Source organism: Rhizobium sp. CB3060 (genome assembly GCF_025200735.1).
Classification (GTDB): Bacteria; Pseudomonadota; Alphaproteobacteria; order Rhizobiales; family Rhizobiaceae; genus Rhizobium.
On the sequence record NZ_CP104158.1, the window covers coordinates 3,186,561 to 3,240,964 of the forward strand.

The following is a 54,404-nucleotide window of genomic DNA, read 5'->3' on the forward strand; positions in this document are numbered from 1 at the left end:
CCCGACCAGCGTCACCTGGCTCTTGCCGGTCAAGGCGATGACGGAGGCGAGCGCCGTGCCGAAGGCGCCGGCGCCAACCACTGCGATGCGTTCACTATCGCTCATGCCTTCGCTCCTCGTTTGCCATGCCCCAAGAGAGTTTCCGCCTTCTGATCGAGCGGCCAGCGCGAGCGCGGCTGCACATCGAGGCCGTCGGGTGCCGCACCTGTCGCCATGCGCTCCAGCCCCGCCCAGGCGATCATCACCGCATTGTCGGTGCAGAGGTGCAGTGGCGGCGCGATGAAGCGGAAACCGTTGAGATCGCAAAGCTCCTGCAGCGTGCGGCGCAGCTCGAGATTGGCGGCGACACCGCCAGCGACGACCAGCGCCGGCTTGTCCGCCCTGTTTGGAAACTCCTTTTTGAAGCGCTGCAAGCCACGCCCGATCCGGTCCTTCAAGGTGCGTGAGATCGCCTTCTGGAAGGAGGCGCAGATATCGGCGATATCCCGCGCGTTCACCGGCGCGATCGCCGTCGCCGCCTGTCGCACTGCAGTCTTGAGGCCGGAAAAGGAAAAGTCCAGCCGCGTCTCGCCGACCAGCGGCCGAGGGAAGTCGAATCGGTCCGCATTGCCGTTCTGCGCCGCCGCTTCGACCGCCGGGCCGCCGGGATAGGGCAGACCGAGCAGCTTCGCCGTCTTGTCGAAGGCTTCGCCCAGCGCATCGTCGATGGTCGTGCCCCAGCGCTCATATTCGCCGACGCCGCGCACCAAAATCAGTTGCGTGTGGCCGCCGGAGACGAGCAGCATGAGATAGGGAAAGGTGAGGCCATCCGTCAGCCTTGCCGTCAATGCATGGCCCTCTAAATGATTGATGGCATAGAGCGGCTTGCCGGTCGCCCTCGAAATCGCCTTGCCGGTCATTAGCCCGACCAACAGGCCGCCGATCAGACCGGGGCCGGATGTGGCCGCGATGGCGTCGACATCGGACAGCGACACATTGGCGCGCTTCAGGGCCTCGTCGATCAACGTATCCAGCGCCTCGACATGGGCCCGCGCGGCAATTTCCGGCACGACGCCGCCATAGGCGCTATGCTCGTCCAACTGGCTCAAAACCACGTCGGAGGCAATCGTGGCCGTGCCATCTTCCCGGCGCTCGACAATGGCCGCGGCGGTTTCGTCGCAGCTTGTTTCGATGCCGAGAATGCGAAGAAAGGACGCCATGGAAGCTGTTCGTTGCCTGTTGGTCGATTGCGATGAAGCGGAAATATGGTTACGGGAACTGTCGGTAACAACGGATCAAAGCGGATGCAAACAAAACCTTTCCGGATCGGCACGCGCGGCAGCCCGCTTGCGCTGGCGCAGGCACACGAGGCCCGCGACCGCCTGATGGCGGCGCATGGCTTGCCGGAGGAGATGTTCGAGATCGTCGTTCTGAGCACCAAGGGCGACCGCATTACCGACCGTTCGCTGGCGCTGATCGGCGGCAAAGGCCTGTTCACGGAAGAGCTGGAACAGAAACTGACCAAAGGCGAGCTCGACTTTGCCGTACACTCGGCAAAGGACATGGCGACAAAGCTGCCGGAAGGGCTGGCGCTATCGGCCTATCTGCCGCGCGAGGATATCCGCGATTCCTTTATCGGCCGCACCGCGCCGAAGCTGATCGACCTGCCGCATGGCGCAACCGTCGGCTCCGCCTCGCTGCGCCGCCAGGCGCTGATCCGGCGCCTGCGCCCAGATATCAACGTCATAACCTTTCGCGGCGCCGTCGAAACGCGTCTGCGCAAGCTGGAGGAAGGCCAAGCGGACGCGACATTGTTGGCTCTCGCCGGCCTGAAACGGCTCGGCAAGGTGAATGTGATCACTGACATTCTCGACCCAGATGAATTCCCGCCGGCGCCAGCGCAAGGTGCGATCTGTATCGAAAGCCGCGTCAGCGACGACAGGACGAACGACCTGCTCGCCGCCATCAACGACGCACCGACCTTTGACACCGTTTCCTGCGAACGCGGCTTCCTGGCGGCACTGGACGGCTCCTGCCGCACGCCGATCGCCGGCTATGCCGTCTGCGAGGGCGACCATATCAGGTTCTTCGGCATGATCCTGACGCCCGATGGCCAGCAAGTGCACACCACCACCATCGAAGGTCATCGCCGGGACGCCGAGGCGCTCGGCACCAATGCCGGCCAGGCGATCCGCACTGAAGCCGGCAGCACCTTCTTCGAAGACTGGACCTGATATCCGATGCGTGTCGTCGTCACCCGTCCGGAACATTCGGGTGAACGCACCGCCCGACGGCTTGCGGAGATGGGGCATGAGGCGATCCTCTTGCCGCTGACAAAGCCCGTGCATGATGCCGAGGCGGCTCTAAAGGGGCTTGAGGAAACAAGCGGTGCCATCGCCGTCACCAGCACCGAAATCATACGTGTCTTGGAACATGTGAAGCCGTCATTGCGGTCGATTATCCATCGGCCGCTTTTTGCGGTCGGCAACGCGACCGCGCAGGCTGCCCGGGAGATCGGCTTCAAGAGTGCCGTGGGCGTGGGCGGCGGCAACGGAGCCCAGCTAGCGGAGCTGATCAGCCAGCAAAGCGCCGAATTCGGAGATTTGCCACTGCTCTATCTGGCAGGCTCCCCGCGCGCAGCCGGCTTCGAAGCGCGGTTGGCGCAGCTCGGGATCGCGTTCCGAACGGTCGAATGCTACCGCATGGAGGACGTCATGCCCGACATCGGCACGCTGGCCCGCGTCCTTGTCGATACTCCCGCGGATGCGATCCTCTTCTATTCCCGCGAGACCGCCCGCCGCTTTTTCGCCCTGCCTTTTCTGCGCGTGCACTCTGACACCCTCGCTCAAACGCGAATGCTCTGTCTCAGCGGAGCAGTTGCCGAGGTGGTGCCGGCGGCGCTGCAATCACTTGTGGAAATCGCCGCCGTGCCGGACGAAGACAGCCTTCTGGCGCTTCTGGCAGCGAAGTGAGGTCGCAATTTTGATCTAACCTCTTTCCATAATCGATCTGTCTGTCTACTTTCGCTGCAGCGCATGAAAAGAGGACCTCATGGTATCGGGAAATCCGCCAAACCATTCGAAGCCCAACGACGAGCCGATCACGATCGATCTGGAAGCTGAGGAAACCGCTCGAACCGCGGTTTCCGAGGAGATGACGGAGCGCAATCACAGCGACCCCGGCAGTTCGTCCGCCAATGAGGTGGAAATACCGCCGGAAATGGAAAAGGAACCGGTGGCGGAAGAGGCCGACGAACCGGTCGCGGAGCCTGCGGCAGAAGATCCTAAAGCCGCAACCGCGGGGGAACCGGAACCTCCCCGCTCCGATGCCGAGCAACCTTCTGCGCCCCAGCGGCAGCAAGGGGCAACGTCTGGCCTGATCGCCGCGGGCATCGTCGGCGGGCTGATCTCCCTCATCTGCGTCGGCGCCATCCAATATGCCGGCCTCCTGCCCGGCGGCCGGCCGGCAAAAGACCATTCCGCCGATATTGCCGCGCTCACAGACGAAATCGACGGGCTGAAGCAGACCGTGTCCAATCTCGCTGCCAACTCCGCCGCAACATCGGACACCACCCTTGCAGCCCGCGTCGCAGCCCTTGAGACAGCGGCCGCCAATAACACGGGCGCAAGCGGATCATCCGGTACAAGCAGCGGCGATGCGGACCAGAAGATCGCAGCGCTCAGCGCCGAAGTGGATCAATTGAAGGCGAGCCTTGCTCAGGCGACGCAAAGTCAGGCCTCATCCGACGCCGATGTCAGCAAACGCCTTGATGACGCTGAAAAGAAGCTGAACGCGCCGAGCCAGGAAAGCGCTGTCGCCCGCGCCATTGCGGCTGCGGCCCTGAAGGCGGCGATCGATCGCGGCGGTCCCTTTCAGCCTGAACTCGATACCTACGCCAATGTCGCACCTGATGACCCTGCGGTTGCCGATCTGAAGGCGTTCGCCCAGACGGGCATTCCCTCGCGCGCCGATCTCATTCGCCGTGTCTCCGATGTTGCGACGGCGATCGTCAGTTCGACGCAGCAGGACGATCCGAACCAGAGCTGGAGCGACCGGCTGCTGAGCAGCGCCAAATCCCTGGTGCAGGTGCGCCCGGTCGGCAACGTCACCGGCGATAGCGTCGAGGCCATTACCGCCCGCTTCGAGGACAAGGTGAAGAACGGCGATCTGCCCGGAGCGATCACCGAATGGAACAGCCTGCCGGACGCCGCCAAATCGGCCTCCGCCGCCTTCAAGCAATCATTGGAAGCTCGCATCCGGGTCGAAGACCTAGTCAGCGACGCGCTGTCGAAGGCGATCGCCGACACCGGAAAACAAAGCTGAGGCGGGGAAGAGAATGATCAGACTGCTTATTTTCGCCGTTCTCGTCCTGCTGCTTGGCTATGGCTTTTCCTGGCTTGCGGATCGCCCTGGCGATCTTTCCCTGGTCTGGGGTGGCGAACTCTATCAGACCAAGCTCATCGTCGCTGCCGGCATCCTGATTGCGCTGATCGCCGTCGTCATGGTGGTCTGGTGGTTTATCCGCCTCATCTGGACCTCGCCGCATTCCGTCACCCGCTATTTTCGCGCCCGCAAGCGCGACCGCGGCTATCAGGCCTTGTCCACGGGGCTGATCGCCGCCGGTGCCGGCAACGCGCTGCTTGCCCGCAAGATGGCGGCGCGCACCCGCGGTCTGATCCGCGCCGACCAGGAGCCGCTGATCAACCTGCTGGAAGCACAGGCCGCGCTAATCGAAGGCAAGCATGACGAGGCCCGCCAAAAATTCGAGCTGATGGCCAACGACCCGGAAACCCGCGAACTGGGTCTGCGCGGCCTTTATCTCGAAGCCAAACGGCTTGGCGCGCACGAGGCGGCGCGGCACTATGCCGAAAAGGCTGCCGACCAGGCGCCCTATCTGCCATGGGCAGCGCAGGCGACGCTGGAATACCGCAGCCAGGCCGGCCATTGGGACGACGCCATCAAGCTTCTCGACCAGCAGAAGATCGCCCGCGTCATCGATAAGGATACCGCCAACCGCCAGCGCGCCGTATTGCTGACCGCGCGCGCCAATGAAAAGCTCGAAGGCGATCCGTCCGGCGCCCGGGACGATGCGCTGGCTGCATTGAAGCTGTCCCCCGATTTCGTGCCGGCCGCGCTGACAGCCGCCAAGGCGTTGTTTCGCGAAGACAAGGTGCGCAAGGCCGCTTCCATTCTCGAACAGGTCTGGAAGGTGGAGCCGCATCCGGAGATCGGCAGGGCCTATGTCCGCGCCCGCAGCGGCGATTCCGTCTCCGATCGCCTGAAGCGTGCCGAACGGCTGGAAGCGACGCGCCCGAACAATGTCGAAGCGCTGCTGATCACGGCAAAGGCGGCACTCGACGCCCGCGACTTCGCCAAAGCCCGCTCCAAGGCGGAAGCCGCGGCTCGCATCGATGCCCGCGAAGGCGCCTTCCTGCTGCTGGCCGATATAGAAGAGGCCGAGACCGGAGACCAGGGGCGCATCCGCCATTGGATGGCGCAGGCATTGCGCGCGCCGCGCGATCCGGCCTGGCTCGCCGATGGTTTCGTCTCCGACAAATGGCTGCCGCTGTCGCCGATCACCGGCCGCCTCGACGCCTTCGAATGGAAGGCACCCTTCGGCCAACTCGAAGGGCCGGTGGAAGAGGGCACGACCGTCTCGGTCGATGCCGCGCTGAGGTCGCTGCCGCCGGTGCGCGAGACCGCTCCGCCCGCAACTGCTGCGACAAAACCCGCTTCACCAACAGTTGCTTCGCCGGCTGCCGGCACCTCTGTTATAGAATTGGAGCCGATCGCCAAAAAGCCGGCGCCCGTACCCGCCGCCAAAACCGAGCCGGCGAAGGAGCCGGAACCAAAGCCCTTCTTCGGCGGCGCGCCGGACGATCCGGGCGTAAAAGATCTCAAGCTTGAACCGGAACCCAAGACACGGCTGAAGCTCTTCTAAGAATGGAATCGAATGTTCGAACGCTTTCAGGAATTCTTTCAGAATCTGACCAAGGAACACCCTAAATCCGGCTTTGCTCCCGACGATCCGCGTATCGCGGTTGCGGCGCTCTGTTTCCAGGTGATGGAAGCGGACGGCAAGATCGAGGAAAGCGAGAAGAAGCGGCTTCGCAAGCTGCTGAAGAGCCAATACGGTCTCGATGGCCGTCAGCTCGACGCTCTGATCGCCGCCGGCCAGGAGGCCGAGAGCGAGGCGGTCGATTATTATCGCTTCACCTCCGATCTGAAGCGCCATCTCAACAGCGAACAGCGCCTCGAGCTTCTCGGCATCCTCTGGGACATCGTCTATGCCGATGGCGAACGCAGCGAGATGGAGGATCATGCGATCTGGCGCATTGCCGACCTCATGGGCATCTCCGACCGTGACCGCGTTGTCAAACGCCAAGAGGCAGCCGCCCGCGCCCCGGGTCACAGAAGGGAAAGTGCGGATGATGATTGAGGCGCCGCAGGGCGGTGGACATCGCCCTGTATTGATCATCCTGCACCAGGAACGCTCCAGCTCCGGCCGTGTCGGCCAGATGCTCTTGGACAAGGGTTACGATCTCGACATCCGCCGGCCGGTACTCGGTGACCGATTGCCGCCAACACTGGAGGGGCATGCCGGCGCAGTGGTCTTCGGCGGGCCGATGAGCGCCAATGATCCCGACGATTTCGTCAAGACTGAGATCAACTGGCTCGACGTGCCGCTGAAGGAAAATCGCCCCTATCTCGGCATCTGCCTCGGCGCACAGATGCTCGCCCGCCACCTCGGCGCCAAGGTGAAGGCCCGCGACGACGGCAAGACCGAAATCGGCTGGTATCCGCTGCAGCCGACGGAAAAGGGCCGGCTTTTGATGCGCCACTGGCCGCAAATGGTCTATCACTTTCACCGTGAAGGTTTCGACTTGCCGCATGGCGCCGATCTTCTGGCGACCGGCGAGACCTACCCTAACCAGGCCTATCGCTATGGCGCCAATGCCTGGGGCCTGCAATTCCACGCGGAACTCACCCGCGCCATGATGCAGCGCTGGGTCGTGCATGGCGAGCATCGCTTTTGCATGCCGAACGCCCAACAGGGTCGCGAGCATCTGGAGGGTCGCATGATCTTTGACCCCCCGCTCAGAGCCTGGCTGTCCGATTTCCTCGATCTCATTTTCGAGGGCAAGCAGGCGATGGCGGCTTGATCGGCTCACGATCATATCCCCCAAGCGTCACCCCTGCTTTTCTTCCCTCACGGATTGGGCGCCTATCGGCGGACCGAGCAACAGGTTGATAAGCACCAACAGTCCCATGGCTCCCATCATGCCGGCGATGCGATTCATGGCCGGCAGCAGACTGTCCGCGGGGCCGGTATCCTGCACGAGCGTCAGGATCAAAGCGATGGCCGCCTGCGAACCGACGCCGGCGATGCCGTACGGCCCGTTCTGAATCTGCATGGCGAGCCAGGTGCCTGCCATCAGCAGCAGAAGCCAGGGCACGAAGGACTGGCTGATCGGCAAGAATAGCACCATCGTGCCAAAACAGCCGCCCAGGATGCATCCGGCCACCCGTTGCAACATGCGCTGAGCAATCGCCGACTGGTCCTTCTCCGAGACCCCGGTGAGCGTGGGGACAGCCATGACCGCACCGATCGAAATCGCCATCTGGCTGAGGTTGGGCAATTCCAACTGCCGCCAGACCAGCGGCACGGCGGCAACCGCCATGCCTGTCCGCATGGCATGTGACAATACATGCCAGTTTCCACCCAGCAGACTATGCCAGCCGGGCGGTGGCGCCACGACCTCGCCTTCCGCAGGTGCCAGCAGCCATGTCACCAGCAAGGCCGTGGCGGTGCCGAGCACGATCTCGACGGCACGATAGAAGGCAATGGAAAGCGCCAGCGTCGGATCGTCCAACGAGCCGAGCGTGACTATCATCGCCGTGATCCCGCCAAGGAGCCAGGCATAGCCATGGGGGCTCAGCAACGCACCAAGGATGGCAAGCGTGCCGGTGGCGAAAAGAAGCAGCACCGTCGCCACGGGGTCATAGACGGCCCAAGGCACAAGGGCGAAGCTCAACACCGCGCCGACCAGCGTTCCCACGATCCTCAGCCCGCCCCTCTGCCACGATTGCGGATGGCTCGCCTGCACGCATATGAAGGCGCTGATGGCGGCCCACCAGGGATTGTTGAGCCTCAGGAGCAGAGCGAAAACGAGCGCGAGCCCGACCGCCAGCGCGGCGATATTGGCTTGCAGCAAGCGTGGACCGGAAAGGCTCAGCTCCGACAGCTCGCCGCGGATCGCATGGACGAGCTCTGCAAGAGCCCGCCTCATGGGAAGATCAGCGTGCTGGCATCCGATCCCATATAAAGGGTCAGGTCGGATGGAGGATCGACCAGCTTGAATGTTACCGGGAAGCGGCGCCTCAGCCTGATCCAATCGGTGGTGGGAGCGACATAAGGCAATATCCCATCCTCATCGGGACCTCTGCTGATGCCGCGCGAGACACCCTCGATGCGAGCGCGATAGAGGCGCCACGGGTGCGTGTCGAGCCACACCCATGCTGCTTTGCCGGGCTCAAGCTTCCTGATGTAGTTCTCCTTGTAGTTCGCGACGATGCGCCAGCCCGCCGCATCGACAATCCCGACCAGCGCCTTTCCGGCCGAGGCCGTATCGCCCACACTCAGGGAGAGATTGTTGACCGTGCCATCGACGGGCGCGCGGATCTCGGTCTGGCTGAGCTGCCATTCCGCCAAGGCCAGCGCGGCCTGCGCCTGCGCGGCAACGGCATCCTGGCTGGCGACAGACCGGGATGCCTTGTCGACCGCCTCGCGCGCCGCCGCCTGTTCCGTGGCCGCCCGCTGTTGAGCGGAAACCCCGTCGGCGGCAGTCAAGGCCACCTGCTTCTGATCAATGCCGGCCTGTTGTAATGCAGTCGTCGCCGCCGTCAGCCGATCCTGAGCCGCCTTCCGCTCATCGTCGGCAAGCTTGTGGTTCGCAGCCGCTTCCTGAACCGCTGCCTTGCGTTGATCGACGACGAGTTGGAACGGCAGCTTGTCGATGACAGCCAAAAGATCGCCGCGCCGTACCTCCCGGTCGTTGGCGATATCGACGCTCACGATGACGCCCGTCACCTGCGGCGCAACCGTCACGAAATTCGTGGTGACATAGGCATCGTCGGTATAGGCAACGAACGATGTCAAAACCTGCCAAACCGCCAAAAGCGCCAGCAGACTGGCTATGCCCACGACAAGCCGAAACGCACGCCGGCGCTCGGTTGGCACATCCGGCGGCGCAGATGGGTCTGGCTCGATCGGTTCGTTGCTCGTCGTGTTGCTCATGGCGACAACATGCGCGCGGAGTTACCAGCATGACAAGAAAATTGTGGCTCACGCCACCTGCGGCTCGCCCTCTCGGTCCGGCGCGTTCAGACTGTCGATCTTGCGTAGTTGCGGAAAGCCGGTTGCCCAGATGATCGCGACGGCCAGCGTACCGATGCCGCCGATGACGACGGCAGGGACGGCGCCGAAATAGCGCGCCATGGTGCCGGCTCGGAATTCGCCGAGCTCGTTCGACGCGCCGACAAAGACCATGTTCACGGCATTGACGCGGCCGCGCACATGATCCGGCGTCCAGAGCGTGATCAGAGTTTCGCGGACATAGACCGAGATCAGATCGGAGGCCCCCATGACGGCAAGGGCTGCGATCGATAGCCACGGCGTATGCGAAACGCCGAAAACCAGCGTTCCCACTCCAAACATTGCGACACCGATGAACATGCAAATCCCGGCCCGATGCCGGATGGGATAGGTCGCCAGAAACAGGCCCATGGCAATCGCGCCGAAGCTTGGAGCAGCGCGCAGCAGGCCGAGGCCCCAGGGACCGAGCGTTAGGATATCGCGCGCATAGACAGGCATCAGCGCCACGGCGCCGCCGAGCAGCACCGCAAAGAGATCGAGCGAGACGGCGCCAAGCACCACCTTTTCCGACCAGATAAAATGGAAACCGGCGAGGATCTCGTTCAAGCTCCTCGATTCATGTGCAACACGTTGCTGCGGTTTCGGAATGAGGAAGGTCAGCAGCGAACCGGCTGCGAAGAACAGGACGGCGACGGTATAGGAAACGCTCGGGCCGATACCGTAGAGCAGGCCGCCCGCGACGGGACCGAGAATGGCGGCCGCATCCCAGGACATAGAATTCCAGGTCACCGCGTTCGACAGATCTTCCGGCGGAATGAGATTGGGCGCCAGCGATTGCGTTGCCGGCGTCATGAAGGCGCGCTCGATACCGAAGACGGTGAGGATCAGGAAAACCGGAAGCGGCGCGAAGGTGCCGGAAACGGTGAGGAACAGCAATGCCGCGGCACAGATCGTGCCGACGAAAATGCAGATGGCCGCCACCATACGCCTGTTGTAGCGGTCGGCAACGGTGCCAGTCACTAGGATCAGAAGTAGGGAGGGAAGAAACTGCACCAGACCGATCAGGCCGAGATAGATCGGATTGCCGGTATGGTCATACATCTGCCAGCCGACGGAGACGCTGACCACCTGCGTGGCAAACGCCGTCAGAAAGCGGGCAAAGAAGAAATAGGTGTAGGCGACATGCCTGAACGCGGCAAACCGGTCTCCGCTGGAAACCAACGACATGAGATGAGGCTTTCCGGCCGGAGCTGCGCAGGAACCCTCGGCCTGTTAAACATGATTCAGCGTGCTTCAAAGCATGGGACTTGCCCGTTAAGTCGCCAATGTCTACATGTCTGTCAACCGCGAAATGGAGACGGACATGCTCGCCTTATTTCAAACCATTGATCTGGCTTTGAATCTTTATACTTGGGTGCTGATCGCCAGCGCTATTTTTTCATGGCTCTATGCATTCAATGTTATCAATTCGAGCAATCAGTTCGTCAACTCGGTCGGAAGTTTCCTCTATGCAGTCACGGAGCCGGCGCTTCGTCCGATCCGGCGCGTGCTGCCCGATCTCGGCGGCATCGACATTTCGCCGATCATCCTGCTGCTGATCATCTTCTTCTTCCGTTCCCTGATGTGGAACACGCTTTACCCGCTCGTCGGCCGGTGAGCGAAGCCTGGCAGATTTTTGCCGATCATGTGAGACTGTCCGTCCGGCTCACGCCCAATGGCGGGCGTGATGCAATCGACGGGTTCGAGACCGGCGCCGACGGCGAGGCCTATCTCAAGGCGAGGGTCTCCGCCGTGCCGGAAAAGGGCAAGGCCAACAAGGCGCTGATCGCGCTTCTCGCCAAGAGCTTCGGCATCCCCAAATCCTCGATCAGCCTCATTTCCGGCGACACCGCCCGTAAAAAAATCCTCCGGATCGATGGCGACCCGGAGGATTTGAGAGGCAAGCTGAACGCTATAGCGAAAAACTGATCACTTCGCCTTCTTGGCGCGCTCGATCGCTTCGAGAATGAGTTCGCCGGCTTCCTTCGAGCCCTTCCAGCCGTAGATCTTCACCCACTTGCCGGGCTCCAGATCCTTGTAGTGCTCGAAGAAATGCTCGATCTGCTTCACGGTAATTTCCGGCAGGTCGGTATATTCCCGGACCTTTTCGTAGCGCAGCGTCAGCTTCGGCGAAGGAACCGCGATGATCTTTTCGTCCTTGCCGGAATTGTCTTCCATCATCAGCACGCCGATCGGGCGCACGTTGATAACGCAGCCCGGAACCAGCGGACGGGTGCTGGCGATCAACACGTCGATCGGGTCGCCGTCTTCGGAGAGCGTGTGCGGAACGAAGCCGTAATTGCCCGGATAGGTCATCGGCGTGTAGAGGAAACGGTCGACAACCAGCGTGCCGGCATCCTTGTCCATTTCATACTTGATCGGATGACCGCCGACCGGAACTTCAACGATGACGTTGACGTCTTCGGGCGGGTTCTTGCCAATGGAAATCGCGTCGATGCGCATGCGTCTCCCCTAATAAGGATGGTTGCTGCAGCCAGATAATCGGAATCATGACGCAACGCAACAAGGCATTGGGACGATGCGGGATTTTAATGGATGATCGCAGCCGCCGCCTTAGGGCCAGACGAAGCCGATCTTCTTGAGCTGCTTGCGATCGAAGGTCTCGATGCCCTCGCAGAAATCGGCACCGCCCTGGCCGCGATAGAAGCGGTCCGCATTCTCGTTTTCCTCGAGGCACCAGACGACCAATCCCTTGCACCCCAGCGATTTCAGGAGCCGGCGCGCTTCACCGAAGAGAAGCCGGCCAAGGCCGATGCCCTGATATTCCGGGCGAAGATAGAGTTCGTAGATCTCGCCTTCCTGAGGCAACGCGCGGGCGCGGTTGAGGCCGAGCGTGGCGTAACCGGCGATCTCGCCGGCGACGTCGAGGACTAGAAGGGTTGCCGGCCCGCTGGTCGCCTTGCGCCACCAGGCTTCGCCCCGGCGCTCGATCATCTGGCTGAGCGCGCGATGCGGAATGATGCCCGTATAGGTGTACTGCCACGACTGGCGGTGCACCTCGGAAATGGCTCGGGCATCATGCGGTTCTGCCCGACGAACATCAATCGACAACGTCTTCATAACGTCTACTCTGGTCCCGCCAGCGAAAATTAACCATCCACAAATCATGCGGACAGACGATTTGTTCACAGTCTTTACCTGTGGACGACTGCTGAAAATTAACGCATTTTTAACCTTTGCGACAAGGGCTCAAAAATCGAACACACAAAATAAAACCCCGGCACAGGGGCCGGGGTCAATTCGTCCGAAGCGGTACAAGTCGCGCTATTATGCGTAGCGAGCCTTCTCGAAACGCTTACGCTCGTTCGGATCGAGGTACATTTTACGCAGGCGGATCGACTTCGGCGTGACTTCGACCAGCTCGTCGTCCTGGATCCAGGAGAGCGCGCGGTCGAGCGTCATGCGGATCGGCGGCGTCAGCTTCACGGCTTCATCCTTGCCGGCGGCGCGGATGTTGGTGAGCTTTTTGCCCTTCAGCACGTTGACTTCGAGGTCGTTGTCGCGGCTGTGAATGCCGATGATCATGCCGGCATAGACCTTCTCGCCGGCGTCGATGATCATCGGGCCGCGGTCTTCCAGGTTGAACAGGGCATAGGCCACGGCTTCGCCGGCTTCGTTGGCGAGCAGCACGCCGTTGACGCGGCCGCCGATTTCGCCCTTGTACGGCTGGTAGTCATGGAACAGACGGTTCATGACGGCGGTGCCGCGCGTGTCCGTCAGAAGCTCCGACTGATAGCCAATCAGGCCGCGGGTCGGTGCGAAGAATACGAGACGGACGCGATTGCCGCCGGAAGGCCGCAGCTCGGCCATCTCGGCCTTGCGCTCCGACATCTTCTGCACGACGATGCCGGAATGCTCTTCATCGACGTCGATGACGACTTCTTCGATCGGCTCGAGAAGCTGGCCGCTCTCGTCTTTGTGCATGACGACGCGCGGACGCGACACGGCAAGCTCGAAGCCTTCGCGGCGCATGGTTTCGATCAGAACTGCAAGCTGCAATTCGCCGCGGCCGGAAACGTAGAACGAGTCCTTGCCTTCGGCTTCTTCGATCTTCAGCGCAACGTTGCCTTCGGCTTCCTTGAACAGGCGATCGCGAATGACGCGCGAGGTGACCTTGTCGCCCTCGGTGCCGGCATAGGGGCTGTCGTTGACGATGAAGGACATCGTAACGGTCGGCGGGTCGATCGGCTGCGCGATCAGCGGCTCATTGACCTGCGGATCACAGAAGGTGTCGGCGACGGTGCCCTTGGAAAGGCCGGCAATGGCGACGATGTCACCTGCCTGCGCGTCTTCGATCGGCTGGCGCTCGATGCCGCGGAAAGCAAGGATCTTCGAGATACGGCCGGTTTCGATCAGGTTGCCGTCAGCGCCCAGAACCTTGACGGCCTGGTTCGGCTTGATCGAGCCGGAATGGATGCGGCCGGTGATGATGCGGCCGAGGAAGGGGTTGGCTTCTAGGATCGTGCCGATCATGCGGAAAGGACCTTCGCCGACGGTCGGCTCCGGAACGTGCTTGACGACGAGATCGAGCAGCGGCGCCAGACCTTCATCCTTCGGGCCTTCCGGCGAATAGTTCATCCAGCCGTTACGGCCGGAACCGTAAAGGATCGGGAAGTCGAGCTGCTCGTCGGTGGCGTCGAGATTGGCGAAGAGATCGAAGACTTCGTTGATGACTTCGTCGGCACGGGCATCCGGACGGTCGATCTTGTTGATCGCGACGATCGGGCGAAGACCGACCTTCAGCGCCTTGCCGACGACGAATTTGGTCTGCGGCATCGGGCCTTCGGCAGCATCGACGAGAACGATCGCGCCGTCCACCATCGACAGAATACGCTCGACTTCACCGCCGAAGTCGGCGTGGCCGGGGGTGTCGACGATGTTGATGCGGGTATCCTTCCAGACGACCGAGGTCGCCTTAGCGAGAATGGTGATGCCGCGTTCCTTTTCCAGATCGTTGGAATCCATGACGCGTTCGGCAACGCGCTGGTTCTCGCGGAAGGAGCCGGACTGCTTCAGAAGCTCGTCAACGAGGGTGGTTTTCCCATGGTCAACGTGCGCGATGATCGCGATGTTGCGAAGTGCCATAATCTTGTATCTCTGAGGCTGGGGCGCGGTATGAAGTGAACACGCCAATTACATTTGGCGCGCTCATACCCTTTTTTTCGCGTTTGCGAAAGGGGGGAGGCAAGAAAGCAACGGCAAGCTCGCCCCAGCGCGTCACGAATATGTCAACCTTGCGCCAACTGATGGCAAAAACCCTCGTTCTGCGATGTCGCCAATATCTGATGTAGGCAGCCGCCTTAGTCAGGATTCCTCCAACCTTTCAGGCGGCGCGTTTCAGCAGCCACGCCTCGTGATCCCTCAAGAATACCTTGAGACGATCGGGATAGTCTTGCATCACCGCCTCTCGCACACTTTGCCGCGAAGCCAATTCTGCGCGCCATGCCACGAGACGCGGTAATGCATCAAATATGCCGGTCGACGTGATGGTATCGAACACGTCAAAGTAACGGAAGATCGGTGCGAAGACCGCATCGACCAGGCTGAATGCTCGGCCGGCGAAAAACGGTCCATCATCCAATTCAGCCTCGACACGACCGAACTTGTCGATCAGCGCTTTGCGCTTCGTCTCATAGATCCCTTCGTCTTTGGCAGTCTCAAGCCCCCACAAATCCGAAAGGATGGAGGAGCCGAACTCGATCCAACCGCGATGCCGGGCACGCGCCAGCGGATCGGCCGGATGGAGTGGAGCGCCGGATTGGGTTTCCTCAAGATATTCGCAGATCACGGCGCTCTCGAACAAAACCGTTTCTGCCCCATCGCCCTGCCGCACGATAAGGAGGGGAACCTTGCCGAGGGGAGAAATGGCGAGAAACCAATCGGGCTTTGCCGACAGATCGACATAACGGAGCTCGAACGGCACGGCCTTCTCAGTAAGCGTGATGACGGCCCGCTGAACGTAGGGGCAAAGATGGTGACTGACGAGGATCAGCTTTGCGTCGGACATGATCAGATCTCCTATTGCCTGACCCGGCAAATGGGCCGGAAATATCTCCATCCAAAATAGATGTAACTGCATTTATATCCACACTTGCCAAATTGGTCAATATAGATGTAATTGCATCTATGTCGGATAAATCAGATTTCGAATCCCTAAAGCCCTCGCCCGCCATCACGCGAGCGTGGGTACGCCTCATGCGGACTCAGCAAATCGTCCTTGCTGCGATCGAGCAGGATCTGAAGGCGGCAGACCTGCCACCGCTTGGTTGGTATGACGTACTGCTGGAGCTGGCGCGGGCCACGGGCGGCAGGTTGCGACCCTATGAGATTGAGGAGCGCACGCTGCTGGCACAACATAATCTGTCTCGCCTTCTCGACCGGATGGAAAAGGCTGGTTTTGTCCACCGCGAGATATTTTCCGAGGACGGCCGAGGCCGCTGGGTCGTTATCACCGAGGCAGGAAGTGCCATGCAGAGCCGCATGTGGGCCGTCTATGCATCGGCCCTTCAGCGCCACCTCGGCGATAAGCTAGATGACGCCCAGGCCGATCAACTAGCCGAGTTGTTAGCTGTGCTTTCGCGCGCATCCTGATTGACCAGACAAAATCAATCCAAACCAAACGCCGCCGCATAAATCGGTGGCAAAAGTTGACCTTTCGCGACCGATTTTTGCTGCATACCCAAGGCCAGAATCAAGCCGCCAATCCCTTTTTGCGTAGCATCGCATCCGGGCTCGGCAGCTTGCCACGGAAGGCCTTATAGGCCTCTTCCGGATCGATCGAGCCACCGACGGAATAGATATTGGCCTTCAGTTTCCCGGCCATATCCGGATCGAAGGCATCGCCGGTTTCCTCGAAGGCGGCGAAGGCGTCGGCGTCCAGCACTTCCGACCACATGTAGGAATAATAGCCGGCAGAATAGCCATCGCCGGAAAACACATGCTGGAAGTGAGGCGTGGCGTGGCGCATGACGATCGAATTCGGCATGCCGATTTCCGAGAGCACTTCCGCCTGCACCACCATCGGGTCCTCGACGGCGCCGCGGGTATGGAAGGCCATATCGACCAGCGCCGAGGAGGTGAACTCCACCGTGTTGAAGCCAGCATTGAAGGTGCGGGCGGCCAGAACCTTGTCGAGCAGAGCTTGCGGCATCGGCGCGCCGGTCTCGTAATGGATGGCATATTCCCTGAGGATGGCCGGCACGGTCAGCCAGTGTTCGTAGAGCTGCGACGGCAGCTCGACGAAATCGCGGGAAACGCCGGTGCCGGATACCGAAGGATAGGTGACGTTGGAGAGCATGCCGTGCAGAGCATGGCCGAATTCGTGAAACAGCGTGCGGGCATCGTCGAGCGACAGCAGCGCCGGCTTGCCTTCGGCCGGCTTGGCGAAATTGCAGACGTTATAGATGATCGGCAGTTCGCCGACATGACCGTTCTTCAGCGGCAGTTTGTGCTGCGACTGGAACGAGCTCATCCAGGCGCCCGAGCGCTTGGAATTGCGGGCGAAATAATCCCCGAGGAAGAGCGCCACCAGCCTGTCGGAGCGATCGCGGATTTCGAAGACGCGCACATCAGGATGATAGGCGGGAACGCCCTTCTGCTCCACGGCGCGGATGCCGAAAAGGCGGCCGGCGACATCGAAGCAGGCTGCGATGATCTTTTCGAGCTGCAGATAGGGCTTCAATTCCGTCTCGGAAAAATCGAACTTCCGCGTCCGGATCTTCTCGGCATAATGCCGCCAATCCCAGGGCATGACCTCATGATTGCGGCCCTCCTCCGCGATCAGCGCGGCGATATCGCCCTCTTCCTCGCGAGCGCGCTCCGCCGCCTTCGCCCAGACCGCCCTTAAAAGTTCATTCACCGCCTCCGGCGTTTTCGCCATGGTGTTGTCGAGCTTCAGTTCGGCAAAGTTGCCATAGCCGAGCAGCTCGGCCTTCTCTGCCCTCAGCGCCAGCGTCTCCTTGATGATCTTGCCATTGTCAGTCTCGCCGCCATTGGCGCCGCGCGCTACCCATGCCTTGAAAGCCTGTTCGCGCAGATCGCGACGCTCAGACGATGTCAGGAACGGCTCTATGATCGAGCGCGACAGAGTGACGGCAAATTTGCCTTCTTCGCCATGCTCGCGCGCCGCCGCGGCCATCGCGTCCCTCAGGAAATCGGGAAGACCAGCGAGGTCAGCTTCTTCGGAGAGGATCAGCGCCCAGCCCTTTTCGTCGGCAAGCACATTCTGCCCGAACTGCGCGCCGAGGCCCGCCAATTTCTCGTTGATCGCGGCGAGCCGTTCCTGCTCCGGCTTGGCGAGCTTGGCGCCCGACTTCACGAAACCCTTCCAATGCCGTTCCAGCACGCGGGTCTCTTCCACGGTCAGGCCAAGCTCCTCACGCGCTTCCCATAGCGCATCGATGCGGGCAAATAGTGCGGCATTCATGCCGATCTTCGAATAATGCCGCGACATCTTCGGCGCGATCTCTCGCTCCAGGGCCTGGATCACCTCATTGGTATGTGCCCCAGCCCGATTCCAGAATGGAGAGGAGACCCGCGACAGCTCGTCACCGGCGGTTTCGAGCGCAGTGACGGTGTTGGCAAAGGTCGGCGCCTCGCTGTTATCAGCGATCGCATCGATTTCCGCCTCATGAGCCGCAAGCGCTGCGTCAAAGGCAGGCGCAAAATCGGCGTCTTTCACGGCATCGAACCGCGGCAGACCCTGATGTCCGGTCCATTCGACGAGCGCTGGGTTGACGGCGGTTTGGGAAGACATGCAAGGCATCCTTTCGGCAGGCGTCTGATCGAAGCACGATATAAGACCCTCTCCGCCAAATTGGTATGGCGAGGGCGGAACAAATAATGAGGAATGATGGTCAGGCCTTACGCCAGCCGAGCAAGCCGGGCGTCGCATGCCACAAAGCCTGCGCCGCAAAACCCATAAACAGCACGCCGGAGCAGCGTACGATCAGCCGCTCGTGAGCGCGGTAGAACCGCCGGACCGCGCCCGCGCCGATGATGCCGATGAGAATAAGGTCGGCGGTGACGAAGCCGACGAAAGAAACGGTGAGCAGCAGCGGCAGCGCGCTGAACGTCAATGCGCCGGCCGAACCCGCCACCAGCGCGGTAAAGGTTGCCAGCGCCACGGGATATCCTTTCGGATTGGTGACGCCGAAGATCAGGCCACGGCGGAAGGGACGGTCGACATTGAGCAAGGCCTTGCCATCCTTCTTCGGCTTGGCGGTGACGGCACTCCAGCCGATCCAGGCAAGATAGAAACCGCAGAGCAATCCGAGCAGATCGAATACGACGGTGCCGATAGTTTTTGCTCCCACGATTGCAACCAAGGCGAGCGACGACCAAATGATGTCCCCGACGAGATGACCACTCATGAAGAAGGCGCCGGCCTTGCGCCCCTGCCCCGCGCCGATGCCGAGGAGAGCCAGGAAAGCCGGTCCGGGAATAAGCACATAGAACAGCGCCGCCAGGAAGGCGCCGACGATAAGTGATTGCGTCATATTGGAAGTTCCCGCTGATTATCAGCACAGATTAGCAACGCATCTAACCGGGTCAAGTTAAACAAGTCCCTTGAAAGGGCAAGAATCCATTGAATTCGGGGGGCGAAATCAATAAAGATTGATCGGGGCCTAAAAACAAGCGTAAGTAGGGAAGCGCTTATGAGCAGCAGGATAGATACGGATTCGCTTGCCTTTCTTGTGGCGGATTGCGCCCGACTAATGCGAGCGGCCTTCGAGCGGCGCATCATGGTCGCGGGGCTAGGTCTGACGGCAGGGGAAGCACGCACGCTGATCCAGGTCGCCGCCGTCAACGGCAGCCGGCAACTCGATATTGCCACTCGCATGGGGTTGGAGCCGATGACGGTCAGCGCCTTCCTCGACAAGCTGCAGGCGCGCGGCCTGATCGAGCGTCAGCCCGATCCGCTCGACCGCCGCGCCAAGCGCATCGTGTTGTCGGAAACGGCCAGCGCCAAGCTGAAGCAGATCGGTTGCGAGATCTACGCGGTAGAGCAGGACGCGCTACAGGGCGTCGATCATTGCCTGCAGGACGAGCTCCATCATGCGCTCCGGACCTTCCGCAGCAATCTGCAGAATGCAGAGCTGCCGGCGGAGATGGAGCGCGAATTAAGGCCCGTGGAGTAAATCCAGCCCTGTGCGCGCGCAAGAAAAACCCGCCTCCGTCAACCGGAAGCGGGTTCGTATTTATTCGCAAAGCTGATTACTTCGACAGATTGCGCTTGGCGAGCGTGCGCAGGCGCAGCGCGTTGAGCTTGATGAAACCGGCAGCGTCCTTCTGATCGTAGGCGCCCTGATCGTCTTCGAACGTGACAAGCTTGTCGGAATAGAGCGACTTCGGGCTTTCGCGGCCGATGACCATGACGTTGCCCTTGTAAAGCTTCAGCGTCACTTCACCTTCGACATGCTCCTGGCTCTTGTCGATTAGCGCCTGCAGCATTTCGCGTTCCGGCGAGAACCAGAAGCCGTAGTAGATCAGCTCGGCATAACGGGGCATCAGCTCGTCCTTGAGGTGAGCTGCGCCGCGATCGAGCGTAATGGATTCGATGGCGCGGTGGGCGGCGAGCAGGATGGTGCCGCCGGGGGTTTCGTAGACGCCACGCGACTTCATGCCGACGTAGCGGTTCTCGACGAGGTCGAGGCGACCGATACCATTGTCACGACCGTAATTGTTGAGCGTTGCGAGCAGCGTCGCCGGGCTCATGCGCTGCCCGTTGATCGAGACGGCATCGCCCTTTTCGAAGCCGACCTTGATGACGGTTGCCTTGTCGGGAGCGGACTCGGGTGAAATCGTGCGCATGTGCACATATTCCGGCGCTTCCTGCGACGGATCTTCCAGAACCTTGCCCTCGGACGAGGAGTGCAGCAGGTTGGCATCGACCGAGAACGGCGCCTCGCCCTTCTTGTCCTTGGCAACCGGAATCTGATGCTTCTCGGCGAATTCGAGCAGGTCGGTGCGGCTCTTGAACGACCAGTCGCGCCACGGCGCGATGATCTTGATGTCCGGGTTCAGCGCGTAGGCCGAAAGCTCGAAGCGAACCTGGTCGTTGCCCTTGCCGGTCGCGCCATGGGCGATCGCATCGGCGCCGGTCTTGCGAGCAATATCGATCAGGTGCTTGGAGATCAGCGGACGAGCGATCGACGTGCCGAGCAGGTAGACGCCTTCATAGACGGCATTGGCACGGAACATCGGGAAGACGAAATCGCGCACGAATTCTTCGCGCACATCCTCGATGTAGATCTCCTTGATGCCGAGCATCTCAGCCTTCTTGCGCGCCGGCTCCAGCTCTTCGCCCTGACCGAGATCGGCGGTGAAAGTGACGACTTCTGCGCCAAGCTCCGTCTGCAGCCACTTCAGGATAATCGAGGTGTCGAGACCGCCGGAATAGGCGAGAACGACTTTCTTCACGTCTTTATGTGATGCCATGGTGATGAGGTCCGTTTCAATGCGAGCCTGCGGAAAGGCCCCGCAAACCCTGTATCGCGGCACTTTTAGCGAGATTATCGCGAGGCGCAAGGGGAAGTGCGGCAGAGTGGTACGGGAGCAGCGTCACAGGTGCGCGCCGATATTCATTCGCCGATGAAGGATGGGGACGATCGTGAGTGTCTGGACGCCGTCTTTGTAGATAATGAAGTGCGAGCCGTAGGCCAAAGCGAGGTAGTCCGATCTGATGCCGCCAACTTTGCGACCGCGCGCGGTGCCGTTGAGCAGGGCATGGCAACGATCGCGCATGGCGAAGACGTAATCCTCCGCTTGCTGGTAACCCCATTTTTCCTCGGTGTAGTCATAGATTTGATCGATATCGGACGCTGCCTTGGGCGAAAAGATCAATTTCTTCATCGCTGATTGCGCAACATTCGCTTTCTTTCGATAAAGCCGTTGAAATCAAATTCCTCCGGCTCTCCCGATGCCTCCCCCTCCGCGATGGCAGCCGCGATTGCTTCTATTTCCGCCCTACTACGCAACAGTTTCAGCGCGGCGTCGATGACTTCGCTCGGCGAATCGTAATTGCCGTGGCTGATCTGTTCGCCGATGAACGCATCCATCTGCTCGTCGATTTCTACGGACATATGTTTTGTCACGGACACGACCTCCAGCCGGTTTGACTTGGTTTCGGAAAATACCATATTCGGCTGCGAGCAAACAATGCCTGGGAGGGCGTCCGTCCGTGACCGATATTCAACAGATTTTCAAGAAATCCAATGTCGCCGTCATCACCGGCGGCGCGTCCGGTATTGGCTTTGCGGCCGCGAAATATTTCGCAAAGCTCGGCATGAGCGTCGCCATCGCCGATCTCGGCCGCGACCGGCTGGCCGCTGCACGCGCCGAGCTCGAAGCGATCGCCGGGGTGGACCAGATCATGGCCGTCGAGACCGACGTTGCCCATAAGGAACAGCTCGAAGCTCTCGAACGCGCCGTCCTGCAGCATTTCGGCCGGGTGCATGTGCTGATGAACAATGCCGGCATCGGGCCGGAAACCTCGATCTTCAGCCCGCAGGCCGGTTGGGACAACATTCTCGGCGTCAATCTCCTGGGTGTCATCAACGGCACGCGCGTCTTCGGACCCGGCATGCTGGCCCATGGAAAGCCCGGCCTGATCATTAACACCGGTTCGAAGCAGGGCATCACCACGCCGCCGGGCAATCCCGCCTATAACGTCTCCAAGGCCGGCGTAAAGGTCTTCACCGAGGCGCTGCAGCACGAGCTGCGCAACACCGCAGGCGCCAAGATATCGGCGCATCTCCTGATCCCCGGATTCGTCTTTACCGGCCTGACCAAGGGCGACCGCCAGGAAAAGCCTGAAGCAGCCTGGACGCCGGAGCAGACGGTCGATTTCATGGTGGAGAGCCTCGAGCGGGGCGATTTCTACATCCTCTGCCCGGACAATGATGTTGCTCGGTCGACGGACGAACGCCGCATGCTCTGGGCCGCAGGCGATATCATCGAAAACCGCCCGCCATTGTCCCGTTGGCATCCTGACTACGCCGACAAATTCAAGGCATTCCTGGAAAACAAGGATTGATTTGCAAATACTCGAAAGCCGAATAAGAAAGCGCTGATACTCTTTTCCGGCTTTCGGAGCATGTCATGGACTTCATACCCAGCCTGACGACCCTTCTGGCTTTTTCGGCGGCCAGCCTGCTGCTTGCGGCAACCCCCGGCCCCGATATGACCCTGTCGATCAGCCGTGCATTGGCGCAGGGCAAGAAGGCAGCGCTTTTCGTAGTCCTCGGCACCAGCTTCGGCATCGTCGTCCATACATTCCTGGTGGCTTTTGGCGTTTCGGCACTGATTACCGCCTCGCCGCTCGCCTTCACGATCCTGAAAACCGGTGGCGCCGGCTATCTGCTGTGGTTGGCGATCCAGGCGATCCGCTTCGGCTCCAGCCTGTCGGTCAAGAAGGTGGATATGGCAAAGGGCACTCCGCTCGCCAATATCTCCACCGGCTTCTGGGTCAATCTGCTGAACCCGAAGGTCATCATCTTCTTCATGACCTTCCTGCCGCAGTTCGTCACTGCGGGCGATCCGGCGGTCACGCAAAAGCTCCTGTTCCTGGGCTTCTTCTTCATCATGATCGGCATGCCGGTCAACGCGCTCGTCGTGCTTGCCGCCGACCGCCTGTCGACCTGGCTGCAGAAGAACCGCGGCGTCATGCGCGGCCTCGATTACGCCTTTGCGAGCGTCTTTTCGGTCTTCGCAGTGAAGATCTTCCTCACCCATTCTCGCTGAGAGCGGGGCCGCGCCCAGCGAACCGGCCGGCGATCCACCAGTAGACGGTGGCGCTGACGGCTCCGAGAAAGGCAAAACAAACGACGATGGTGATCAGATTGAGGGTTTGCGGCCGTTCCACGCTCCCCGAGATCACAACCGATGCCGACGCTGACAGCAAGGCGCCGTAGATGGCGTAACCGTACCAACGGCGCATGCCGCGCCATTCGAAAATCGCAATGACGACAAGCGATGGCAGGATGCTGACGATCATCGCGAGCTTGGTCAGCATGACGGTGAGGGCGAAGAGCTCAGGGGCGGCCGTTCCCGGCATGGTCCAGGCGGCGACGCAAGCCAACACGAAGCCCATCAGAACACAGGCGCCGAGATAGCCCCAAAGGAGCCGCATCGGCCTGCGCAATCCGAGAAGCATCGACCTCAATCCTCGCCATGGTTGGCGATCATCATGGCCTCGAAGGCCAGCCGTTCGGTCTTGCGCATACGCTCCGATTCCGACTTCAACTGGCCGCAGGCGGCGAGAATGTCGCGGCCGCGCGGCGTACGGATCGGCGAGGCGTAGCCGGCCGAATTGATGAAATCGGCAAACTTCTCGATCTGCTCCCAGTCCGAACACTGATAGTTCGTGCCCGGCCAAGGATTGAAGGGGATGAGATTGATCTTGGCCGGAATGCCCTTCAGGAGCTGGATCAGCCCCTTGGCATCCTCGAGGCTGTCGTTGACGCCCTTCAGCATCACATATTCGAAGGTGATGCGCCGGGCGTTCGAAAGGCCGGGATAGGCGCGGCAGGCGTCCATCAATTCCTTCAGCGGATATTTCTTGTTGATCGGCACAAGCATGTCGCGCAGATCGTCGCGCACCGCATGCAGCGAGATCGCCAGCATAACGCCGATCTCCTCGCCGGTGCGATAGATTTCCGGCACGACGCCGGAGGTGGAGAGCGTGATGCGGCGCTTGGAGAGCGACAGGCCATCGCCATCGGAGGCAATCAGCAGCGCCGTCTTGACGCTGTCGAAATTGTAGAGCGGCTCGCCCATGCCCATCATCACGATATTGCTGACCTTGCGGCCTTCGGCGGGCATGATCGTCCCTTGCGGCGCTTCGCGATCCGGGAAATCGCCGAGCCGGTCGCGCGCCAGGAGTAGCTGCGACAGGATCTCCTCCGCCGTCAGGTTGCGGACGAGGCGCTGCGTGCCGGTGTGACAGAACGAACAGGTGAGCGAGCAGCCGACCTGGCTGGAAATGCAGAGCGTGCCGCGGCCCTCTTCCGGAATATAGACGGTCTCCACTTCAACCGGCCGTCCGGCGCCGCGCGGCGGGAAGCGCAACAGCCATTTGCGGGTGCCATCATTGGAAACCTGCTCTTCGACGATCTCCGGCCGGGCGATGGTGAAATGCGTCTTCAGCATTTCGCGCATGTCCTTGGAGACATTCGCCATGGCATCGAAATCGGAGACGCCGCGCACATAGATCCAGTTCCAGAGCTGGCTAACGCGCATCTTGATCTGCTTGTCGGAGACGCCCTTTTCCTTGAGCGCCGCACCCATTTCCTCGCGGGTCAGGCCGATCAGCGACGGCTTCGGCGAAAGCTCGACCGGCTGCGAGACGGGCATCGGCTTCAGCTTGGATGGGGTCATGACATCGATCGCGGACATAGGATCATTCCAATGGTTCATATCGGCGATGCCCCAAAGCCGGAAAGCTGCGGGCGCGGGCAAGGCACTGAGATCAGAAGGTTCATCTGGTAGCGGGGCAAGAAATTGCGAATACACCGCTCGTTGGGGCGGCCTTTAGCATTAATTTCAGCCCGCGTCATCCCTCTTGAAGAAAAGCAAAAGGCCAGCCATCAGGCCGGCCTCATCGCTTCGGTTTCGACAGAACCTGCGATCACTTTGACGTGATCGCGGCATCATCGATCTTATTTGCAGCTTTCGATCTGCTTCAGTGCGGCACTGACGCCCTTCAGCGAGTAGGTGTAGGAGGTGCCGGTGCCCTTCTTCGAGGTCGCGGTGACCTTCAGCGAATGGCCGGACTTGAGCGCTGCGACCAGCGCCGGCTCCTGCGCGGCATTCTCGACCCAGGCCGCCTTGTCCTTGGTGAACATCACGAAGGTCTTGTTGTCGATGACGACGTCGACCTTGGAATTTTCCTTGAGCGGATAGCCCATCATCGCCTGCGGTTCATAGGAGATGTTCTGACCCGGACGCTGGGAAACGATGAAGAAGTTGTCGCCGTGATCGATACCGGAAGCCGGCAACTTGGCTGTCGGCACGGAGAGAACGTAGCAGACCTTGCCAGCCCCGGACTGGTAGGAATAGGCGCCCCAGGCGTCGAACTGCTGGATGCGCGTCGGAGCCACCGGTGCCGCCGCCTGCGCCTGTGCGGGCGCTGCTGCCTGCTTCTTGGTCTTCGTCTGCGCGGATGCGATGCCGGTGCCGGCCAGAACGAGAGAGAGGGCGATTGCGAAGCTTTTTACAAACATGGTTTCCTGCCGATTTCTTGCGGTCCAGAGCTCAAGGCGATTTCAAGTAACGCACGCCTATGCTCGTGAGCTGCCCTATTTTGACTTTATTTAGGTTACCAAACCGTCAACGGAGCGGTAATTGCCCCTGATCTGTGCCGTTTCAGCCCATGTGGAGCCGGGCCTGAAATGCATCAGGAGGAATTGGAAAACCCGGATGGCGGAACACCATCCTATGGGATCGATTTAAGACAGAAAGATTCGGGCAAGAGTTTGACCTCTCTAAAATCAGGAAGATCTCATAAAGGTCTGGAAACCCGGCAGGAATCCCGTCGCCATCGATCGGACGCGGATCAAGCCGCTTTTGCGGCCTCGGGCTCGTCGGCCAAGGCCCGGTCGGCGGCGTCATAGTGCTCCTGGCGGATGTGGCCTTTGATCATGCCGAAGGCGAGCGTCAGCACCGCGACATCATCCGAAAAGCCGATGACGGCGAAGAAATCCGGGATGATGTCGACCGGCATGACGAAATAGCCGAGGGCAGCCAGCAAAATGCCACGGACGCGCGTCGGCGTTTGCGGGTCGAGCGCGCAATAGAAAGCCGCGACGACATCGCGGGAAAACGGGATATACCGTGCTGCCTTGCGCAAGGTCGGCCAGAACTTGCTGCGCACCGTCTTCTCCTGCCGATCTTGGGTCTCCTCGTCACCAGGCATCAGGATTTCCCCATACTTGATGTCATCCATTCCATTCATCCCTATAGGAAGCCCTTCCCGGGCCGCATCAGACATATGGTGATCGGCCCCTGCGATTCAATCGGCGCGCCGGGCCGCGGCCTTTTCCATCGCCTTGGCGAGTTTAATGTCATGCTCCGTCAAGCCACCGGCGTCATGCGTCGTCAGTTTCACGTCGACGCGGGAATAGACGTTGAACCATTCAGGATGATGATTGAACTTTTCCGCCGCCAAGGCCGCCTCTGTCATGAAGCCGAAAGCTTCGACAAAATTGCGGAATTTGAAGCTCTTCGACATGGAGAGGCGATCGGCCGCCAGGGTCCAACCGCTAAGGCCGGCCAGGTTTTCATCGATTGCCGCCGGTTCCAGCTTTTCGTATTTCATGGCAATATCACTCCTCTTTATCGGTTGAACGATACTATGGACCGTCACAAAATTCTGTTTGTTTGCGCCGGCAATATCTGCCGTTCACCCCTTGCCGAAGGCATCTTCCGGCATCTTGCGATCAAAGCCGGGCAAGGCTCCGAGTTCGAGGTCGATTCGGCCGGCACCGGCAGCTGGCATCAGGGCGAGAGGCCGGACCGCCGCTCCATGGAAGTCGCGTCGGACCACGGCGTCGATATTTCCGCTCAACGCGCACGCCGCATCGAGGCAGCCGATTTTCATCGGTTCGACCTGATCCTGGCAATGGATCAAGACAATTTGAAGAATTTGCGCAAGATCGCGCCTGCCGATACGCTCGGCAAGCTGCACCTCTTCAACGCCTTCACGCTTGGCAGCGGCAAAGACATCCCGGACCCCTACTACGGAGGTCACGAGGACTTCGAAGCGACCTACACCATGCTCTTGGCTGGCTGCAACGCGCTGTTGCCCTTGGCGGGAAAAGCGCTGCGAGCCTCGTGAAGCGGGAAGACCTCTTCGGTGAGATAGGGACCGCCGCCAACCGATTCGCGCGATGACAGCAGCACGAAGCGTCCTACCGTGAACGGCGCGGTGTAGAAGTTACCGCGACCGGAGAGATAGTGCACGACATCATCGACCCGCGACGACTTCAGCCGCGCGAGCGTGACATGCGGTGTGAACTTGCGCGGGTCCGGCGGCAGGCCGATGCGCTGGCAGATGCGTTCGATTTCGCCCTGCAGTGCGTACATATCGGGCGTCTGCGTGACGCCGGCCCAGACCGAATGCGGCTTCTTCGAGCCGAAGGAACCGATGCCTTCCAACCGGAGCTGGAATTCCGGCCGGTCGATGCGGTCCAGTCGCTCGACGATTTCATCGGCGGTACGACCGTCGACATCGCCGATGAAACGCAAAGTGATGTGATAATTTTCAACGTCGATCCACCGGGCTCCGGGAAGACCGCCGCGCAACAACGAAAGGCTCATCGCCGCGTTGCGCGGAATTTCGAGGGCGGTAAAAAGTCTCGGCATAACGAGCACTCCCCGAATCTCTTGCAGATAACAACAGGGAATCATGCAATTGCAGCCGGTGCAAGCACCTATTTCGCATGTGCGACAATCGTCCCAATGAAACTCGTCACCGCAGGCTGGAAACGTTGCACCATCACATCGACACCCTGCGGGTTCGGATGCATGCCATCGCTCAATTGTAAGTCGGCATGCGTCGCGACGCCATCGAGAAAAAATGGATAGAGCGGCAGTTGATACTTGTCGGCAAGCCGCTTGTAGATCGGGTTGAACTTGGCCGCATAGTCCGGACCCATGTTCGGTGGCGCCAGCATGCCGGCGAGCAGGACGGGAATGTTGCGCTCCTTCAGCCGGCTGATGATGGTGTCGAGGTTCTTTTCCGTCTGTTCGGGCGGGATGCCGCGCAAGGCGTCGTTGGCGCCGAGTTCGAGGATCACGCCGTCGGTTCCGTCCGGTACCGACCAGTCGATGCGCGACAGGCCGCCGGAGCTGGTATCTCCGGACACGCCGGCATCGGCAATCACCACATCCAGCCCCTTGGCCTTCAGCACCGCCTCCAGCTTGGCGGGAAATCCATCGCCCGGCGGCAGTTGATAGCCGGCCATGAGGCTGTCACCGAGACCAACCAGTTGGATCGTTCGTGCATCGGCTGCACCGGCCGCGCCAAAGAAAAGACCGAAAACAATGACAGCGAAGTGAAACGCGGCAACTTTAAAACTCATGATCCATTCCCTAAATTCGCCGTGAGGGCCAAATCGCGCCCGCCGTGGTCTCTGACGTATATAGGGCGTTCGCATTGGCAAAAACCATCATCGAGCTGAAGAAGGCGGATTTGACGCTCGGCAACGCCGCCGCCTCCGTCCACGTACTGAAAGGCATCGACCTCACCGTTGCCGAAGGCGAATCCGTCGGCATCGTCGGCCCCTCCGGGTCCGGCAAGTCGACGTTGCTGATGGTGCTCGCCGGCCTCGAAAAGCTCGACAGCGGCGAGCTCCTGATCCGCGACACGCCCCTGCATAGCCTGAGCGAAGACCGCGTCGCCGATTTCCGCGGTCGCAATATCGGCATCGTGTTCCAGTCCTTCCATCTCATCGCCAATATGACGGCGCTGGAAAATGTCGCCGTGCCGCTGGAGCTGGCCAATGTTCGCGACGCCTTCGACATCGCCCGGCGCGAATTGCAGGCCGTCGGCCTCGGCGAGCGGCTGAGCCATTATCCCGGCCAGCTTTCAGGCGGCGAACAGCAACGCGTGGCGATCGCCCGCGCGCTCGCCCCGTCACCCGCCCTTTTGATCGCCGATGAGCCGACGGGCAATCTCGATACCGATACCGGCCGGCAGATCGCCGACCTGCTTTTCGCCCAGCAGGCCGAGCGCGGCACGACGCTGCTGCTCGTCACCCATGATCCGGCGCTTGCCGCCCGCTGCTCCCGCCAGATCCACGTTCGCTCCGGCGAAATCGAGGGTGACAGCGCCCGCGCGCGGGCCAATCAGGCGGCGATAGCGTGATGGCGGCGGGAGCGCGCCTGACGCTTGCCTTTCGTCTGGCGCTGCGCGAATTGCGCGGCGGTCTCGGCGGTTTCTATATTTTCCTCGCCTGCATCGCCCTCGGCACCGGCGCAATCGCCGCCGTCAACTCCGTCTCGCGCTCGATCACCGACGCGATCTCGACGCAGGGCCAGTCGCTGCTTGCCGGCGACGTCCGTTTCGAGCTCAACAATCGCGCGGCGACGCCGGACGAACTCGCCTATCTCAACAGCCTCGGCCAGCTCTCCCAATCCACCGGCCTGCGCTCCATGGCCCGACTGCCCGACGGTTCCGATCAGGCCCTGGTCGAGGTCAAGGCGGTTGACGGCGCCTACCCGCTCTACGGCACCTTCGTGGCCGATCCGGATCAGCCGCTATCAACGCTGCTCACTGCCAAGGACGGGGCCTATGGCGCCGTCGTCGCTCCCCTGCTGCTGGAACGGCTGAACCTCAAAATCGGCAGCGAACTGCTGCTCGGCAACGCCAGGCTCCGGATCACAGGCACGGTGAAGACCGAGCCGGATTCGGTATCCGAAGGTTTCGGCTTTGCGCCGCGATTGCTCACCAGCCGTGACGCTTTGGTCGCCTCGGGCCTGATCACGACCGGGAGCCTTGTCGAACAGGTCTACAAGATCCGCATGGACGATCCCGCCAATGGCCTGGACAACATCGCCGCCCGCGCCAATACCGCTTTCCCGCAAGCCGGCTGGTCGATCCGAACGAGCAGCCGGGCAGCACCCGCGCTCGCCGACAACATCACCCGCTTCTCGCAATTCCTGACCCTGGTCGGCCTTACCGCGCTCATCGTCGGCGGCGTCGGTGTTGCCAACGCCGTGCGCGCTTTCCTCGATTCCAAGCGCACCACCATCGCCACCTTCAAATGCCTTGGCGCACCGGCATTGGTCGTCGTGATGATCTACCTGATCCAGATCGCCCTGCTTGCGCTGGCCGGCATAGCCGTCGGCCTGATCCTTGGTGCCATCGCGCCATTGCTCGCCTCGCAGTTCATGGCCGAATTCCTGCCGATTTCGACCGCGCCGCGGCTTTATCCCGGCCCTCTGACGCTTGCAGCGCTTTTCGGCCTGCTGACGACGCTCGCCTTCGCCATCCTGCCGCTCGGCCATGCCCGCGAAGTGCCGGCGACGGCGCTCTTCCGCGAACAGGGCTTCGAGGCTCGCCGCCTGCCAAGCTGGCCCTACCTGCTCGCCGCCGGCCTGCTGATGGCAGCACTGTCGGCACTTGCGATATACACCGCCTATGACCGCTTCATCGCCGTCGTCTTCATCGTTTCCATCGCCGTCGCCTTCGTCGTGCTGCGCGCCGTCGCGACCCTGTTGTCGTGGCTCGCCCGCCGCAGCCCGCGCGTCCATTCGCCGGCACTCCGTCTGGCGATCGGCAATATTCATCGGCCGGGCGCGCTCACCGCCTCCGTGGTCCTCTCGCTCGGCCTCGGCCTGGCGCTCCTTGTGACCTTGACGCTGATCGACGGCAATATGCGCCAGGAGCTGACCGGACGCATGAGCGAGCAGGCGCCGAACTTCTTCTTCGTCGATATCCAGGGTTCGGAGCTCGACGGCTTCCGCAAGGTCGTGCAGGCGCAGGCGCCCGAGGGCAAGCTCGTCGAAGTGCCGATGCTGCGCGGCCGCATCGTCGCCTTCAATGGCGAGGACGTGACCAAGAGGAAGGTACCCCCGGCCGGCCAATGGGTGTTGCGCGGCGACCGCGGCATCACCTATGCCGAGACTCTCCCGGAGAACGCCGCCCTTACCGAAGGGCAATGGTGGGGCAAGGATTATGGCGGCGAACCGCTCGTCTCGTTCTCCGATGAGGAAGGCAAGGCGCTCGGCTTGAGGCTCGGTGACACCGTGACCGTGAACGTGCTCGGCCGCAACGTGACGGCCAAGATCGCCAGTTTCCGCAAGGTCCAGTGGCAGTCGCTGTCCATCAATTTCGTGATGATCTTTTCACCGAACACCTTCAAGGGCGCGCCGCATGCGTGGCTCGCAACCCTCACCGACCCCTCTGCTACGCCGGCGCAGGAAGCGGCGATCCTGAAGAATGTCACCAATACCTATCCGACGATCACTAGCGTCCGCGTCAAGGATGCGCTCGATATCGTCAACACTCTGGTCGGCCAGCTTGCCGCCGCGATCCGCGCCGCGGCGTCGGTGGCGCTGATCGCATCCGTGCTGGTGCTTGCGGGCGCGCTTGCTGCGGGAAACCGCGCACGCACCCATGACGCGGTCGTGCTGAAGACGCTCGGCGCGACGCGAGCCATGCTGATCCGCGCCTTCAGCTATGAATATCTGATGCTGGGAGCGGCGACCGCCGTCTTCGCGCTGCTCGCCGGTTCCGTCGCGGCCTGGTACATCGTCAGCCGCATCATGCACCTGCCGTCGACCTTCCTCCCGGATGTCGCCTTCTCGACCCTCATCATCGCTCTGCTGTTGACGGTCGGGATCGGGCTGGTGGGCACTTGGCGCATTCTTGGCCAGAAAGCAGCGCCTGTCCTGCGCGAACTCTGAGCGCAAGAACCTGAAAAAGTCTGCGCCGCCAAGGCGCCCGAGGCATTAACCGAGCGTCGGGAAATAGCCCGATATTACGCCGATTTAACCCTGCCGCCGCCGCTTAGCTCTTGTGCATGGGGCGTGAAAGCCTCATATTCTGTGCAGGCATGCTGGAGCTCCGCAGCGGCGCCTGGGACCAAGTGCCCGACACGCTACTCACATCGGAGCTTGAAAGAGGAAAACATGGCTGACTTTCGCAATTACCAAAACCGGGCGCCCAGCGGCGCGCAAACCGGTGCGATGATAGATGAGGGCCTTCGAGCTTACATGCTCAAGGTCTATAACCTGATGGCGCTGGGTCTGGCGATCACGGGTTTGGCCGCCTATTTCGCATTTTCGCTCGCCTTCGCTGACGGGCAGATCACAGCTTTCGGCCAGGCGATCTACCTGAGCCCGCTGCGTTGGGTCGTCATCCTCGCTCCCTTGGCGATGGTGTTCTTCCTGAGCTTCAGGATCAATAGCATGAGCGTGGCCGCCGCGACGACGACCTTCTGGGTCTATGCCGCTTTGGTGGGCCTGTCGCTGTCGTCGATCTTCATCATCTACACCGGCCAGAGCGTCGTGCAGACCTTCTTCGTGACCGCCGCCTCCTTCGGCGCGCTGTCGCTGTTCGGCTACACGACGAAGCGTAACCTTTCGGCGATGGGCTCGTTCCTGATGATGGGTCTCTTCGGCCTGATCATCGCGATGCTCGTCAACATCTTCCTGCATTCGTCCGCTCTGCAGTTCGCCATCTCGGTGATCGGCGTGCTGATCTTCGCAGGCCTGACCGCCTGGGATACGCAGCGGATCAAGGAAATGTACTATGAAGCCGACGACGTCGCCGTTGCTGGCCGCAAGGCGATCATGGGCGCGCTGACGCTCTACCTCGACTTCATCAACCTGTTCATGTTCCTGCTGCAGTTCATGGGCAACCGCAAATAACTCATGCGACATGAATGATCCTTCGAAAAGGCGGCTCCGGCCGCCTTTTCTGTTTGCCTTGCTGCTTCGGACACGGCTTTATTATCCGCCATTGAAATCGCAGATCAGGCAATAAAACCCAGATGTCCTTCCGCCTTCGCAACGCCACCTCAGCCGACCTTCCCTTCATCACCGCCATCTACCGCGACTCCGTTTTGAACGGCACCGCAAGCTATGAGATCGTTCCGCCGGGCGAAGAGGAGATGGCAGGCCGCTTCCAGGCGATCCGTGACAAGGGCTACCCGTATATCGCCGCCGAAGACGAAGACGGAGCCTTCCTCGGCTATGCCTATGCCTCCGCATTCCGCACGCGGCCGGCCTATCGCTGGATGGTGGAGGATTCGATCTATCTCGCGCCCGAAGCCCGGGGCCGCGGCATCGGCAAGGCGCTGCTGGCAAATCTGGTGGAAACCTGCCAGAGCCTCGGCTTCCGCCAGATGATCGCCGTCATTGGCGGCGCCCACCCGGCCTCCGTCGCCCTTCACCGCGCCGCCGGTTTTACCGAGACAGGCCTGTTGAAGGGTACCGGCTACAAGCACGGCCGCTGGCTGGACACGATGCTGATGCAGAAGCCGCTGGGCGAAGGTATGGAAACTGACCCCGATCCATCAGTCTATCCGGGAACGCTATTCAGCGAATAGCGCAGCAGGCGAAGATCACTTCTCCACCAGCTTGAGCTGCTTATCAAAAACCTTCAGCACCTGCGTCAGGTCGTGGCCGCGCTTCAGGATCATGCCATTGGTACTGATTACGGAAAACGCGCCCTGTTTGGCGGCGAGCTTCGGGTTTTTCTCGATGCGGAAGAGCGGCAGCTCGCCGGAGCGCTTGAAGACCGAGAAAACCGCCTTTTCCCTGAGATGGTCGAGGGCGTAGTCACGCCATTCACCCTCGCCGACCATGCGGCCGTAGATCCACAGAATTGCGTCCAGCTCCCTGCGGTGGAAAGTCACCGGCAGCGGGTCCTTGCTCTGTTTATATTCTCTGAGATCAACGACGACGGAAGAAGTGGTGTCGACGGAACGGCTTTCGCCGTGTCGCAATTCCGGCTGATCAGTCATCAATCCCCCAGGGGTTGTGTCATGACAAGAAGATGACAGTTTGCCTCAGCCACGGCAAATTGCAAGACCAAGAGGCACTCACAATTTCTTGCGCTTCGAGCAAAGCATCTTGGCTGCGCCGCATTTCAGTCAAAACGAAGCCCCATTTACCGGAACTATAGGGATCGGTTTGGCGCCGCCGCGCCAAACGGCCCGGCCGGGGCGTATCGACCGAACCCCAGCCCCGAATGCGCCCTCGCCGGGCACTCTCCTCCTTTCGGCAAAGCCGAAACAGAACTTTGGCGCCAGCCGAAATGGAGCCTTTCGACTGACGTCGGAAAAATGCAGATCAGCCGTCGGTCCCGGCCGTCAGGACGGTCGCGCCGATGATCGCCGCCGGGTCGCCCGATGGCGTCGACGACTGCAACAGAACCGCCAGGCCGCGCCGACCGGCCTTATCCAACACATTGGCGGGCAACACGACATTCAAGGCCTTGCCGTCCCACATGCCGACTGTTTCAATGTCCGAAACCGCGTGCAGATAAGTGATCTGCTGGCCGTTGTTCTCGCCGGCCTTCGGCGAAACCTGCTGTTCCCTATCGAAATAGGCGACGACCACATTTGCCCGGCCCTGGCCTGCGCCGATCTTGATCTCCAGTTCGTCACCCTTCATGGCGGCACTGACGGGAACCGTCAGACCCTTGCCCTGGCGCTGGAAATCGTCGAGCTTGAAGTTGATGGCGTTTAGATCCGCACCGTTTAGGTGATCACGGCCATTGATGATCGCCTGCGGCGTATAAACCCCACTGCGGCCGAGCGTACGGGCATAGGCATATTGCCGGGCCGTATTGTCCTTGGAGGCCATCGTGTCGTTCCAGCCGAGATAATTCCAGTAGTCGACGTGATAGGCGAGCGCGACGACGTCGCCCTGGCGGATCAGCTTCTCAAATGCAGCATCGGCCGGCGGACAGGAGGCGCAGCCCTGAGACGTGAAGAGTTCGACGACGCCTTTGATTTTGGCAAGCTCCTGCGCATGCAGCGAACTTGCGAGCGCGATGCCTGCTAGAAGTGGAACCAAAAACCGTAAGCGCATGCCGTTGTACCTCTTTCTCAGACCTTGAAGGCCTTGTGCTGGCAGGAACCCGAAACCGCGTCGCGCTTCTCAGGATGTCCGTAGGGCCTCATCAAGCCTGATAAATCTGAAACAAGAGATAATAGCTAAGCACGATGACGCAAAGTCACGAAGGGGTGAGACGAAGGCCTGGAGCCATTAGCGTCGTACACATCGGCGTGAAAAACAAGACGCCGCCGGAGAGATGCTCCGGCGGCGTGTATAGGTGATCTAAACGTCAATTAAGCGGCGAGATCGCGCAGAACGGTCTGCAGGATGCCGCCATTGTTGACGTAGGTCACTTCATCCAGCGTATCGATGCGGCAGATGATCGGAATGTCCTTCACCGTGCCGTCGCCATAGGTGATCTTGGCGATCTTGCGCTCGCGCGGCTTGATGTGTTCCAGACCTTCGATGGTCACGGTCTCATCGCCCCTCAGGCCGAGGCTGGCCCAGGTGGTGCCGTCCTCGAAGACGAAGGGGATGACGCCCATGCCGACCAGGTTCGAGCGATGGATGCGCTCGAAGGACTGGGCGATCACGGCGCGCACGCCGAGCAGGTTCGTGCCCTTGGCAGCCCAGTCGCGCGACGAGCCGTTGCCGTATTCGACGCCGGCGAAGATGACGAGCGGAACGCCCTCGGCCTTGTACTGCATGGCCGCATCGTAGATCGAGGTCTCTTCCTTGGACGGATAGTGGATGGTGTAGCCACCTTCCTTGCCGTTCGGGCCGAGCATGTGATTGCGGATGCGGATGTTGGCGAAGGTGCCGCGCATCATGACTTCATGGTTGCCGCGGCGCGTACCGTACTGGTTGAAGTCGGCAACGCCGACACCATGGCCAATGAGGTAGGAACCGGCCGGCGAGGCAGCCTTGATCGAACCGGCCGGGGAAATGTGGTCGGTGGTGATCTTGTCGCCGAAGAGGCCGAGAACGCGAGCGCCCTTGATGTCGGAAACACCGGCGCCGGTCTTGCCCATGCCAACGAAGTAAGGCGGGTTCTGCACGTAAGTCGAGTCGTCGTCCCAGGCATAGGTCTGGCCCGGAGGAACCTGCACGGCCTGCCAGTTGGCGTCGCCCTTGAAGACGTCGGCATACTTGGTTTCGTACAGCTCACGGGTGACGTATTTCAGGATGAATTCCTGGACTTCCTGCGAGGTCGGCCAGATGTCCTTCAGATAGACCGGCTTGCCGTTCTGGTCTTCGCCGATCGGCTCCTTCGTCAGGTCGAGCTGCACCGTGCCGGCGAGCGCGTAGGCGACGACGAGCGGCGGGGACGCCAGGTAGTTCGCCTGGACGTCAGGCGAGATACGACCTTCGAAGTTGCGGTTACCGGAGAGAACGCCGGAAACGATCAAGCCCTTGTCGTTGATCGTCTTCGAGATCGGCGCCGGCAGCGGGCCGGAATTGCCGATGCAGGTGGTGCAGCCGAAGCCGACCAGGTTGAAGCCGAGCTTGTCGAGATCGGCCTGCAGGCCAGACTTGGCGAGGTATTCGCCGACGACCTGGGATCCCGGTGCCAGTGAGGTCTTGACCCACGGCTTGGTCTTCAGGCCCTTGGCAACGGCGTTGCGGGCAAGAAGGCCGGCAGCGATCAGCACCGACGGGTTGGAGGTGTTGGTGCAGGAGGTGATAGCGGCGATCGCAACGTCACCATGGCCAAGATCGAAATCCGTGCCTTCGACCGCATAGCGGTTCGAAAGCTGGCTCGGCTTCTTGTATTCGGTGTCCATCGAAGTGGCGAAACCGGAAGCGATGTTTTCCAGCGCGATACGGCCTTCCGGACGCTTCGGGCCGGCCATCGACGGGACGACGTCGTTGAGGTCGAGCTCCAGCGTGTCCGTGAAGACGAGGTCGGAACCGTCATTGTCGCGCCACATGCCCTGAGCCTTGGAATAGGCTTCGACCAGCGCGATACGATCCTTCGCGCGGCCGGACATGTTGAGATAGTTCAACGTTTCCTTGTCGACCGGGAAGAAGCCGCAGGTCGCGCCGTATTCCGGACCCATGTTGCCGATGGTGGCGCGGTCGGCGAGCGGCATGTTGTCGAGGCCGGGGCCGAAGAATTCGACGAACTTGGAAACGACGCCCTTCTTGCGCAGCATCTGCACGACGGTCAGCACGAGGTCGGTCGCGGTGACGCCTTCCTTGAGCTTGCCGGTCAGCTTGAAGCCGATGACTTCCGGCAGCAGCATGGAGACGGGCTGGCCGAGCATGGCGGCTTCGGCTTCGATACCGCCAACACCCCAGCCGAGAACGCCGAGGCCGTTGATCATGGTCGTATGCGAATCGGTGCCGACGCAGGTGTCGGGATAGGCGATTGTTTCGCCGTCTTCTTCCTTGGTCCAGACGGTCTGGCCGAGATATTCGAGGTTGACCTGGTGACAGATGCCGGTGCCGGGAGGAACGACGCGGAAGTTCTTGAATGCCTGCTGGCCCCACTTCAGGAAGCGGTAACGCTCGCCATTGCGCTGGTATTCCAGCTCGACGTTCTTGGCGAAAGCCTGCGGCGTGCCGAATTCGTCGACGATAACAGAGTGGTCGATGACGAGGTCGACGGGGACGAGCGGGTTGATCTTTTCCGGATCGCCGCCGAGGGAGACCATCGCGTCGCGCATGGCCGCAAGATCGACCACGGCCGGAACGCCGGTGAAGTCCTGCATCAGCACGCGCGCCGGGCGATAGGCGATTTCGTTCTCGACGGTACCCTTGTTGGTCAGCCATTCGGCGACCGCAACGATATGATCCTTAGTGACCGACTGCCCGTCTTCAAAACGCAGCAGGTTTTCCAGAAGCACCTTCATGGAGTAAGGCAGCTTGGAAACGCCGGGCAGACCATTGGCCTCAGCCTTGGGCAGGCTGAAATAGACATAGTCTTTCCCGTCCACGGTCAGCGTGGAACGACAATTGAAACTGTCAAGAGATTTAGACACGAGATACCCCGTTTCTGATAGCCAACACAGTCGTGCGAACGCCTATGCACTTTATGCACATCAGGATGCGGGTACGGCCATTTCCGCTGTCCGCACGTAAGGCAGAAAACCTTATGTTCGGCGCAAGGATGAAATTCACGCCGACCGCTGGCGTGGTTGCGGGTCTTATAGATAATTTCGTAAAGACTTGCCAGAGTGGCGGAGCGCAAATTTGGACAATTTTTTGCGCACTGCGGCAACGAAAACGGGGAAAGCCTGAGCGGATGCATCTAAGCGCTGAAAACCTGGCCGCAAGGCGGGGCGAAGACCTGATTTTCGCGAATGTTTCCTTTAGCTTGAGTAATGGCGAGGCCCTGATTCTGACCGGCCGCAACGGCTCGGGAAAATCAACGCTTCTGCGGGTCGTCGCAGGCCTCCTCAAACAGGAAAAAGGCCGCGTCGCCTTCACCGATTCCAAGGGCGAATCGGACCGGCCGGCGGGCGAGGTCAGCCACTACCTCGGCCATCGCAATGCGATGAAATCCGAGCTCACCGTGGCCGAAAATCTCGGCTTCTGGAAAATCTTTCTCGGTGACATGGCTGGCGGCTCTGGTTTGGATATCGATGAAGCCGCGGACGCCGTCGGCCTTGCCGGCATTACCCACCTGCCCTTCGGCTATCTCTCGGCCGGCCAGCAGCGGCGAATCGCCTTTGCGAAACTCCTGGTCGCCTATCGCCCGATCTGGATCCTCGACGAACCGACGGCAGCGCTGGACGCCGCGGCGGACCGGCTGTTTGCGGAACTCATCTCGTCGCATCAGAAGGCGGGAGGGATCGTATTGGCGGCGACCCATCAGCCGCTGGGGCTTACGAATACACAGGAAATGCGGATGACGGGGTTTGCCGGGGTGAGCGAAGGGGTGTGGGGATGATTTTACGTCCCTCACGACCCCTCATCCGTCCTTTTTCGCGACGCGTAACCGCTCGAGTCCACCTTCTCCCCGTTTTACGGGACGAAGGGGTTCGGCAGTCTGCGTCGTCCCCTCTCCCCGCCTGCGGGGAGAGGGCTAGGGTGAGGGGCAAAACTGGTGTCTCCACTGACAATGAAATCAAGGGAATCGCCGTATGACCGCCCTCTTCCTCCGTGACTTAAGACTCTCGGTCCGCGCCGGCGGTGGCGCCCTCATCGGCATTCTCTTCTTTCTGACCGTTGTCGCCGTCATTCCCTTCGGCGTCGGCCCCGACCTCAAGCTGCTGTCGCGCATCGGCCCGGCCATCGTCTGGATCGGCGCGCTGCTGTCAGCCCTGCTCGGTCTCGACCGCCTGTTCCAGGCCGAACGCGATGACGGTTCGCTCGATCTGCTGGTGATGCAGGAAACGCCACTGGTGCTGACCGTGCTCACCAAATGCGCCGCGCACTGGACGGCGACCGGCCTGCCGCTGGTCATCGCCTCGCCGTTGCTCGGCCTCTTCATGAATATGAACGAGATGGCGATCGGCGCGACGGCCCTGACTTTGCTTGTCGGCTCGCCGGCCATCACCTTCATCGGCGCGGTCGGCGCCGCCGTCGCCGTCGCCCTGCCGCGTGGCGGGCTGCTAGTGTCGATCCTGGTGCTGCCGCTGACCATTCCCGTGCTGATCTTCGGCGTCAGCGCCACCTATGCCGCCGTCGAAGGTCCTCAACCCTTCCTGCCGCCCTTCCTGATCCTGATGGCACTGACCTTATTCTTCGCCGTGCTCGGCCCGACAGCGGCTGCCCTCGCTTTACGCCACACGACGGATTGATCGGCCCGAGACAATGCGATCGATTGCCGTATAAACGATATCGGTTTAAACAGGCGAAATGAGCGATATGAGCCCCGCGATCAGCCGATTTTCCGACCTCGCCAACCCGACCCGGTTCCTGGCGTTTTCGGCGCGTCTTATTCCCTGGCTGGCGGCCATATCAGCCATACTCTTCGCGATCGGCCTTTATCTCTCCTTCTCGACCGAAGGCGATTACCAGCAGGGCGATACCGTCCGCATCATGTATATCCATGTGCCGGCCGCCTGGCTGTCGATGATGTGCTATACGATCATGAGCATGTCTGCGATCGGCACGCTGGTCTGGCGCCATCCGCTTGCGGACGTCGCTGCCAAGGCCGCCGCGCCGCTCGGCGCCGCCTTTACCCTTGTTGCCCTCGTCACCGGCTCGCTCTGGGGCAAGCCGATGTGGGGCACCTATTGGGTCTGGGATGCCCGCCTCACTTCGGTTTTCATCCTCTTCCTGATGTATCTCGGGTTGATCGCGCTGAACCGCGCCATGGACGATCCGTCGAAGGCAGCGCGCGTCAGCGCCGTGCTGATCCTTGTCGGTTTCATCAACATTCCGATCATCAAATTCTCGGTCGACTGGTGGAACACGCTGCATCAGTCCGAAAGCGTCATGCGCCTCGGTGGCCCGACCATCGATGCAGAATTCCTATGGCCGCTCTTCACCATGGCGCTTGCCTTCACGCTGCTGTTCTTCACGCTGCATCTGATGGCGATCCGCAACGAGATCTGGCGTCGCCGCATTGCCGCGCAACGCCGTCTCGCCGCCCGCATGGCCGCCCGGGAGGAATAGCATGACACATCCCTTCTACGTCTACGGCTCCTATGGCTTTACCGCCGCCATGATCATCGCCGTCATCGCCTGGACATGGTTCGACGGGCGCCTGCGCCGCAAGGAAATCGCCGCGCTCGAAGCCTCCGGCATCCGTCGCCGGTCGCAGCGCGCACCGGAAGGCAAGACGAAATGAGCCTGGAAACCGAAGAAGGCAACAAGGCGAAATCGGGTAGCAGCGGCCGCTATCTGCTGGCTCTCATTCCGCTGATCGTCTTTGCCTGCATCGCCTTTGCCGTCGGCAAGGTGATGTACGACCAGGAAGTCCACGGCACCGATATTTCCGCGATCCCCTCGGCCCTGATCGGCACAAAAGCCCCGACGCTGGCGCTGGCGCCGCTCGAAGGCTCCAATCTACCCGCACTGACCGACAGCGCTATCCGGGGCAAGCTGACGCTGGTCAACGTCTTCGCCTCCTGGTGCCTCCCCTGCCGCGAAGAACATCCTGTCTTGAAAGACCTTGCCAAGGACGGACGACTGAATATCGTCGCCATCAACTACAAGGACACGGGTGAAAACGCCCTGCGTTTCCTCGGCGAACTCGGCAATCCCTATAGCGCCATCGGCATCGACCCGAACGGTTCGGCCGCCATCGACTGGGGCGTCTACGGCATTCCCGAATCCTACCTCGTCGCCCCCGACGGCACGATCCTCTACAAGCAGGTCGGCCCGTTTACCGCCACCAGCCTCAAAGAGGGGCTCTATCCGGCCATAGCGAAAGCTCAGGGAAGGGCTGCGCTATAAACACCTCACCTCGTCGAGGAGAGGCAGCAGGAAACAAGGCCTCGAACCACGGGGGGCCACGAGGCCAGCTCGCCTCGAACGTGTCGCCGAATCCGAAATTGGTTAAAGCCCGTCCTGCCAGGTCTGGATTACCTCACCCGGCGATGAAGGAAGCTATTTCCTGTCGCAGGGGAAATTCAGTCCGGTGAACGTATTCATGATGTCCTCCGCTGGCACATCCTGAAGCGACGGGTTTTGAATGAGGAAATCGCAAATCATATTGCTGATTTTCTTGGTATCGACATTGGCCGGAATGCAGACGTCTATACCGACCGAACCGCCGAAATACGCCCAGTTGGTCATGGCGCGCGCATTGGGGATCGACTCTGCGATGCCCCGGCGCGCGATGTACTCATCACGATTCCATTTATCCAACCAGCCGATCACATAGCCGTTGGCAAACTGCCGTGAGCCGCGGCAATCGGCCAGCAACTGACTGCCATCGGAAAAACCCACCGATGACTTCGACGAGATCACCGCCAATAAAGTTGCAACGACAATGCCCGACATCCAGCCCCCGCAAGATCATGACTGCTGCGCCATTCATTGCAGCACCAAGACATTTAGATGCAACTTTATGGCGATTTTTGGCGGGAATTGCGTGTAGAATTCATCAAATCTGCGGCGGGTTAAAGCCCGCCCTGCCAGGTCTTGATCGCCTCGACCGGCCAGACCAGCATGATGATATTCAGCGTGAGATTGTCGCGGATCAGCCAGCCGGTGAGCAGCTCGAAGAAGATGGCGATCACGATGGTCAGCGCGACCGGCGCGCGCCACGCGAACAGGAAGCCGACGACCATGAACACCGCGTCCATCGCCGAATTCAGAATGCTGTCACCGAAATAATCGAGCGAGATCGTCGCCGTGCGGTAGCGATTGATGATGATCGGCGAATTCTCAAGCAGCTCCCAGCCGGACTCGATCAGCATGGCGACGAACAGGCGCATCGACAGCGGCTTGCGGCGCATGATCAGATGCGTCAGCCCGAAGAACAGGAAGCCGTGAATGAGGTGCGACGGCGTATACCAGTCGGCGATATGCTGCGAATTGCCGCTGGATTTCACGGCGGGTTCGAAGAGCTTGACATAGCCGCAGGTGCAGATCGGCACCCGGCCCATCATATATTCCGCGACGATCTGGACGAACAGAACTACCGCACAGGCAATGAACCAGAAGCTCTGTTGCCGATAACGATTTTTGGCGTCCGCAAGCGCCGTCATTATTCGGCTTCCGCCGGCGGATTGACCGTGTGCTTCATGATCAACGGCATTTGCGACAGGGTAAAGAGGATGGTGATCGGCATCGTACCCCAGACCTTGAACAGAACCCAAAGATTGTCCGCGGCTTTAACATCCGGCAGGTAATACCAGTTCGACCCACGCCAGACGATTTCATTGAGCACGGCGAGAAACAGGAAGAAGATGCCCCAGCGCATCGTGAGCTTGCGCCAGCCCTCGCTGTCCAACTGGAAGGCGGCGTTGAAGACGTAGCCGAGCAGCGATCTGCCGAACGCGAGCCCGCCGAGCAGCACCACGCCAAACAGCGCGTTGATGATGGTCGGCTTCATCTTGATGAAGGTCTCGTTCTGCAAATAGATGCCGAGCGCGCCGAAAGTGACAACGACGATGCCGGAGACGAAGGGCATCAGCGGCAAATGGCCGAGCATGACCTTCGAGACGACAAGCGAGATCACCGTTGCCGCCATGAACAGGCCGGTGGCGACGAAGAGCGGACCACCGAGCGCTGCGAGCTGCGGAAAATGCTGCACCAGCCACTCGCCACGCAGATTGCCGAAAAAGAACACCAGCAGCGGCCCGAGTTCCAGCACCAGCTTCAGCATCGGATGATGCTTGTCGGCAGCACTTGGGGTGAGATCACTGTCGCTGGTCGTCATCGCGGCACTTTCACTATCATCGAATTTGGTCTTGTCGTTCATTGACTGATCCCGGCGATGGCCTGGGCAAAATCCTCGGCCTCGAACGGCTCGAGATCGTCTACACCCTCGCCGACACCGATGAAATAGACCGGCAGCTTGTGCTTGGCAGAGATGGCCACCAGAATGCCGCCGCGCGCCGTGCCGTCGAGCTTGGTCATGATCAGCCCGTTGACCCCTGCGATATTGCGGAAGATTTCCACCTGGTTCAATGCATTCTGGCCGGTGGTCGCATCTAGCGTCTGCAGCACGGTATGGGGCGCGTCCGGATCGAGCTTGCCGAGCACGCGGACGATCTTTTCCAGCTCCGCCATCAGCTCCGCCTTGTTCTGCAGACGGCCGGCGGTGTCGATGATCAGCACATCGCTCTTGCTGGCCTTAGCCTGCTGGAAGGCATCATAGGCAAGTCCGGCGGCGTCGGCACCGAGCTTGGTGCCGATGAATTCCGACTTGGTGCGGTCGGCCCAGATCTTCAACTGCTCGATCGCCGCGGCACGGAAGGTATCGCCGGCAGCCACCATGACCTTCAGCCCGGCACCGGACAGTTTCGACGCCAGCTTGCCGATCGTCGTCGTCTTGCCGGTGCCGTTGACGCCGACGATGAGGATGACATGCGGCTTATGGCTGAGATCGAGCTGCAACGGCTTGGCGACCGGCTTCAGCACCTTGGCGATTTCCTGCGCCATGATCCGGCTGACATCCTCGCCGGTCACATCCTTGCCGTAGCGTTCCGAGGCCAGCGTATCGGTGACCCGCATCGCGGTCTCGACGCCAAGATCGGCCTGGATCAAGAGGTCTTCCAGATCCTGCAGGGTCTGGTCGTCGAGCTTGCGCTTGGTGAAAAGCGCCGTGATCTGGCCGGTGAGCTGCGACGAGGTGCGCGCAAGACCGGCGCGCAGGCGCTGGAACCAGGACAGCTTTTGCTTTGGAGCTTCGGGGGCTGGTACGGGGGCGTCGGCGGCGCTGGTGAAACCTTTGGGGAGGATGGGAGTGGCGACGGAAGTTTCGGTGCTTTCCGACGAGAACTCCGAACCGGCCGAAGCTTCGTTACCCCCCTCTGTCCTGTCGGGCATCTCCCACTCAAGGGGGGAGATTGTTTCGGAGGCGGTCTCATCCAGTACATCACTGGCTTCGGTCGCGACAGGATACTCTGCTGACGAAGCTTCCTCGGCTTCGATCACCTGCGCATTCAGCTCAGCGCTAACGTCTGCTTGACGGTCAGTCTGCTCTTTTTGCTCCGGCGGCACGGCGTCCTCCAACCAATCTTCCCCCTTGAGGGGGAGATGACTCGTAGGGACAGAGGGGGGTAGCGCAGGTTCGGCAAACTCCGAAGCCGGTGAAACGTCCGCAGCAGGCAGTACTTCAGGCTCCGGAACGGTCGCTTCAACCTTCGGCAAAACCTCTTCCGGCGCCTGCTCTTCCGCCGACTTTTCGCGGCCGAAGGTGAAGACTTTTTTGATGAAATTGAGCGCCATGAAAATTCCGTGAGCGAGTAGGATCAGGCCGCGTCGGCGGCCGCAAGTTGCATGTCGAGATGCTTGCCATTGTGGCCGGTGATTGCCACCTGCACAAGGTCGCGCGGCCTGAGGCTTGGGGCTGCGACAAGCGTGAAGTTTTCCGTATGCGCCAGCCCGTTATTCTCCACGAGCAGCCATTGCCGCGTGCCGACCATGGAGTCGAGATGGGACTGATGCAGTTTTTGTCCAGCCAAGCGCAGCCGTGCAGCGCGTTCCTTGATCAGTGCGCGGTCGAGCTGAGGCATCCGCGCGGCGGGCGTGCCGGGACGCGGGCTGTAGGGAAAGACATGCAGATGCGCAATGCCCACTTCTTCCGCCAGGCTGATGGCATTTTCGAACATCGCTTCCGTTTCGGTCGGAAAACCGGCGATCATATCTGCGCCAAAGCTCATCTCCGGCCGGAGGCGACGGGCATCCTCGATAAAACTGATAGCATCGGCGCGTGAGTGCCGCCGCTTCATCCGCTTCAGGACCATGTCGTCGCCATGCTGCAGCGACAGATGCAGATGCGGCATGAAACGCGGCTCGTCGGCGATCAGATCCATCAGATGCTGGTCGGCCTCAATGCTGTCGATCGAGGACAGCCGCAGGCGGCGGATCTCGGGGATCTGCTTTAGCAGCGTCTTCGCCAGAAGGCCAAGCGTCGGCTGGCCTGGCAGGTCGGCGCCGTAGCTGGTGGCATCGACGCCGGTCAGGACAATTTCGCGGTAACCGCTTTCGACCAGACTGCGCGCCTGGCTCACCACCGCGCCCATCGGCACGGATCGGGAATTGCCGCGCCCATAGGGGATGATGCAGAAGGTGCAGCGATGGTCGCAGCCGTTCTGCACCTGGATGAAGGCGCGCACATGCCCGTCGATATGCCTGATCATCTGCGGCGCGGTCGCCCGCACGCTCATGATGTCGTTGACGCGCAGCTTCTCTTCGGCCGAAACGCCGAAATCCGGCAGCGCGCGATAGGAAGCGCTCGTCAGCTTTTCCTCATTGCCAAGAACGGCGTCCACTTCGGCCATCTCGGCAAAGGTCTGCTTTTCCGTCTGCGCGGCGCAGCCGGTGACGATGATGCGGGCATGCGGATTGTCGCGCCGGGCCCGGCGGATCGCCTGGCGCGCCTGGCGCACGGCCTCGCCGGTAACGGCGCAGGTATTGACCAGGATGGCATTGTTGAGCCCGGCGGCTTCTGCTTGCGACCTCATCACTTCGGATTCATAGGTGTTGAGACGGCAGCCGAAGGTGATGACCTCGACCCCGCTCACCGCGCCTGAGCCCCCTGCTCCGGATCGCGCCGCCAGCTCCCCGTCGTAGGATCGACGGAGCCAGACCATTCCCATTCCGCAGGGCCGGTCATGACGACGTGATCGTCGCTTTCCCGCCATTCTATGGTGAGTTGGCTCGGCGCCGGGGCAGAGGCGACATCGATCGTCACCTTGCGGCCTGTTCTGCCCGTGCGCGCCGCGCTGACGGCGGCCGAACAGGCAGCCGAGCCGCAGGCAAGCGTCAGGCCCGCGCCGCGTTCCCAGGTGCGCGTGCGCAGCGTGGTCGGCGAAAGCACCTGTGCCAGCGTGATATTGGCGCGCTCGGGAAACATCGGATGGTTTTCGAGCAGCGGCCCGAAGCGGGCGAGATCGAAGGACATCGGGTCCTTGTCCACCCAGAAGATCGCATGCGGATTGCCCATCGACATGGCGGAGGGCGAATGCAGGACAGGATTGTCGATCGGCCCGATCTGCAGCTCGATGCGGCGCGTATCGGCAAATTCTTCCGCGAGCGGAATCTTGTCCCACGCAAAGACCGGTTTGCCCATATCGACCGAAATCGTGCCATCCTCATGCTCGACGGCATTCAGGATGCCAGCGACGGTCTGGAAGGTGAACATCTTCTTGCCGTTCTCGGCAGCCAGCGCTTGCACGACGCAGCGCGTGCCGTTGCCGCAAGCCTGCGCATTGGTGCCGTCGGAATTCAGAATATCGATCCAGGCGTCGGTGCCTTGAGCCTTCGGATCGTGGATCGCCATGATCTGATCGAACTCAGTGGCCGGATCGGCATTCAGCGCAATCGCCGCCGCCGCCGTCACCACATCTTTCCGGCCGCGCATGTCGACAACCAGGATCTTGTTGCCAAGCCCGTTCATCCGCGCGAATTCGACCGTATTGCTCATGGTGGTAGGTCCGTCCGTGTTTTCGAGCTGTATATGGCGGAAATGCGGGGGAATTACCAGTGGGCAAGCTATTCCTCAAAATATCGGGGGCACATCAAATACTTCCCCCGCCCTCAGCGGCCTGAACCGATCCGCCTCCACGCCGTACTCCCGGAGCGCCGCATCCAACGCCTTCACCGGCGCATCGATCGCTTCGTCCGTGAGCTGGAAGGTCGCGAAATGGTGGCCGGCGACGTGGGCAGCGTTGCAGAGCTTCATGCCTTGCACTGCTTCCGCCGGGTTCTGATGCTGACCTTTCATGAACCAGCGCGGCTCGTAGGCGCCGAAAGGCAGGATGGCGAGGCGGAAGCCGCCATGTTTTTGCCGCGCCGCCTCATAGTTGACGCCGCGATGAAAGCCGGTGTCGCCGATATGGTAGATCTTCCCAGCAGGGGTCGTGATGACGAAGGCGGCCCAGAGCGCCATGCGGCGGTCGCCGGCGCCGCGTGCCGACCAGTGATGGCAGGGCTCGGCGTCGACGGTCACCCCGTTGGTGATGGCGATGCGATCGCCCCAATCCATCGCCGTAATCCGAGCATCTGGCGCCCCACGGCGGATAATGGCATCGTTGCCGAGCGGCGTCAGGATTTTCGGCCCATGTGCCTCGTGCAGCCGCTTCAGCGTTGCGAGATCGAGATGGTCATAATGATTGTGCGAGACCAGCACGAGATCGATCGGCGGCAGGTCTTCGAACCGGATGCCGGGCGGAACCGCTCGCTTGGGTCCGATGAAGGTGAAAGGGCTCACGCGCTCAGACCACACCGGATCGGTCAATATATTGAGACCGGCCGCCTGGATCAGAATCGAGGCGTGTCCGATCATGGTCACCCGCAATGAGTCGCCGAAGACACGTTTGTCGGGCCTCGCCGGCGGGAACAGGCTGACGACCGGACGAGGCCAGCGCGCGCGACCGCCGCCGAGTTTCCATTTCAACAGGTCACCGAAACTGCCCGGCTCCACGCCGTCCGGATTGAAGAAGCGTAGCCCGTCGAAATGATCGGAGATTGGGCCTTGATAATAGGGGTTCGATGCCTTCCGGGAGCCGGATTTGTCTGTCATGAATGCGCCGTTGGATTTTTCTGTTTGCCCAGATGTGGGTCAAACATCAGGCTTTTGAAAGCCTTTCCGCCCTCTCGGCTTGACTTTCCCACCCGTTTCCTGTTTATCCCCGCCATCTGCGACGAGCACAAGCCTCCGAGCCACCGACCGGGACCCGTTAAGGTATAAAGAGATCCCGGAGGTCAACACCCGACAGCGCGATGCGCCCTCGGGTGCTTTTTGGCTTTGCGTCTTGTTTTCGTCATGGAAAAGCACGACGTTTTCGGGTGAGGAACCGCGCAAGTTGCGCAAGTCCAAATCCCAAGCGATCGATAAGGAAGAACTGATGTTTGAAAACCTCCAGGACCGTCTTGGTTCCATTTTGAATGGACTGACAGGCCGCGGCGCGCTTTCGGAAGCCGATGTTTCCGCAGCACTTCGCGAGGTTCGCCGCGCGCTGTTGGAAGCCGACGTGGCGCTGGATGTCGTACGCTCCTTTACCGATCGCGTCCGTGAAAAGGCCGTAGGCGCCGAGATCCTGAAGTCGATCAAGCCCGGCCAGATGGTCGTCAAGATCGTCCATGACGAACTGATCGAAATGCTTGGCGGCGAAGGCGTCGGCATCGACCTCAACGCGCCGGCCCCGGTCGTCGTCATGATGGTCGGTCTGCAGGGCTCCGGTAAGACCACTACGACCGCCAAGATCGCCAGCCGCATGACGAGCCGCGACCGCAAGAAGGTCCTGATGGCCTCGCTCGACACGCGCCGTCCGGCCGCGCAGGAGCAGTTGCGCCAGCTCGGCGTTCAGACGGGCGTCGACACCCTGCCGATCATCGCCGGCCAGTCGCCGACCGATATCGCAGCGCGCGCCGTGCAGGCAGCAAGGCTCGGCGGCCACGACATCGTCATCCTCGATACCGCCGGCCGTACGCATATCGACGAGCCGCTCATGGTCGAGATGGCGGACATCAAGAAGAAATCCAACCCGCACGAAATCCTGCTGGTCGCCGATAGCTTGACCGGTCAGGACGCCGTCAACCTCGCCCGCAATTTCGATGAGCGCGTCGGCATCACTGGCCTCGTGCTGACCCGCATGGACGGCGACGGCCGCGGCGGTGCCGCCCTTTCAATGCGCGCCGTCACCGGCAAGCCGATCAAGCTGATCGGCGTCGGCGAAAAGATGGGCGAGCTGGAGGAATTCCATCCGCGCCGTATCGCCGACCGCATTCTCGGCATGGGCGACATCGTCTCTTTGGTTGAAAAGGCCGCGGAGAATATCGACGCCGAGAAGGCAGCCGCCATGGCTGCCAAGATGGCCAAGGGCAAATTCGATCTGAACGACCTGGCCGACCAGCTCAAGCAGATGCAGAAGATGGGCGGCATGGGCGGCATCATGGGCCTGATGCCCGGCATGGCCGGCATGAAGGACAAGATGGCCGCCGCAGGCCTCAACGATAAGCTTTTCGGTCGCCAGCTCGCCATCATCTCCTCGATGACGAAGGCGGAGCGCGCCAATCCCGATCTCCTGAAACACTCCCGCAAGAAGCGCATCGCCGCCGGCTCCGGCACCGACGCCGCCGACATCAACAAGCTTCTGAAGATGCACCGCCAGATGGCGGACATGATGAAGATGATGGGCGGCAAGGGCAAAGGCGGCGTGATGAAGCAGCTCATGGGCGGCCTTGCGGGCAAGATGGGCCTCGGCGGCGGCATGGGTGGAATGCCTGACCTGTCGAACATCGATCCCAAGCAGTTGGAAGCCCTGCAGAAGCAGGCGGAAGCCGCTGGTCTCGGACGTCTCGGCGGTATGCCGGGCGGATTGTCCGGTCTTGGCGGCGGTGGCGGTTTGCCGGGTCTCGGCGGCGCCAAGCTCCCCGGCCTCGGCGGTGGTTTGCCGGGACTGCCCGGTTTGCCGAAGAAGAAGTGAGAAGGATCGCAGACCCCATGATTGATCCAGACGTCAAAGCCCAACTGGGCAACTACCGCCAGTCGATCGACAATATCGATGCAGCACTGGTGCACATGCTGGCCGAACGCTTCCGCTGCACGAAAGAAGTCGGCGTGCTGAAGGCCAAGTACAATCTGCCGCCGGCCGATCCGGCGCGCGAGGAATACCAGATCGAACGCCTGCGCCACCTGGCAAAGGACGCAAATCTGGACCCGGATTTCGCCGAGAAGTTCCTGAACTTCGTCATCAAGGAAGTCATCCGGCATCATGAACAGATCGCTGCTGATCTCAGCAACGGCAAATGACCATACCGCCCAAACGAAGCGGTCAAGAAAAGCCTAAGGAGAATTAACATGGCACTGAAAATTCGTCTCGCCCGCGGTGGCTCCAAGAAGCGTCCGTACTACCACGTCGTCGTAGCCGACGCCCGCTCGCCGCGCGACGGCCGCTTCCTGGAGACCCTCGGCTCCTGGAACCCGATGCTCGCCAAGGACGACGCCAAACGCGTTGAACTCAAGGCCGAGCGCATCAAGCATTGGCTCGACCACGGCGCCCAGCCGACCGACCGCGTTCTGCGCTTCCTCGCCGAAGCCGGCATCGCAACGCGCGAAGCCAAGAACAACCCGGAAAAGGCAAAGCCGGGCAAGCGCGCCCAGGAGCGTGCCGCTGAAAAGGCACAGAAGGCCGCTGACGCCGCCGCTGCTGCTGAATAATCGGCCGTAACGACGATTTGAAACGGGTGGCATGGCAACATGCCGCCCGTTTTTTGTTTCCATCGGCGAGCGTTCACCTTATGAGAGAACGCAATCGATCTTCTGCAGTCGGCACAGGACCATGACGAAACTTGAAAACCCGGTATTGATGGCCACCATCGGCGCCGCGCAGGGCCTGAGAGGCGAAGTGCGCGCCCGCGCGTTTACTTCCGATCCCACAGCGCTCGGTGATTACGGCCATCTGCACAGCCTCGACGGCCGCAGCTTCGAGGTGCTGGAAATCCGCGAAGCCAAGAACGTGGTGATCGTCCGCTTTCGCGGCGTCAACGACCGCAATGCCGCCGAGGCGCTGAATGGGCTGGAACTCTATATCGAGCGTGACAACCTGCCCGATGACGAGCTGGAGGACGACGAGTTCTTCTATGCCGATCTCGAAGGCCTGGAAGCGGTGGACGACAAAGGCACCGGCTACGGCACGGTCAGCGGCATCTATGATTTCGGCGCCGGCGACCTGCTCGAGCTTAAGGGGCCGGGCAAACGCCCCGTGCTCATCCCCTTTTCCGAAGCCGCCGTGCTGGAAATCGACCTTGAAGGCGGCAAGATCCTGATCGACCCGATGGCTGCAGGCTTGATCGACAACCCCGATGATTTCACCGGCAAGCCACCGAAGCGGCCCGGCAAGACAAAGAAATGACCCGGCCATGAGTTTCCGGGCAACCATCCTGACACTGTACCCCGAGATGTTTCCTGGCCATCTCGGCGCGTCTCTTGCCGGCAAGGCGATGGAGCGCGGGCAGTGGTCGCTGGACACCGTGCAGATCCGCGATTTCGCCACCGACAAGCATCGCACCGTCGATGATACGCCCGCCGGCGGCGGTGCCGGCATGGTGCTGAAGCCGGATGTGCTTGCCCGCGCCATCGACCACGCCTCCGAAAACGACGACCGTCCGCGCCTGCTGATGAGCCCGCGCGGAAAACCGCTGACACAGAACCGCGTTCGGGAACTCGCCGCCGGCAACGGCGTCATCATCGTCTGCGGCCGTTTCGAGGGCGTCGACCAGCGAGTGATCGACGGGCGCAATCTCGAAGAGGTCTCGATCGGCGATTACATTCTCTCCGGCGGTGAGCCGGCAGCGCTGATCCTGCTCGACGCCGTCGTCCGCATCCTGCCCGGCGTCATGGGCAACGATCTTTCCGGCCTGCACGAGAGCTTCGAAGGCGGCCTGCTCGAGCATCCGCAGTACACGCGGCCCCAGGTTTGGGAAGGACGCGAGATTCCGGCGGTACTTACATCCGGCAACCATGGCGCCATCGCCAAATGGCAGAGGCAAGAGGCGGAGACACTGACCAGGGAACGTCGGCCGGATTTGCTTGATCAGCCCCCTAAGAAATAGCAGCCACAGACGACGAAGGCGCCTGGCCAAACCTCGTCGAACATTCGAAATTTTACACAATCAAAGGTAGCATATTTCTCGCTAATACATCGGGATAATTGATCCGACCGCCTGTCCCCGCTATGATCCCAGCGCTTCATTTGTACATGTGTCACTACCCTCAAGGCATCCAAACCTAAGGAGCTGAGCATGAGCAATACCGTTGACATGAAGTTCGAGATTGTCGTCATCCCTGTGTCAGATGTCGATCGGGCCAAGCGCTTTTATGACGGGCTGGGTTGGAGGCGCGACGCCGATTTCGCCTCCGACGATGGCGGCTACCGCGTCATCCAGTTTACGCCGCCGGGCTCCGGGTGTTCTGTCATCTTCGGCAAGAACGTGACCGCAGCAGCACCCGGTTCCGCTAAGGGACTGTACCTGATCGTCTCCGACATCGAGGCCGCCCGCAAGGAGCTGCTCGACCGCGGCGCCGAAGTTAGCGAGGTGTTCCACGACGCCGGCGGCGTCTACACAGGCGCGGACGAGCCCTACCTGTTCGGGCGGCTCCGGGTCGGCGGTCGCGATCCCGAGCATCGCAGCTACCGCTCGTTCGTCTCGTTCAACGATCCGGACGGCAACGGCTGGCTATTGCAGGAGATCACGGCGAGATTGCCCGGACGCGTGGATGCGAACGCTACGACGTTCATTTCACAGACTGAGCTTGCCAGCGCGCTCCGCCGTGCCGAGATGGCGCATGGCGAGCATGAGAAGCGGACCGGCGGCCAGCGTGATGAGGATTGGCCGAATTGGTACGCCGAGTACATGATCAGCGAACAGGCCGGCAGACCGCTACCGACGTGAGTTGCTGCCGCGACTCGGCGAAAACGTACAGCCGGATTGCCTGATCCGCCACTTCAGGAGTGGCGGATCGAAGCTTCATGGCATCCGATGCTACTTCTGCAAGGCGGCGGCGGCCGGCGCGCTGCGCATCCTGAGCACGTAGTAGACCGCTCCGCCGATAGCGACGCCGAAGAACCAGCCATAGGTTCCCCACCAATCCGGCAGAATGCTAGTGAAGGTCGGCAGGATCGATGAGAACAGGCCGCCAATGACGAAGGCAATTAAAGCGTTGACGTGCCAACCGCCCTGGAACTCGAACTCGCCATTCTCCTGATAAAGCGCCTCGACGTTTAGCTGACCTTTGCGGATCAGATAATAGTCGACCATCATGATGCCGAAGATCGGGCCCATGGTGGAGCCGATGAAGTTGACGAAGTGCGCGGCACCCGTCTCCCACGGCGCGAAGGGATAAAGCACCAGCGCAATCAAGGCCGCGATATAACCGCCGCGCTTGAAGCTGATGAGCCTGGGGAAGACATTGGCGAAGTCGAAGGCCGGTGATACGAAATTCGCCACGACGTTGATGCCGAGCGTCGCCACCGCGAAGGTGAGCGCCGCCAGCAAGGCCAGGAACCAACTGTCGAATTTTGCCGAGATCGCTTCCGGATGCAGCAGCACGTCGCCATAGACGGCAAATGCTGCCGTCGTCGTCACGCCCGCAACGAGGCAGAAAGCCAAAAGGTTGATCGGCAGACCCCAGAGATTGCCTTTGCGCAGGGTTTTCGTGTCCGTGGCATAGCGCGAGAAATCGCAGAAGTTCAGATAGAGCGCCGCGAAATAGGTGATCCAGGTCGCAGCGACCGCAGCGAGCGCGGCAAAGCTGCCGGGTTCACCCGGTACGCCGGCGTCCTTGGTCTTGTCGAGCAGCACATCCCGCGGAATTTCGGCACCGAAGGAGAAAGTGCCGGACTTCACCACCAGATAGACGGCGAGGATAAGCATCATCACCCAGACCGCAGGACCGGCCCAATCCTGGAACCTGCGCACGGTCTCCATGCCATGCTGAATGATCAGCAATTGCAAGGCCCATACGACGACATAGCAGATGACTTCCAGCGTGGAGTGGCCGAGCATATGGCTGTTCTGATGGAAGGCCAGGATAGTGTCATTGCGGATCAGGAGCGCGACGATCGCGCCCGAGGCGGCGGCCGTCTGCGCGCCATACCAGAAGCAGGCGACGACGGCACGCACAAGCGCCGGCAGATTGGCGCCGAATGTGCCGAACGAAGCACGCGCCAGCACCGGGAACGGTACGCCGGTCTTGACGCCAGCATTGCCCACTAGGCTCATGAAGAAGAAGATCACTAGCGAACCGATGCCGATGGCGATGACGAAGTTGATGAAGCTGCCGCAGAGCAGAAAAAGGCTGGCGGCAAGATAATAGCCCCATAGACTATGGACGTCCGAGGTCCAGACGTTGAAAATGCTGAAAGCTCCCCACTTTCGCTCCTCGGCTGGCGCCAGATCC

At 61.1% G+C, this 54,404-nt stretch carries 60 protein-coding genes (2 of these 60 cut by a window edge); 28 read left to right on the forward strand and 32 right to left on the reverse strand.

What is annotated here, in order from left to right:
* Both N2601_RS15375 and tsaD read right to left on the reverse strand, forming a co-directional pair.
* Window positions 1-105, reverse strand: partial view of an NAD(P)H-dependent glycerol-3-phosphate dehydrogenase gene (locus N2601_RS15375; protein ID WP_104824616.1) — the start only. Its footprint begins 885 nt before the window's first position; 105 of the gene's 990 nt are visible here — the first part of the coding sequence; it begins with the start codon at window positions 103-105; the stop codon falls past the left edge of the window.
* Complete coding sequence (gene tsaD, locus N2601_RS15380; RefSeq protein ID WP_104824617.1) at window positions 102-1,199, reverse strand: tRNA (adenosine(37)-N6)-threonylcarbamoyltransferase complex transferase subunit TsaD; 1,098 nt, start codon at window positions 1,197-1,199, stop codon at window positions 102-104. The genes N2601_RS15375 and tsaD overlap by 4 nt, the downstream gene beginning before the upstream one ends.
* An 84-nt stretch (window positions 1,200-1,283) precedes the next feature.
* On the opposite strand from tsaD, the gene hemC reads away from it, so the two are divergent.
* The 6 genes from hemC (at window position 1,284) to N2601_RS15410 (ending at window position 7,142) form a co-directional block, all read left to right on the forward strand.
* Window positions 1,284-2,213, forward strand: coding sequence for a hydroxymethylbilane synthase (gene hemC, locus N2601_RS15385; protein ID WP_104824618.1), 930 nt, complete (start codon window positions 1,284-1,286; stop codon window positions 2,211-2,213).
* A gap of 6 nt (window positions 2,214-2,219) precedes the next feature.
* The gene (locus N2601_RS15390) at window positions 2,220-2,951 is read left to right on the forward strand and encodes a uroporphyrinogen-III synthase (protein WP_104824619.1); all 732 of its coding nucleotides are present in this window, start codon (window positions 2,220-2,222) and stop codon (window positions 2,949-2,951) included.
* 79 nt (window positions 2,952-3,030) lie between these two features.
* On the forward strand, window positions 3,031-4,302 hold the full coding sequence (locus tag N2601_RS15395) for a COG4223 family protein (protein WP_104824620.1): 1,272 nt from the start codon (window positions 3,031-3,033) through the stop codon (window positions 4,300-4,302).
* 13 nt (window positions 4,303-4,315) lie between these two features.
* A complete protein-coding gene (locus tag N2601_RS15400; protein ID WP_260303187.1) occupies window positions 4,316-5,920 on the forward strand; it encodes a heme biosynthesis protein HemY in 1,605 nt (534 codons plus the stop codon).
* Between the two features lie 12 nt (window positions 5,921-5,932).
* Window positions 5,933-6,418 (forward strand): tellurite resistance TerB family protein, encoded by a 486-nt coding sequence (locus N2601_RS15405; RefSeq protein WP_104824622.1) that lies wholly within the window; start codon window positions 5,933-5,935, stop codon window positions 6,416-6,418.
* Window positions 6,411-7,142 (forward strand): glutamine amidotransferase, encoded by a 732-nt coding sequence (locus N2601_RS15410; RefSeq protein WP_104825246.1) that lies wholly within the window; start codon window positions 6,411-6,413, stop codon window positions 7,140-7,142. Before N2601_RS15405 ends, N2601_RS15410 begins: the two co-directional genes overlap by 8 nt.
* A gap of 27 nt (window positions 7,143-7,169) precedes the next feature.
* Here the strand turns inward: N2601_RS15410 and N2601_RS15415 are convergent, their stop codons facing one another.
* The 3 genes from N2601_RS15415 to N2601_RS15425 are packed head-to-tail and all read right to left on the reverse strand — an operon-like array spanning window position 7,170 to window position 10,582.
* Window positions 7,170-8,270: an FUSC family protein gene (locus N2601_RS15415; protein WP_104824623.1), complete on the reverse strand. Its 1,101-nt coding sequence runs from the start codon at window positions 8,268-8,270 to the stop codon at window positions 7,170-7,172.
* Entirely contained in the window at window positions 8,267-9,277 is a 1,011-nt protein-coding gene (locus N2601_RS15420) for an HlyD family secretion protein (protein WP_104824624.1), read from the reverse strand. The genes N2601_RS15415 and N2601_RS15420 overlap by 4 nt, the downstream gene beginning before the upstream one ends.
* Before the next feature lie 48 nt (window positions 9,278-9,325).
* Window positions 9,326-10,582, reverse strand: coding sequence for an MFS transporter (locus N2601_RS15425; RefSeq protein WP_104824625.1), 1,257 nt, complete (start codon window positions 10,580-10,582; stop codon window positions 9,326-9,328).
* A 136-nt stretch (window positions 10,583-10,718) separates the two neighbouring features.
* Here N2601_RS15425 and N2601_RS15430 point away from each other — a divergent pair, with 136 nt between their 5' ends.
* Together N2601_RS15430 and N2601_RS15435 are read left to right on the forward strand one after the other, a co-directional pair.
* Window positions 10,719-11,012, forward strand: coding sequence for a YggT family protein (locus N2601_RS15430; protein ID WP_028751312.1), 294 nt, complete (start codon window positions 10,719-10,721; stop codon window positions 11,010-11,012).
* The gene (locus N2601_RS15435) at window positions 11,009-11,323 is read left to right on the forward strand and encodes a DUF167 domain-containing protein (protein ID WP_104824626.1); all 315 of its coding nucleotides are present in this window, start codon (window positions 11,009-11,011) and stop codon (window positions 11,321-11,323) included. Before N2601_RS15430 ends, N2601_RS15435 begins: the two co-directional genes overlap by 4 nt.
* Here N2601_RS15435 and ppa read toward each other — a convergent pair whose 3' ends face one another.
* From ppa to N2601_RS15455, 4 genes are all read right to left on the reverse strand, one after another.
* The gene (gene ppa / locus N2601_RS15440) at window positions 11,324-11,857 is read right to left on the reverse strand and encodes an inorganic diphosphatase (RefSeq protein ID WP_028751314.1); all 534 of its coding nucleotides are present in this window, start codon (window positions 11,855-11,857) and stop codon (window positions 11,324-11,326) included.
* A 111-nt stretch (window positions 11,858-11,968) separates the two neighbouring features.
* Window positions 11,969-12,475: a GNAT family N-acetyltransferase gene (locus N2601_RS15445; protein WP_104824627.1), complete on the reverse strand. Its 507-nt coding sequence runs from the start codon at window positions 12,473-12,475 to the stop codon at window positions 11,969-11,971.
* Window positions 12,476-12,682: 207 nt separating this feature from the next.
* On the reverse strand, window positions 12,683-14,500 hold the full coding sequence (typA, locus tag N2601_RS15450) for a translational GTPase TypA (protein WP_104824628.1): 1,818 nt from the start codon (window positions 14,498-14,500) through the stop codon (window positions 12,683-12,685).
* 238 nt (window positions 14,501-14,738) lie between these two features.
* On the reverse strand, window positions 14,739-15,422 hold the full coding sequence (locus N2601_RS15455) for a glutathione S-transferase family protein (protein WP_104824629.1): 684 nt from the start codon (window positions 15,420-15,422) through the stop codon (window positions 14,739-14,741).
* Between the two features lie 119 nt (window positions 15,423-15,541).
* Here N2601_RS15455 and N2601_RS15460 point away from each other — a divergent pair, with 119 nt between their 5' ends.
* Complete coding sequence (locus N2601_RS15460; protein ID WP_104824630.1) at window positions 15,542-16,006, forward strand: MarR family winged helix-turn-helix transcriptional regulator; 465 nt, start codon at window positions 15,542-15,544, stop codon at window positions 16,004-16,006.
* Window positions 16,007-16,106: 100 nt separating this feature from the next.
* On the opposite strand, the gene N2601_RS15465 is transcribed toward N2601_RS15460, so the two are convergent.
* Together N2601_RS15465 and N2601_RS15470 are read right to left on the reverse strand one after the other, a co-directional pair.
* Window positions 16,107-18,170 carry a M3 family metallopeptidase gene (locus tag N2601_RS15465; RefSeq protein ID WP_260303188.1) on the reverse strand — a complete coding sequence of 688 codons (2,064 nt, stop codon included), beginning with the start codon at window positions 18,168-18,170 and terminating at the stop codon, window positions 16,107-16,109.
* Between the two features lie 100 nt (window positions 18,171-18,270).
* Window positions 18,271-18,912: a LysE family translocator gene (locus tag N2601_RS15470; protein ID WP_104824632.1), complete on the reverse strand. Its 642-nt coding sequence runs from the start codon at window positions 18,910-18,912 to the stop codon at window positions 18,271-18,273.
* A gap of 159 nt (window positions 18,913-19,071) precedes the next feature.
* On the opposite strand from N2601_RS15470, the gene N2601_RS15475 reads away from it, so the two are divergent.
* Entirely contained in the window at window positions 19,072-19,554 is a 483-nt protein-coding gene (locus N2601_RS15475) for a MarR family winged helix-turn-helix transcriptional regulator (protein ID WP_104824633.1), read from the forward strand.
* A gap of 76 nt (window positions 19,555-19,630) precedes the next feature.
* Here the strand turns inward: N2601_RS15475 and N2601_RS15480 are convergent, their stop codons facing one another.
* The 3 genes from N2601_RS15480 to N2601_RS15490 all read right to left on the reverse strand — a co-directional run bounded on the left by N2601_RS15480 (window position 19,631) and on the right by N2601_RS15490 (window position 21,510).
* Window positions 19,631-20,854 carry an argininosuccinate synthase gene (locus N2601_RS15480; RefSeq protein ID WP_104824634.1) on the reverse strand — a complete coding sequence of 408 codons (1,224 nt, stop codon included), beginning with the start codon at window positions 20,852-20,854 and terminating at the stop codon, window positions 19,631-19,633.
* Window positions 20,855-20,977: 123 nt separating this feature from the next.
* Complete coding sequence (locus N2601_RS15485; RefSeq protein ID WP_104824635.1) at window positions 20,978-21,268, reverse strand: type II toxin-antitoxin system RelE/ParE family toxin; 291 nt, start codon at window positions 21,266-21,268, stop codon at window positions 20,978-20,980.
* The gene (locus tag N2601_RS15490; protein ID WP_260303189.1) at window positions 21,265-21,510 is read right to left on the reverse strand and encodes a type II toxin-antitoxin system ParD family antitoxin; all 246 of its coding nucleotides are present in this window, start codon (window positions 21,508-21,510) and stop codon (window positions 21,265-21,267) included. The genes N2601_RS15485 and N2601_RS15490 overlap by 4 nt, the downstream gene beginning before the upstream one ends.
* A gap of 86 nt (window positions 21,511-21,596) precedes the next feature.
* Here N2601_RS15490 and N2601_RS15495 point away from each other — a divergent pair, with 86 nt between their 5' ends.
* Window positions 21,597-22,451: an SDR family NAD(P)-dependent oxidoreductase gene (locus tag N2601_RS15495; RefSeq protein ID WP_104824636.1), complete on the forward strand. Its 855-nt coding sequence runs from the start codon at window positions 21,597-21,599 to the stop codon at window positions 22,449-22,451.
* Between the two features lie 65 nt (window positions 22,452-22,516).
* Window positions 22,517-23,158: a LysE family translocator gene (locus tag N2601_RS15500; RefSeq protein ID WP_104824637.1), complete on the forward strand. Its 642-nt coding sequence runs from the start codon at window positions 22,517-22,519 to the stop codon at window positions 23,156-23,158.
* On the opposite strand, the gene N2601_RS15505 is transcribed toward N2601_RS15500, so the two are convergent.
* From N2601_RS15505 to N2601_RS15525, 5 genes are all read right to left on the reverse strand, one after another.
* Window positions 23,142-23,570: a hypothetical protein gene (locus N2601_RS15505; RefSeq protein WP_104824638.1), complete on the reverse strand. Its 429-nt coding sequence runs from the start codon at window positions 23,568-23,570 to the stop codon at window positions 23,142-23,144. The genes N2601_RS15500 and N2601_RS15505 overlap by 17 nt on opposite strands.
* Window positions 23,571-23,575: 5 nt before the next feature.
* Window positions 23,576-24,811 (reverse strand): 23S rRNA (adenine(2503)-C(2))-methyltransferase RlmN, encoded by a 1,236-nt coding sequence (rlmN, locus tag N2601_RS15510; protein WP_104824639.1) that lies wholly within the window; start codon window positions 24,809-24,811, stop codon window positions 23,576-23,578.
* 263 nt (window positions 24,812-25,074) lie between these two features.
* The gene (locus tag N2601_RS15515; RefSeq protein WP_104824640.1) at window positions 25,075-25,638 is read right to left on the reverse strand and encodes an invasion associated locus B family protein; all 564 of its coding nucleotides are present in this window, start codon (window positions 25,636-25,638) and stop codon (window positions 25,075-25,077) included.
* A gap of 332 nt (window positions 25,639-25,970) precedes the next feature.
* The gene (locus N2601_RS15520; RefSeq protein WP_104824641.1) at window positions 25,971-26,360 is read right to left on the reverse strand and encodes a YkvA family protein; all 390 of its coding nucleotides are present in this window, start codon (window positions 26,358-26,360) and stop codon (window positions 25,971-25,973) included.
* Window positions 26,361-26,426: 66 nt separating this feature from the next.
* Window positions 26,427-26,732, reverse strand: a complete 306-nt coding sequence (locus N2601_RS15525) for a 4a-hydroxytetrahydrobiopterin dehydratase (protein ID WP_104824642.1) — start codon at window positions 26,730-26,732, stop codon at window positions 26,427-26,429.
* 36 nt (window positions 26,733-26,768) lie between these two features.
* On the opposite strand from N2601_RS15525, the gene N2601_RS15530 reads away from it, so the two are divergent.
* A complete protein-coding gene (locus N2601_RS15530) occupies window positions 26,769-27,251 on the forward strand; it encodes a low molecular weight protein-tyrosine-phosphatase (RefSeq protein WP_260303190.1) in 483 nt (160 codons plus the stop codon).
* Here N2601_RS15530 and thpR read toward each other — a convergent pair.
* Both thpR and N2601_RS15540 read right to left on the reverse strand, forming a co-directional pair.
* Window positions 27,182-27,778, reverse strand: a complete 597-nt coding sequence (thpR, locus tag N2601_RS15535) for an RNA 2',3'-cyclic phosphodiesterase (RefSeq protein WP_104824644.1) — start codon at window positions 27,776-27,778, stop codon at window positions 27,182-27,184. The two genes, N2601_RS15530 and thpR, sit on opposite strands and share 70 nt — an antisense overlap.
* Before the next feature lie 68 nt (window positions 27,779-27,846).
* Entirely contained in the window at window positions 27,847-28,497 is a 651-nt protein-coding gene (locus tag N2601_RS15540) for an arylesterase (RefSeq protein WP_104824645.1), read from the reverse strand.
* A 74-nt stretch (window positions 28,498-28,571) separates the two neighbouring features.
* Between N2601_RS15540 and N2601_RS15545 the strand changes: the two genes are divergently transcribed.
* The 4 genes from N2601_RS15545 to N2601_RS15560 all read left to right on the forward strand — a co-directional run bounded on the left by N2601_RS15545 (window position 28,572) and on the right by N2601_RS15560 (window position 33,471).
* Window positions 28,572-29,282: an ABC transporter ATP-binding protein gene (locus N2601_RS15545; RefSeq protein WP_104824646.1), complete on the forward strand. Its 711-nt coding sequence runs from the start codon at window positions 28,572-28,574 to the stop codon at window positions 29,280-29,282.
* Window positions 29,282-31,825: an ABC transporter permease gene (locus tag N2601_RS15550; protein ID WP_104824647.1), complete on the forward strand. Its 2,544-nt coding sequence runs from the start codon at window positions 29,282-29,284 to the stop codon at window positions 31,823-31,825. Before N2601_RS15545 ends, N2601_RS15550 begins: the two co-directional genes overlap by 1 nt.
* Window positions 31,826-32,050: 225 nt before the next feature.
* The gene (locus N2601_RS15555; RefSeq protein WP_104824648.1) at window positions 32,051-32,791 is read left to right on the forward strand and encodes a Bax inhibitor-1/YccA family protein; all 741 of its coding nucleotides are present in this window, start codon (window positions 32,051-32,053) and stop codon (window positions 32,789-32,791) included.
* Window positions 32,792-32,913: 122 nt separating this feature from the next.
* Window positions 32,914-33,471: a GNAT family N-acetyltransferase gene (locus N2601_RS15560; protein ID WP_104824649.1), complete on the forward strand. Its 558-nt coding sequence runs from the start codon at window positions 32,914-32,916 to the stop codon at window positions 33,469-33,471.
* Window positions 33,472-33,486: 15 nt separating this feature from the next.
* Here the strand turns inward: N2601_RS15560 and N2601_RS15565 are convergent, their stop codons facing one another.
* From N2601_RS15565 to acnA, 3 genes are all read right to left on the reverse strand, one after another.
* Complete coding sequence (locus tag N2601_RS15565; RefSeq protein ID WP_104824650.1) at window positions 33,487-33,888, reverse strand: DUF2794 domain-containing protein; 402 nt, start codon at window positions 33,886-33,888, stop codon at window positions 33,487-33,489.
* A gap of 328 nt (window positions 33,889-34,216) precedes the next feature.
* Complete coding sequence (locus N2601_RS15570) at window positions 34,217-34,960, reverse strand: DUF1223 domain-containing protein (RefSeq protein ID WP_104824651.1); 744 nt, start codon at window positions 34,958-34,960, stop codon at window positions 34,217-34,219.
* Window positions 34,961-35,220: 260 nt separating this feature from the next.
* The gene (acnA, locus tag N2601_RS15575) at window positions 35,221-37,911 is read right to left on the reverse strand and encodes an aconitate hydratase AcnA (RefSeq protein WP_260303191.1); all 2,691 of its coding nucleotides are present in this window, start codon (window positions 37,909-37,911) and stop codon (window positions 35,221-35,223) included.
* A gap of 263 nt (window positions 37,912-38,174) precedes the next feature.
* Between acnA and ccmA the strand changes: the two genes are divergently transcribed.
* The 5 genes from ccmA to N2601_RS15600 all read left to right on the forward strand — a co-directional run bounded on the left by ccmA (window position 38,175) and on the right by N2601_RS15600 (window position 41,278).
* Complete coding sequence (gene ccmA, locus N2601_RS15580) at window positions 38,175-38,822, forward strand: heme ABC exporter ATP-binding protein CcmA (protein ID WP_104824653.1); 648 nt, start codon at window positions 38,175-38,177, stop codon at window positions 38,820-38,822.
* 193 nt (window positions 38,823-39,015) lie between these two features.
* Window positions 39,016-39,675: a heme exporter protein CcmB gene (gene ccmB / locus N2601_RS15585; protein ID WP_104824654.1), complete on the forward strand. Its 660-nt coding sequence runs from the start codon at window positions 39,016-39,018 to the stop codon at window positions 39,673-39,675.
* Between the two features lie 58 nt (window positions 39,676-39,733).
* The gene (locus tag N2601_RS15590; RefSeq protein ID WP_104824655.1) at window positions 39,734-40,495 is read left to right on the forward strand and encodes a heme ABC transporter permease; all 762 of its coding nucleotides are present in this window, start codon (window positions 39,734-39,736) and stop codon (window positions 40,493-40,495) included.
* A gap of 1 nt (window position 40,496) precedes the next feature.
* Window positions 40,497-40,670 carry a heme exporter protein CcmD gene (gene ccmD, locus N2601_RS15595; protein ID WP_104824656.1) on the forward strand — a complete coding sequence of 58 codons (174 nt, stop codon included), beginning with the start codon at window positions 40,497-40,499 and terminating at the stop codon, window positions 40,668-40,670.
* Entirely contained in the window at window positions 40,667-41,278 is a 612-nt protein-coding gene (locus N2601_RS15600) for a DsbE family thiol:disulfide interchange protein (RefSeq protein ID WP_104824657.1), read from the forward strand. The genes ccmD and N2601_RS15600 overlap by 4 nt, the downstream gene beginning before the upstream one ends.
* 153 nt (window positions 41,279-41,431) lie before the next feature.
* Here N2601_RS15600 and N2601_RS15605 read toward each other — a convergent pair whose 3' ends face one another.
* The 7 genes from N2601_RS15605 to N2601_RS15635 form a co-directional block, all read right to left on the reverse strand.
* Entirely contained in the window at window positions 41,432-41,827 is a 396-nt protein-coding gene (locus N2601_RS15605; RefSeq protein WP_104824658.1) for a Rap1a/Tai family immunity protein, read from the reverse strand.
* A 119-nt stretch (window positions 41,828-41,946) separates the two neighbouring features.
* Window positions 41,947-42,537 carry a DUF2585 domain-containing protein gene (locus N2601_RS15610; protein WP_260303192.1) on the reverse strand — a complete coding sequence of 197 codons (591 nt, stop codon included), beginning with the start codon at window positions 42,535-42,537 and terminating at the stop codon, window positions 41,947-41,949.
* Window positions 42,537-43,253: a septation protein A gene (locus tag N2601_RS15615; RefSeq protein ID WP_104824659.1), complete on the reverse strand. Its 717-nt coding sequence runs from the start codon at window positions 43,251-43,253 to the stop codon at window positions 42,537-42,539. The genes N2601_RS15610 and N2601_RS15615 overlap by 1 nt, the downstream gene beginning before the upstream one ends.
* Window positions 43,250-44,725 (reverse strand): signal recognition particle-docking protein FtsY, encoded by a 1,476-nt coding sequence (ftsY, locus tag N2601_RS15620; RefSeq protein WP_104824660.1) that lies wholly within the window; start codon window positions 44,723-44,725, stop codon window positions 43,250-43,252. Before ftsY ends, N2601_RS15615 begins: the two co-directional genes overlap by 4 nt.
* Before the next feature lie 23 nt (window positions 44,726-44,748).
* Window positions 44,749-46,023: a tRNA (N(6)-L-threonylcarbamoyladenosine(37)-C(2))-methylthiotransferase MtaB gene (gene mtaB / locus N2601_RS15625; RefSeq protein ID WP_104824661.1), complete on the reverse strand. Its 1,275-nt coding sequence runs from the start codon at window positions 46,021-46,023 to the stop codon at window positions 44,749-44,751.
* Window positions 46,020-46,925: a diaminopimelate epimerase gene (dapF, locus tag N2601_RS15630; RefSeq protein ID WP_104824662.1), complete on the reverse strand. Its 906-nt coding sequence runs from the start codon at window positions 46,923-46,925 to the stop codon at window positions 46,020-46,022. The genes mtaB and dapF overlap by 4 nt, the downstream gene beginning before the upstream one ends.
* Window positions 46,926-47,000: 75 nt before the next feature.
* Window positions 47,001-48,023, reverse strand: coding sequence for an MBL fold metallo-hydrolase (locus N2601_RS15635; protein ID WP_104824663.1), 1,023 nt, complete (start codon window positions 48,021-48,023; stop codon window positions 47,001-47,003).
* Window positions 48,024-48,348: 325 nt separating this feature from the next.
* Between N2601_RS15635 and ffh the strand changes: the two genes are divergently transcribed.
* From ffh to N2601_RS15665, 6 genes are all read left to right on the forward strand, one after another.
* Complete coding sequence (ffh, locus tag N2601_RS15640; protein WP_104825249.1) at window positions 48,349-49,929, forward strand: signal recognition particle protein; 1,581 nt, start codon at window positions 48,349-48,351, stop codon at window positions 49,927-49,929.
* Between the two features lie 17 nt (window positions 49,930-49,946).
* On the forward strand, window positions 49,947-50,255 hold the full coding sequence (locus N2601_RS15645) for a chorismate mutase (protein ID WP_104824664.1): 309 nt from the start codon (window positions 49,947-49,949) through the stop codon (window positions 50,253-50,255).
* 48 nt (window positions 50,256-50,303) lie between these two features.
* Complete coding sequence (gene rpsP / locus N2601_RS15650; protein ID WP_004107969.1) at window positions 50,304-50,663, forward strand: 30S ribosomal protein S16; 360 nt, start codon at window positions 50,304-50,306, stop codon at window positions 50,661-50,663.
* A gap of 121 nt (window positions 50,664-50,784) precedes the next feature.
* A complete protein-coding gene (rimM, locus tag N2601_RS15655) occupies window positions 50,785-51,357 on the forward strand; it encodes a ribosome maturation factor RimM (protein WP_104825250.1) in 573 nt (190 codons plus the stop codon).
* A gap of 7 nt (window positions 51,358-51,364) precedes the next feature.
* A complete protein-coding gene (trmD, locus tag N2601_RS15660) occupies window positions 51,365-52,057 on the forward strand; it encodes a tRNA (guanosine(37)-N1)-methyltransferase TrmD (protein WP_104824665.1) in 693 nt (230 codons plus the stop codon).
* A gap of 189 nt (window positions 52,058-52,246) precedes the next feature.
* Window positions 52,247-52,897, forward strand: a complete 651-nt coding sequence (locus N2601_RS15665) for a VOC family protein (RefSeq protein WP_104824666.1) — start codon at window positions 52,247-52,249, stop codon at window positions 52,895-52,897.
* A 90-nt stretch (window positions 52,898-52,987) separates the two neighbouring features.
* On the opposite strand, the gene N2601_RS15670 is transcribed toward N2601_RS15665, so the two are convergent.
* On the reverse strand, window positions 52,988-54,404 hold the 3' portion of the coding sequence (locus tag N2601_RS15670) for an NCS1 family nucleobase:cation symporter-1 (protein WP_104824667.1). The gene runs 38 nt beyond the window's last position; 1,417 of the gene's 1,455 nt are visible here — the last part of the coding sequence; the start codon falls outside the window, past its right edge; the stop codon is at window positions 52,988-52,990.

What these genes read in the sequence shown, in the direction of transcription:
- tsaD (WP_104824617.1), bottom strand. Translation starts at nt 1,199, where the DNA reads ATGGCGTCCTTTCTTCGCATTCTCGGCATCGAAACAAGCTGCGACGAA.
- hemC (WP_104824618.1), top strand. Translation starts at nt 1,284, where the DNA reads ATGCAAACAAAACCTTTCCGGATCGGCACGCGCGGCAGCCCGCTTGCG.
- N2601_RS15390 (WP_104824619.1), top strand. Translation starts at nt 2,220, where the DNA reads ATGCGTGTCGTCGTCACCCGTCCGGAACATTCGGGTGAACGCACCGCC.
- N2601_RS15395 (WP_104824620.1), top strand. Translation starts at nt 3,031, where the DNA reads ATGGTATCGGGAAATCCGCCAAACCATTCGAAGCCCAACGACGAGCCG.
- N2601_RS15400 (WP_260303187.1), top strand. Translation starts at nt 4,316, where the DNA reads ATGATCAGACTGCTTATTTTCGCCGTTCTCGTCCTGCTGCTTGGCTAT.
- N2601_RS15405 (WP_104824622.1), top strand. Translation starts at nt 5,933, where the DNA reads ATGTTCGAACGCTTTCAGGAATTCTTTCAGAATCTGACCAAGGAACAC.
- N2601_RS15410 (WP_104825246.1), top strand. Translation starts at nt 6,411, where the DNA reads ATGATTGAGGCGCCGCAGGGCGGTGGACATCGCCCTGTATTGATCATC.
- N2601_RS15415 (WP_104824623.1), bottom strand. Translation starts at nt 8,270, where the DNA reads ATGAGGCGGGCTCTTGCAGAGCTCGTCCATGCGATCCGCGGCGAGCTG.
- N2601_RS15420 (WP_104824624.1), bottom strand. Translation starts at nt 9,277, where the DNA reads ATGAGCAACACGACGAGCAACGAACCGATCGAGCCAGACCCATCTGCG.
- N2601_RS15425 (WP_104824625.1), bottom strand. Translation starts at nt 10,582, where the DNA reads ATGTCGTTGGTTTCCAGCGGAGACCGGTTTGCCGCGTTCAGGCATGTC.
- N2601_RS15430 (WP_028751312.1), top strand. Translation starts at nt 10,719, where the DNA reads ATGCTCGCCTTATTTCAAACCATTGATCTGGCTTTGAATCTTTATACT.
- ppa (WP_028751314.1), bottom strand. Translation starts at nt 11,857, where the DNA reads ATGCGCATCGACGCGATTTCCATTGGCAAGAACCCGCCCGAAGACGTC.
- N2601_RS15445 (WP_104824627.1), bottom strand. Translation starts at nt 12,475, where the DNA reads ATGAAGACGTTGTCGATTGATGTTCGTCGGGCAGAACCGCATGATGCC.
- typA (WP_104824628.1), bottom strand. Translation starts at nt 14,500, where the DNA reads ATGGCACTTCGCAACATCGCGATCATCGCGCACGTTGACCATGGGAAA.
- N2601_RS15455 (WP_104824629.1), bottom strand. Translation starts at nt 15,422, where the DNA reads ATGTCCGACGCAAAGCTGATCCTCGTCAGTCACCATCTTTGCCCCTAC.
- N2601_RS15460 (WP_104824630.1), top strand. Translation starts at nt 15,542, where the DNA reads ATGTCGGATAAATCAGATTTCGAATCCCTAAAGCCCTCGCCCGCCATC.
- N2601_RS15465 (WP_260303188.1), bottom strand. Translation starts at nt 18,170, where the DNA reads ATGTCTTCCCAAACCGCCGTCAACCCAGCGCTCGTCGAATGGACCGGA.
- N2601_RS15470 (WP_104824632.1), bottom strand. Translation starts at nt 18,912, where the DNA reads ATGACGCAATCACTTATCGTCGGCGCCTTCCTGGCGGCGCTGTTCTAT.
- N2601_RS15475 (WP_104824633.1), top strand. Translation starts at nt 19,072, where the DNA reads ATGAGCAGCAGGATAGATACGGATTCGCTTGCCTTTCTTGTGGCGGAT.
- N2601_RS15480 (WP_104824634.1), bottom strand. Translation starts at nt 20,854, where the DNA reads ATGGCATCACATAAAGACGTGAAGAAAGTCGTTCTCGCCTATTCCGGC.
- N2601_RS15485 (WP_104824635.1), bottom strand. Translation starts at nt 21,268, where the DNA reads ATGAAGAAATTGATCTTTTCGCCCAAGGCAGCGTCCGATATCGATCAA.
- N2601_RS15500 (WP_104824637.1), top strand. Translation starts at nt 22,517, where the DNA reads ATGGACTTCATACCCAGCCTGACGACCCTTCTGGCTTTTTCGGCGGCC.
- N2601_RS15505 (WP_104824638.1), bottom strand. Translation starts at nt 23,570, where the DNA reads ATGCTTCTCGGATTGCGCAGGCCGATGCGGCTCCTTTGGGGCTATCTC.
- rlmN (WP_104824639.1), bottom strand. Translation starts at nt 24,811, where the DNA reads ATGTCCGCGATCGATGTCATGACCCCATCCAAGCTGAAGCCGATGCCC.
- N2601_RS15515 (WP_104824640.1), bottom strand. Translation starts at nt 25,638, where the DNA reads ATGTTTGTAAAAAGCTTCGCAATCGCCCTCTCTCTCGTTCTGGCCGGC.
- N2601_RS15520 (WP_104824641.1), bottom strand. Translation starts at nt 26,360, where the DNA reads ATGGATGACATCAAGTATGGGGAAATCCTGATGCCTGGTGACGAGGAG.
- N2601_RS15525 (WP_104824642.1), bottom strand. Translation starts at nt 26,732, where the DNA reads ATGAAATACGAAAAGCTGGAACCGGCGGCAATCGATGAAAACCTGGCC.
- N2601_RS15530 (WP_260303190.1), top strand. Translation starts at nt 26,769, where the DNA reads ATGGACCGTCACAAAATTCTGTTTGTTTGCGCCGGCAATATCTGCCGT.
- thpR (WP_104824644.1), bottom strand. Translation starts at nt 27,778, where the DNA reads ATGCCGAGACTTTTTACCGCCCTCGAAATTCCGCGCAACGCGGCGATG.
- N2601_RS15540 (WP_104824645.1), bottom strand. Translation starts at nt 28,497, where the DNA reads ATGAGTTTTAAAGTTGCCGCGTTTCACTTCGCTGTCATTGTTTTCGGT.
- N2601_RS15550 (WP_104824647.1), top strand. Translation starts at nt 29,282, where the DNA reads ATGGCGGCGGGAGCGCGCCTGACGCTTGCCTTTCGTCTGGCGCTGCGC.
- N2601_RS15555 (WP_104824648.1), top strand. Translation starts at nt 32,051, where the DNA reads ATGGCTGACTTTCGCAATTACCAAAACCGGGCGCCCAGCGGCGCGCAA.
- N2601_RS15560 (WP_104824649.1), top strand. Translation starts at nt 32,914, where the DNA reads ATGTCCTTCCGCCTTCGCAACGCCACCTCAGCCGACCTTCCCTTCATC.
- N2601_RS15565 (WP_104824650.1), bottom strand. Translation starts at nt 33,888, where the DNA reads ATGACTGATCAGCCGGAATTGCGACACGGCGAAAGCCGTTCCGTCGAC.
- N2601_RS15570 (WP_104824651.1), bottom strand. Translation starts at nt 34,960, where the DNA reads ATGCGCTTACGGTTTTTGGTTCCACTTCTAGCAGGCATCGCGCTCGCA.
- ccmA (WP_104824653.1), top strand. Translation starts at nt 38,175, where the DNA reads ATGCATCTAAGCGCTGAAAACCTGGCCGCAAGGCGGGGCGAAGACCTG.
- ccmB (WP_104824654.1), top strand. Translation starts at nt 39,016, where the DNA reads ATGACCGCCCTCTTCCTCCGTGACTTAAGACTCTCGGTCCGCGCCGGC.
- N2601_RS15590 (WP_104824655.1), top strand. Translation starts at nt 39,734, where the DNA reads ATGAGCGATATGAGCCCCGCGATCAGCCGATTTTCCGACCTCGCCAAC.
- ccmD (WP_104824656.1), top strand. Translation starts at nt 40,497, where the DNA reads ATGACACATCCCTTCTACGTCTACGGCTCCTATGGCTTTACCGCCGCC.
- N2601_RS15600 (WP_104824657.1), top strand. Translation starts at nt 40,667, where the DNA reads ATGAGCCTGGAAACCGAAGAAGGCAACAAGGCGAAATCGGGTAGCAGC.
- N2601_RS15605 (WP_104824658.1), bottom strand. Translation starts at nt 41,827, where the DNA reads ATGTCGGGCATTGTCGTTGCAACTTTATTGGCGGTGATCTCGTCGAAG.
- N2601_RS15610 (WP_260303192.1), bottom strand. Translation starts at nt 42,537, where the DNA reads ATGACGGCGCTTGCGGACGCCAAAAATCGTTATCGGCAACAGAGCTTC.
- N2601_RS15615 (WP_104824659.1), bottom strand. Translation starts at nt 43,253, where the DNA reads ATGAACGACAAGACCAAATTCGATGATAGTGAAAGTGCCGCGATGACG.
- ftsY (WP_104824660.1), bottom strand. Translation starts at nt 44,725, where the DNA reads ATGGCGCTCAATTTCATCAAAAAAGTCTTCACCTTCGGCCGCGAAAAG.
- dapF (WP_104824662.1), bottom strand. Translation starts at nt 46,925, where the DNA reads ATGAGCAATACGGTCGAATTCGCGCGGATGAACGGGCTTGGCAACAAG.
- N2601_RS15635 (WP_104824663.1), bottom strand. Translation starts at nt 48,023, where the DNA reads ATGACAGACAAATCCGGCTCCCGGAAGGCATCGAACCCCTATTATCAA.
- ffh (WP_104825249.1), top strand. Translation starts at nt 48,349, where the DNA reads ATGTTTGAAAACCTCCAGGACCGTCTTGGTTCCATTTTGAATGGACTG.
- N2601_RS15645 (WP_104824664.1), top strand. Translation starts at nt 49,947, where the DNA reads ATGATTGATCCAGACGTCAAAGCCCAACTGGGCAACTACCGCCAGTCG.
- rpsP (WP_004107969.1), top strand. Translation starts at nt 50,304, where the DNA reads ATGGCACTGAAAATTCGTCTCGCCCGCGGTGGCTCCAAGAAGCGTCCG.
- rimM (WP_104825250.1), top strand. Translation starts at nt 50,785, where the DNA reads ATGACGAAACTTGAAAACCCGGTATTGATGGCCACCATCGGCGCCGCG.
- trmD (WP_104824665.1), top strand. Translation starts at nt 51,365, where the DNA reads ATGAGTTTCCGGGCAACCATCCTGACACTGTACCCCGAGATGTTTCCT.
- N2601_RS15665 (WP_104824666.1), top strand. Translation starts at nt 52,247, where the DNA reads ATGAGCAATACCGTTGACATGAAGTTCGAGATTGTCGTCATCCCTGTG.